Genomic DNA, 41,528 nt, shown 5'->3' on the forward strand with positions numbered 1-41,528 from the left:
GACGCAATAAGGTGACGATTTGCTCGGGTTTAAGACGTTGGCCTTTTGCCATATTTAGCACTCCTTTAGGGTGAAGATTATCAAAAATCCTCTCTTTTGGAGTGGTACTAAAAATCAGGTCAGTTCACGTGTAATTAACATCCCACCATCAGTTTCAAACAATGGTTGGAGTATAGAAAAGTATAAGAATAGGTGGGATATTATTGAAAGCTTATTGAGGTGAAGGGACTTATCTACATTCTTTCTCATCAATCTATGCCGAATCTTTTAAAGATTGGATATACAACTAGAAAAATCGAAGAAAGAGTACAAGAGCTATCGGCAACAGGTGTGCCTGGAAAGTTTACAGTTGAGCTTTATTTTGAAACAGATAATGCGCAAATATTTGAAATGTTATTGCATAAGTCTTTACAAGCATTTCGTTTTGAAAAGGAATTTTTTAAAACAGATATAAAAACAGCTATTCAAGTTATTCATATATTGATAGGAAAAGATGAAATACATCTTTTTCAATTTTATGGATTATCTAGCTTATTAGCTACAACCAAAGAACAGGTTCAGCATCAAAGAAAAATAGATTTTGAAAAGAAAAAAAGAGTAGAACAAAAGGCTAATGAGTTAAAAGAAAAATATTTAAATAAGTCATATGCTGAATTAGTATCTATGCGTTACGCACTTGAGGCTGGCAGCTATGACCCTATAAATAAAAAACACTATGCAATCATGGAAGTAAATAAGATTATGAATCTTAGAAGAATGCAAATTAGTGAATATAGTAATAAAACTTTTAAGGAGTTGGAAATATTATTGATTAGCTATGAAGATGAGAGGTTTTCTTATGAGAAAGAAAAAATTCAAAAGTTTCTACTTAGCTTTAATACGAGAGAAGGATATAAAATTTATCAAAGTAAATATGAAGAAAAGTATCGAGATTTAAAACATTTGATAGATAGCTTATTGGATATTATTTCACCCAACAGAAATACATTAATTAAGAAACTTGCATTTAAGTATCTTGGGTATAACTTTAATGATGGGAAAAAAATAGGAACCCTATTAAATCAAAATCAAAAAAAAATAGTAATTGAGTTTGATAATCTTACTAAGGAGATTACACATCTAACAACATTAAATCCCTTATCACTTATAAGCATTGCTTATATAAATCCATTAATGTCAATAAATGGATTTTCATTTTCGGAATATTTTAGAGGAATACTATCGAGCTCCTATGAAACTAGCATAGTAAATCGACGGGAACTTGCTTCGATACAATCTCAAGAGTATATTTATCAGTGGGAGTTAACTCCATGGGGAATGCTAAATATCATGTCGGGGCACACAATTCCAATATCCTTTATAGAAATTTCTAAAGAGAAAAATGGAGTTTTAATTAATTATAAAAGACAAAACGAATTTATTGAGGCAAAAAAAATAAAGAATTTTCTTAAAATTTAATCTTCTAGCGTGTCATGCACTATCGAGATGTCTATCTTTAAAGTCATATAGGCCCTTTACTCTATTGTCGCCTGACCAATTACAGCGCCTGGTTTTTTCAATGCCTCGGCGCGTCTAGCCACATACTCTGGGTTAGTCGAGCCAATTAAAGTTACTTGTTTCTCATTGCCATTGTTGGCCTGTACCATCACCGTTTTAGGGCTTACCGCACTCACTGGGCTCAAAATACTATCGGTTGGTTTTAGTGGTAACTTCTCACTGGTCTCCGTTGGCGGTGCAATTGGAGCCGCAGTTGGCGCTACGATAGGTGCGGCGGCTGGTACAGCGCTAAGTGGTGCTACAACAGGTGCTGCTACTGGCGCAACTGACACAGGCACAACGGGTGCTGCTACTGGCGTCACAATCGCTGCGGCGGGCTGCTCTTTAGCAATGTTATCCAACTCTTTAAACGCATCACTAGAGCGGTTCTGAATTTCTTTAGTTGTTTTCATAATATTTTTAGAGCCCATGGGTAAAGCAACTAATACATAGCTCCGAATACGGTTGCCTTCAGCCACGTGCTTCATCTCCACAGTCTCTACCCCAGTAATATCCACATCCGGGCAAATGCTGCGTACTGTTAATTCAGATTGCTCGATTGATGTGGCGTCGTTATCAGCACGGTACATCTTCATTTGGCTGCGTACTTTGCCACCTGCGCCTGTGCAAATCTTCACATAGGCCATAGTTTTGGCTTTTAAGTCCGCCATTGAGAAGTCGCTACTAATAGCCGTACCGTTCTCATAAATCACCCCTGTTTCTTTGGGTAGCTTAAACATCCATTTTGGCGCTTCATCTACTGCTTGTGCGGCCACCTTCTCTTGCTGACGGTACTCTACCTGTGCTTGCTTATTAATGCCATTAGAACCGCAGGCACTTAATACCCCAATAATGGGTAATGCTAAAAAGATCTTTTTCATCATGTACTCCCTTTAAAATTTATTGAACTAAAACTTATCGACCACAATCCAACCTGATTTACTCCACATTACGACCACCGTAAACTTCACAACATCATTTAGGTGCATTTCTGTTTTAGAAAACAATTGAAAGATATTGCCGTTCCACTTACGTAAATTTGGGATATAAGGAATGTTTTTATCTAACTGCCGCTCAGGATCAACCTGATCACCTACATTTACAATTCTGCGATCGGCAATTAACGGGTAATTAGTACAAAACTCTTTGCGTTTACTCACTACACTTTCCCCGCCACCTTCTGCAAGATTGATCTCAGACTTGGCCACTACGATTTCTTCAAAGTAGCAACGCGGCATACTCTCTGGTGGTCGCGTAGGAGACCCAGCTTTTAGCTTGATTTCGGTATTTTTCTCAACGCTACTACCCGAGCACCCCAGACGTAAACTCCACATCCGGTAGCGCACTAGTGCGTAATAGCGTTTATTAATGCGATCGGGAAATTCATTGCCATCTACCCCATCAACGCGGTAAAACGTTTTCTTACGAATTTGCTCTTGTAATAAATCGAGCTGCGCCATGCGGCGTGAACAGTCATATTCAAAGCGGACTAAGTCATCGAAGTTTAAGGTTGGTAAATTTGGCTGTGGTTTACCTGCAGGGCTAGCTACGGAACTTACTAGGGGCTTAACTGCGGGCTTAGGTGGGATATAAGGCGAGTAGTTATAGCTCGTTGGATAGCTCGTCGAATTGCTAGTCTGACGATTAGGTGAAGAACCACAAGCAGTAAGAAGAATTGTCATAAAAATGAGCGCCAGAATTTTCATCGAAAATTAGGGCATAACGTAGTTGCCAAGGTTAAAGTGGGGTTGATCATTGCTCGCGGCCGGTTGCGTTGGCTTAATAGGCGCCATGGGCTGCGCTGGTTGCGGCGTTTGCGTCCTTTGCATACTGGCAGCACTATTCATTGCTTCTTGGTTGTTATACATATTTCTGAAATGAACAGTGCTTTGGCTAGCAGGGCTAAAGTCAAAGAATTTCTTACGGGTATCGACTTTAAGGGCCATCAACTGATTTTTCATTTCCTGAATAGCAATCTGATCGGTTAAATCATGTTTGGTTTGCTCATTCTTGGCTTTACCGGCTTGGCCTGTACGAACGATGTAGTTCAGACTATATTCATGCTCAGCCTCTTCATACTTTTGTTGCATTAACTGACCACGCATAGCGACCCGAATACCTAGGGGTGATCGTCCTAATAAAGACTTCAGGAGTAAAGGCATTAACTCCAACACTAACTGCACTACCGTAATCATGATGTACTTGGCCCGTGCACCTGGGTTATTACGGATTAAAGACCACATTACATCAGCGGACGCGACACTTAAATACATATTGTTGTTCTCATCAGCGCGCTGTAAATCTGTTTTAAATAAAGTCTTGGCTTTCGTAGCATCTTCGTGCGCAAGCCCATAAGCCTCTTCGCTGGCAACTAAAGCCGTCTTTTTAGGTTCTAAGTAGGTGCGGTAGGCTTCTTTGTAGTTAGCATCTTGGCGCTCACAATCGGATTTATCTTTAGCGTATAAATTGGCGACATCGTTCTCGTCAATATCAGGGCCAATTGAGGCGTTAATTTTTTTCTTATAGTCGCGCATACATTGCTCAGCAAGCACCTTTTGCCGAGCTATAGCTGGTGGCACTGTCGCTATTTCTGTTTTGAGTTTATTCACTTGGGCTGCCACTTCTTGCTCGCTACCCACCTTCTCTTTTACTTCATATTTATTGGTGTAACGGTCTTTAGCCGTGTCGTAGCGCTCATCTTTGAGATCTTGTACATGAATACCTAATTCAGATTTGAGTAATAAGGGTAAGGTGAACTGGCTACTGAGTGATGAAATGGCCAGTATCAAAAATACCCGAATAGCTAAGTAAATATAGGTGAGTACTCCGCCGGTATCAGCCCTTGTATCAGCTGCATAGATAAAGTTGCGATCGATGATCAGTACAATGCAAGTACCAATGATGGCGGTAACTGCAGCAAAGATGACGCGCGTATCAGGATCAAAGTTCTCACCCAGATACCAGCCTGCAATGCCAAATTGAATTGCCGCTAGAAAGGCAGCAAAGCAAATCGATAAACCGATCTTGCTAAGTCCCCCAACATCTTCAGGCTCGGTGCCCTTGTCAATGTGGTGACCCGTAATTGCAACCATTGCCCTAGTGAAAAGATTCACGCGCTAACCCCTTGTTGTTAAGTCGCTCAAATACAAAACTAACGTCTCATTGGATGAGCTTGTAATCATTATTTCTACTCATAAGCTCACCAAACGATCTTCTGCTTCAACTTCTGCTTAAAAACAACTAAAAATTCAAGAAATAAGAGAAGGCTGCTTAAGGCGTTATTTATTTCGCTTAAATAATGTGTGATCGCTTTGCGTATTTTTTGCTACCGCGAAATACGATACCGCCATGATGGCTAGCAGCGATAGTCCATTGAAATGATTTAGTAATGACATCTGGTTCTCCTTTGAATCAATTGAAGAACCAGCATATCCAATCATAAGCTCATGAAATGAGCTTATAAATAAATTAAATTAATTAACGCTATACACTTAATGTACGGCTATATCGGTAGTGTTCCCCTCTACAAAAAGCTTATGCACGAGATATTCTTTCTTGGCGATGGCTTTAATGAGGTAATCATCAAACTGATCAGGGCGGTCTTCTTTGTTTGCGTTATTAATAAAACACATGCTGTAGCTAAGGTTGTCCGCATCCTCACCATGGGTTAAATAAGTTTCATTTTCCTGATGATCCACGATTCGTAAACCCCGAACGAACTCTGGCTGGTCTTTATCGGCAAAATTAATATCAAGCCGATCAACATCAAAACGTTTGCTGCGGTAAACATTCCAAATATTGAATCGATATCCTTCTACATAGGTATAGTCGCGCATACTTACTCCTTCATTAAGTTGTTTTTTGTAGCCCATTTAGCCCATTACTCAGTGTAAAAACCAAGAGGCTCATAGAATGAGCCTCTTGTTAATTCAGACCTATGATTTAGGCCCTCGCTTTCTTTTGCTTGGCTTAGTGGGTGGCACCGATACAGTTAGCCCTTCTGTAAATATCGGCTCAGTTGGTTTAACTACCTTTTGTGTTGGCACTGTCAATCGGCCGCCAATTTGCAGTGCTTGCTGATAGATTGGGGAATCGTCTGGAACTAAGTCCCTTAAAATTACTTTAGCCATTTTGACCTCCTTTTGTTGGCTTTGATTTTGCAATCTTATCCAGTTTTTCAAGTCGTTCAATTTCAACACCAACCGTACTAATGATTACAACTCCTCCCTTATAAATCGGGTCATTGGGGTCTGCCATGGTGAATCCCAGCGACAATGCTTTTTCTACTAAACTCTGTTTCTTTTTGCTCATACCATCTCCTTTTTAGCTGCTTTGTCAAAATGACGGGCGCAGCAAGTTGGAATAAATCCGCCCTACTAATTGATTGCTACCCTGCTAAAAGAGCATCGATGATGCCAACCCATTTCTCCTCAACCTCCTCAGTTGACCACTGCGCTATTTCAACTGCAAGCTCACTAGCCTCGGGATCGGTGACATCCAGTTTTTGAGCACCGTAAAAAATAGAATAGATCCCATCAATTTTCCAAATTTTGATTCTTTTTCCGACCATTACTACTTCTGCGGGCACAGAAACGCCGCCATGTATTAAACGTGCCATAGTTATTTCTCCAAATTGTTAAAGAACGTGGGCTTAAAACAGAAAAGCCCTCTTAAGAGAGGGCTGGCAGATGAAAACGGTGAACCGTTTAGTTACCCTTTCGGGTCACATCCGCTGTTAGCGTAAGCACCTTGCTCGGTAAGCAGGTTGCTGGGGCACAAGCCCATCTCTTAATGTAAGATTGAATTGTAAATACTATTTTTGATGGGTGTCAAGTTTATTTTTAATATGATGAAAATTATCTTATTGCTGGTGGGCACCCTTAGTGCACCACTTCTTTTTGCTGACTCCTCTAGTTGTTATTCAATTAATGACGTCGATAAAAAGAATTATTGTCTTGGCATTTCTAAAAATGATGCTTCTTATTGCTATTCAATTAGGGAAGAGGACCTTAAAAACCTGTGTCTAGGCCAAGCGAAGCATGATAAATCGTATTGTTACTCTATTCGGTCAAGCGATACCAAGAATCTCTGTTTAGGTTTAATGAAATAAGGATCAAACAATTGGAGTTCAGGGGCCTACTCCGCAGTTATCTTGCCATTCTTCACCACTACCGCCCATTTAGCTATCTCTGCCTTTAAAAAGCGATCGGCTTCTTCAGGTGAGTTACCAATGACTTCTGAGCCCCCATCAATAAGCCGTTGACGAACCTCAGGGGTGTTCAACGCTTTAACTACTTCAACATTCAGCTTATTAATAATCTCTTTTGGAGTGCCAGGGGGTGCCACCATACCGAACCAAGCTACTGCTTCAAAGCCTTTAACGCCAGACTCTGAAAGCGTAGGCACATCAGGTAGCTGCGGATGACGTTTGAGGGTAGTAACTGCTACGGGTCGTAATTTGCCACTCTTAAAGTGAGGCATCAGGGCCACTAAATTATCAAACATCACCTGAATTTGCCCGCCCATCAAATCAAGATGGGCTGGTCCAGATCCTTTATAAGGAACATGGGTCATATTGATGCCAGCATCTAATTTTAATTTCTCGGCGGTTACATGATGAGAAGTACCAACACCTAAAGAGCCAAAATTTACTTTGGTTGGATTGGCTTTAGCGTAATCAATAAATTCACGCACATTTTTTGCTGGAAAAGTAGGATTAACGGCTAAGGCCAATGCAGAATTAGTAAAGACGGTAACAGACACAAATGCACTAGTGTCATACTTCAGATTGGTATAAGCGCTTGCGCTGATGGGTAAAGCCGCCGTTGAAATTAAGAGCGTATAGCCATCAGGAGGTGCCTTTGCTACATAATCATTCGCAATCGTACCTCCACCACCAGCCCTGTTCTCTACTAAAAATGGTTGGCCCATCGATAGCGTTAAGCGCTCAGCTACTGAGCGCGTCACTGTATCCGATGCTGAGCCTGCAGCAAAAGGCACAATTAACTTTACTGGCTTAGATGGGTAAACATCTGCCCATGAAAGACTTGTGTACATCATTGTCGTAATGACTAGCAAGCAATGCAAGCATCGTTTTTTTAAGATCATCATTAAGCGGTTACCTCCAATGGTATGTAGTCGCGCTCTAGGGTGGTGGTTCTCCGTAAATCGCGACGCACTGAGAGGTCATAGCGGCGGCCACGATGCAAGGTTGTGCGGTTATCCCACATTACATAATCACCGGGCTGCCAGTGATGTGAATATACAAACTGTGATTGCGTAGCATGTTCAATTAACTCGGCCACCAACAACCGCCCCTCAGGCACTGTTAAATCGCTAACCTCGGTAATATGGACACTGGGAAATAAAACCTTACGGCCTGAACCCGAGTGTATGTGCACTAAAGGTCGCCTAACAGGCGGAAATTTAGCCAACTGCTCCTCGGTATAGTGCTCATCACCCAAAGCAATACGAGAATGAAAAGCAGAATGCAAACCTGTGCGCCCCCCAACATACTGCTTGGTTTTTTCTGGCAACGCATCCCAAGCGGCGCGTAAATCAGCCCACTCCGATTGACCGCCCTCTTCGGGAACAATGACTGCAGATAGCATCGAATATTTAACTGGGATATTTTGGAAAGTACTATCGCTATGCCACAATTGATTAGCCAAGACGCCCAACAACTTTTTGTTATCTCGCTTAGCGATTGATCCATCTAAAGCTACATTACCTATATCGATGAGCTGCTCATGCTTAAAACGGGTAGGCGCCCCTGTAGCTTTACGTAAGCCTGAATCTAATGGGCCAAATTGTTGTGAATAGTCAATTTGCTCATCTTGCGTTAATGGCTGACCTCGAAAAACGAGGACTGCATATTGATCCATAGCACGATCAATCGCTCGTATGGTTTCCTCATCCTGTGGATTTCTTAAATCAATACCACTAGCAATCCCAACAAAATGAGGTCTTGCTGGATTTTCTGGTTTAATTATCAAACTCATTAGTATTCTCCAATTGAGAAAGGCTAAACATAACAAGGACCATCAATTAATGGATGATCTTTGATGAAGTCTAAATTAATTTTCATGCCAATGCCGATACCATCATAAGGCCTAACAAAACCATCTGCATCTAGTACATAGGCTACCTTATCCATCATCTCATCTCTAAAAGGATTTAGCGAAGTAACATCACCCTCGAAATACCCTGGGTTATCAACCGCGCAGAGATAGTGAATGGTGGTTGCCATATTAATTGCAGTAGCCGAGGTATGTGGATTCACAGTGAGCTTATTAGCACTAGCCATAGCTGCAATCCGCATTGATTCAGTCACGCCACCCGCCTTAGACAAGTCGGGCTGCATAAATTGCACATCCCCATCCTCAATTAAGGTAGCGAACTCATAGCGGGTGAAATGGTTTTCACCCGCAGCAAATGGCACTCTCCCCAAGCTGCGTGCCATCCGATAAGCTTTTCGATCTTGCGGAGGAAATGGCTCTTCAATCCAATTAACGCCAGCCTCATCAAAGGCGGGCATCACTTTACGAACATCTAGTAAGGTGTAGTTTGTATTCGCATCTACTAGCAGATCGATCTCGGACCCTACTGCTTTTCTTACTGCTAGCACGCGAGCAATATCTTTTTCAGCGGTATCGCCAACCCGTAATTTCAATGCCCGATAGCCTGTGGCCACATGCTCTAAAGCTTCTCTCGCTAACGAATCGGGCTCTTGCCAGCCCAAAGCAATGCCGCCAGCATAAGCCTTAATTTTTTTAGATGAGCCTCCTAGTAAGCGATACAAAGGCTGCCCATCTACTTGCGAACGAATATCCCACAAAGCGATGTCAATTCCACTTAGGGCAAGAACGGCAGCTGCCCCCATGCCGTGAGTCGAGATTTGCATCTTATAGACCCGTGCCCAAATGCCATTAATATCTGAAGCGTCTTGATTTAATACCAACTCGCGCATGGTGGTATCAATTAATTTAGCAATGGCGCCAGGCGCTCGCCCATGATGCGCCTCCCCCCACCCCACATGTCCATCTTCGGTCTCAATGCGCACCAATACCGAATCACGTTTAACGCTTCTACCAATACCCAAGCGCACTGATTTATTTTCAGGCACTGGGAATGAAATAGGCACAGCCTCTAATTTAACGATTCGCATGGGATTTTTCATGGTCACAACATTCTAGTTAGTAAATACGGTGGGATTAACTGTATTGTCGGGGCGATCCCCGCGCAATAAAGCTAACATTGTTTTTACAGCACCCTCACTCATGCCACGCATACTACTCGCAGTAATAGAGGCCAGATGAGGCGTTATAAGTAAGTTGGGGCAATTAAAAACTTCTTCTTGTCCAGTTAAAGGATGCTCATCATGCACATCCATGGCTGCCCCAGCAATTTTGCCTGCCTTCAGAGCTGTAATGATAGCTTTAGTATCGACCACGGGTCCGCGCGCTACATTAATTAAGATGGCATTGGGCTTCATGAGTGCAATGGCACTTGCGTCAACTAAGCCGCGTGTTTGATCATTCAGGGGACAACAAATGGCAATCACATCAGCCTGAGAAAATAAATCGTTCTTGCTCACTGCGCGAATATGTTTAGGTAAATTTTCTGGGCGCCTCGTTAAGGCGACCACTTGCATATTTAAGCTACTGGCAGCTTTTGCTAAAGCGCTGCCAATGGCCCCCACGCCAATAATGCCTAAGGTAGTAGTTTGAATTTCTGTTACATCATCTGCTAATGGGCGAGCAGTTGCCCAACCTTTATCTCTCAGTATTGAGTCAATGACATGCAGACGCCGACGGAAATGAAAGATAACTGCGAGGCAATATTCCACTACCGCATTCGTATTCGATCCGGGCAAATTGGCTACGGCGATATTCTTTTTAGTAGCCGCCTCAACCGGTATGAAATCAAGCCCAACCCCATGCCGTACCACCGCCTTCATCTGTTTTGCATTCTCAAAAATATCGGCTGGCAACTGAGAACGCACTATTAACCCATTGCAATCGCCAATTAAGGCTTTAAGGGTTGCAGGCTTCGTATCTGGGGCTACCACCACCTCACAGTGTTGAGCTAATTCTTCAAAAAAATGAGGATGAATTGGATTTGTTAGTAATACCTTTGGCTTCTTACTCAAGAAAAAGAACCCCTTGTTTTATTGGATTTTGATGACTGCACAAGTAAACTAGTTGCTAGACTCAAAAAAATAATATTCTTATGAAACTCGGTATTGATCTAAAACGCTGCGATTAATTTCAATTCCTAAGCCGGGTCCAGTTGGAATTTTTACCTTACCATTGTGTTGCTCAATGGGCTCAATCGACAGAAGATCGCGGAATGGATTTTCACATTGCTCTAATTCTAATAATGGAGGGTTACCTTTAAAACTTGGGGGTTGATCAGGCAGTGCAGCCAAGAAATGCAAAGTAGCAGCCAAACCAATGGCAGAACCCCAAGCATGCGGCACACACTCCACCCCATGAGCGCTAGCTAGAGTGGCGATCTTACGGCACTCACTTATTCCTCCGGCGGCACAGACATCAGGCTGCACAATATCCATGGCTTTTCTTACCACTAGATCACGGAAGCCCCAGCGGGTAAATTCATTCTCACCCCCTGCGACAGCCATATCTAAGGCACGGGTGACCTCAACATAGCCATCAATATCCTCTGGTGAAATAGGTTCTTCAAACCATTCCACATCGAATTGCTCTAACTCGCGGCCAATACGAATTGCTTGCGGTACAGTAAAGCAATGATTGGCATCAACCATCAGCCGAATATCATCGCCAATTGCTTTGCGCACTGCTTCAACACGCTTGATATCAAATTTGGGATTACCCAAACCAATCTTCATTTTGATTGCTGTAAAACCGTTACCTTTAAATTCCAGGGCCTCTTCAACTGCCTCTTCGATTAAGCGATCCATATCAATAAAATATAGTCCCGTAGCATAGGCAAACACCTCGGTGCGGTAAGAGCCGCCAATTAATTTATGAATGGGCTGACCACAACTCTTACCAATAATGTCCCACAGGGCAATATCAATACCGCTAATTGCTGAAATCGCCATTCCTCTAGTACCGTAATCTTTAATGCGGTTGTAGAGCTCCTCCCAAATCACTTCTACATCAAATGAGTCCATGCCCAGAATACGCGGCGCATACTGGGTATCGATAAAACTTTTTGCAACTGCTGATGGACCATAACATTCGCCCCAACCAACAATGCCATCAACGGTTTCGATTTCGACAATACAAGATCCACGGGTTTTATAAATCCACCCTCTTGAAGATGTAAAGGGTTTTGCAACCGGAGCCGAAACAACGTGGCACGTGACTTTCTTAATTTTTGACATGAATGAAGGCTTTCAGCTAGAAAATTATTTCTTTTCTGTTGTAAATATTTTTGGACCAACTACAGCGAGTGTTTTAGTAACGGCCACGATTTCTTCACCAAGTGCTTTGCCTGTTACATCATCTACTTTAGCTCCACCCTCTTCAGAGGCCTTCTTAAATCGTGGGTCTTGAATTGCCTTACTAAAAATAGTGATCAAGCGATCTTGCACGGCTTGCGGGGTTTTTGCAGGCGCAGCGATATATGCCATCTGCACAAGTGGCCCAAAAGGAAAAACATCAAAGCCTTTTTCTTTAAAGGTTGGAACGTTCGGCAAAGTTTTAATCCGGTCATTGGCAAATACGCCGATGGGCTTTACAAGGCCAGCATCAATTTGTGTTTTACTTTCCGACGGTTTTAAAACTGCAGCATCAATTTGCTTACCTGCCAAATCAACAATAACTTTCGATCCACCTGTATAAGGAATAGTAATAATTTCAGTATTTACGACTCTCCCAGTCATCACAGCAAAAATATGATTCAAGTTATTGCTGCCAGGTGTGCCAATCGAAATCTTGTTTGGATTCTTTTTAACCATAGCGAGAAAAGCATCTAAATTTGTCGCCGGCCCATCGCCAGGCACTAGTAATAACAATTGATCTGTCGTTACTCTGGCTATAGGTGCAAATTGATCATTTTTTAAAGTGGTTAAATTTTGCGCAATCATCGCCATGGTTGAGCTTGTGCCCATGCCAACTGTATAACCATCAGGCTCTGCATTAGCCACTTTGCCCATGCCGATTGAACCCGTAGCCCCAGCTATGTTTTCTACCACCACCTTAATGCCTTGCTCTGCAATTAGCTGCGATAAAAGTCTGGCAGAAATATCATTAGAGCCGCCTACATTCCAAGGTACGATGAGGCGAATTTCTTTATTAGGAAAAGGTTCGGCTGCTTGCCCTAAACCTGAGTAATGTAAGGCTACTGAAGCACATAAAAAACCCATTACTTTCGAAATATAACTTATTTTTTTCATTTTATTGTCCCCTAATATTTTTCTTTATCTTATATCAAACTCAAAATTAAGGCTCAGAACCTTCAACTTCCAGCGCTCTAAACTACTTATTGCTGCTGATTTTCCCAAAACTCTAAAATCTGCCGCCCCAATTCATCTTCACTGCTATTAAAGTGGGCCACAATCGACATGTGATTATGCATTGCCTTTTCTAATAACAAAGGCTTTGCCGAGCGAACCTCTGCTAATTTTCTAGCAAAGGCTTTCCCATATACATCTAAGAGCGGATTTTCAAATTCTGCCACCACTACTAAGGTTGGCAAGGAGCTATTAGCCACGTATGTCAGCGGTGATTTTTCAGCATATTGATTTTCATCTGCACCAAAATAAGCGCGTACTCCTTCAGCATTCGGATTTTCTGGCAGAACGTCTGCCTTTAAACGTGCAGAAATTAAAACTAGCGCCTCTAGATATTTACCAAAACAAGCTACGGCAGGATCAAACACATAAGCAGCTGCATGAGTACCGCCAGCGGAATGGCCAATTAATAGAATTTGTTTAGGATTGCCGCCAAATTGAGCAATATGGTTATGCACCCATTCAATTGCCAAAGCCACATCAATGCCACCAGCAGGGTATGTTGCTGCTGGTGCCAAACGATATTCAACGTTGACTCCGATATAGCCTTGATGGGCAAACCAATATAAAACATTGTCATACAAGCTATCGGTGGTACATTTTGCACCCCGTACAAAGGCACCGCCATGCACAAAAATGACTACGCCAGCATTTTTTACCTGCGCAGGAATAAAAATATCCAGTACTTGCCGAGTATCTTCGCCATAAGCTAAATTGCGTTCAACGGTAATGTCCTCATTATTCATTAAAGCATGCAAAGGGGCGTAGAGGTCTTTTACTTCTTGGCTATACCGCTGAATATCGCTAGCCCAGGAATTGCCAATTCTCTGTAGGCTAGGAAATAAAGCTACAGGAATTTGACTAGGGGCCACAAGCTAGATGAGAAATTTTTCGACGCTTAAATAATGAATTAAGGGGCCAAGTTTGCCAACTTCACAACCGTTACCCACTTTGCTGCTTCCTCGCGCACAAAGCGCTCATATTCTTGTGGCGTTGCGGTCTCGGGTTCAGCACCCAACTCACGCAAACGTTTTTGCATTTCCGGATTTTTAATTACTGCAGTAATTTCAAGATTTAATTTATTAATAATAGCTATCGGCATTTCTGCAGGGCCAAAAATACCAAACCACGCGCTTACTTGATAATCGGCTAAACCACTTTCTCGCATGGTTGGCACTTGGGGCAATAAAGATGTGCGTGCTTTACTAGTTACTGCCAGAGCCTTCACTTTTCCTGCTTGAATCATCGGTTGCGCAGTGGCGATTAAATCAAACATGATTGGCACATGACCGCCAATAACATCATTTAATGCTGGCGCACTTCCTTTATAAGGTACATGCACTAAATTAATTTGTGCAGCTGAAGCTAGCATAACGCCCGCTAAATGATTTGACGTGCCTGGGCCCGCAGATGCGTAACTGACTTTCTCAGGATTTGCCTTAGCATAGGCAATTAATTCACCCACATTATTACGAGGAAAAGTGGGGTTGGCTACCAAAACAAATGAGATGGCGGCCACAGGTGCAATCGCGACAAAATCTTTGATTGGGTCATAGCCAACCTTAGTCATCGCAGGATTAATCGCATTCGAGCTAACGGTGCCTAATAACAAGGTATAGCCATCGGGAGCCGCACTCGCAACTGCCTTTGCACCAATTGCTGTACCCGCTCCCGCGCGATTTTCAATCAAAATAGTCTGTCCCAAGCGTTCGCCCAATTTTGGCGCTAGTGCTCTCGCCAAAATATCAGCTGAACCGCCAGGGGGATAGGGCACGACTAAGGTAATCGGTTTCTGCGGGTAAGTTTGTTGGGCTAATGCAGGGAGGCTAAATAAAGCTACTGTCAGCACTAGTAATTTAGAAAAACTGTTCAATTCCTTAATCTCCCTTAATAACAATATTTTTCTTAACTTGATAACTGAGCTAAGCCGTCTAGCTCTGGAATAGCAGGAATCTCAACTCCGTAAGGGGCGACGTCAGCGCGAATGCGGTCTAAAGCATTGCGGATCACTTCTACTTCCTCATCGGGATGCGTAGCACCCAAACCATATTCAGATGCGAGCGCCCTGTTACGCCCTGCACGCTTACGCTCATCCTCCGGCAAGTTCACCACTGAATACACACCATTAAGCAAGCTGCCACGTAATTTTTTGGAGAACTTTTCCCCAATCAGGCGCTTTTCATCAGCACTTAAAGTTTCAAAAAAACGTCGCATAATGATTCGACCAAACTGAATATGGCGAGCTTCATCACGCAAAATTAATTTACAGGCCATGCGGATCGATTCAAAGCGAGCATTTTCATATCGTGCTTGCAACAATTCACCTGATAATTGTTCAAATAAGGTATTGACTGCTAAGCCCGCAAAAAAACTCATCGCCTTTTCATCACGTTCATCATGAAAACGGGGAATGACCAATTTAAAGTAATCAGCTCGTGGCTCGTCGTGATATCCGCCTAAATTTTTGGCAATTAATACCGAGGCTTCATGGTGGCGTAACTCTTCAGCAATAAAATTGACAATATGCTGCTTAATTTCAAACGGCTGGTGAGCAAAAATAGCTTCGCGAAGGCGTTCTGTTCCATAAGCGATGGCGCCATGCTCCATCCACGAGCGCAAGCTCCACCACTCGCCCCCAGCCTCTCTTACCTCTTGGGGTAAATCGGCATCCCGAATATCAGCAAAATCAATGTGATCAGGATTCCACGTTAAATCGCGCGCTTGCTGGCAAAGATGCCAGACTTCATCATATTGAACTTGAAAACGAATTGGATAAGGATTAGGTACTGTGATTACTTCTTCTAACATAGAGGCTTGCATGTCAATTCTCTCTTTAAAATAAGTTAAGTAGAAATCCAATATTGCAAACTACTATATTTAGGCGCATCAAATAACAAAGAAACATCGGCCTCAGCTGGCAAAGTAATTAGGTAAGCAATGACGCAGGCTGCGGCGACACATAATAATCCAACCAGTAATGTCCAATTGCGGAAATTTGCACGCATGCTTAGCCTTTTTAAATTCACTTTATTATCCATCACTATTTGCCAATTATTCATTAGCTTACCACCTTTATATATTGATTCTCAAGCGCATCAACCGCTAGATTTCTCGGGAACTCACCTCAGGAAACCTTAGCCAACTCTTGTAAGTCTGTATTTGAAATTAGCATATGCCAGCGCTATAGGGTGTAATTGGCTGACTCAAAAAAGGGTGTAATTGGGTATAAAAATGGGGAAATTTCCAAATAGCTCATATTTATTGGGTGTTAGCGCCGTTACCAGATCTCTCACTCAAAATTGTGGAACTTGATGGCGAGCACGGCAAGATCGCTATCAGTGTCGTTATTCGAATGACTGGCGCCAATCGAAATGCTCTAAAAGAGCACTTCAGAAAGCTGGCTCAGTTAAACCATCTTGAGCAACATGACCAAGGCCATGGCGTTTGGCACTCTCTAAGTTGCTGACGTTGGACAAAAGAAGAAATCCTTAATTTTCCTCTAGCCCAAAGGGGTTCAGGGGATCGTCTGAAGGAACAAAATCCCCCCATTTAAATAATCCACTGGCCCTCACTAGAATTTCATCTTTGTGCTTAATAAGTCCTTGAACAAATAGCAAATTACTTGTAGATCGAAGTGGTTCACACGTACCCTCAATCCAAGATCCTAAGTTTGCAGGCGCTAAAAAATCAAGTTGTAAGCTAATAGTTGGCGTAAATCTTCGAGTTATGCCAAGAGCATACATAGCGCCATAAGGCAGCAACATATCAGCAAAAGTAGATAACATACCGCCGTGGCAAATGCCATGTGGATTACAGTGACGCTGCTCAACCACCATACCCATAGAAAATTGCTTGTTGCGTAAAGTAGCATACAGCGGTCCGTTATTAGATATAAATAACCCCCCAACATTAATTTCTTTAAAACCTGCTGGAATGTAATTGTTGTTACTCATATCAGCCTATCGGATGACCTGGGAACCTATCTTCCAGCTAACATTCTAACTGCTGTGTACGTTAGTACTAAAACATTATCCTGATTAAAAACATTAATTAATGATGTAACAATCGCTCGATTATTTTTAGAAGTTGGACGAATACCAATGATCTTTACGATTGCCCAAACTGAGTCGCCAACAAAAGTTGGGGCAACTGCTTTTTGAACAAGTTCAAGCATTGCCAAGCCAGTACCCTGAATCATTGATTGGAAAAGAAGACCTTCAATTAAGCAATATGTGAGGGCTGCAGGAACAACCCTGCCGGTAATTGCCCCAGTTTGACTGCTGAAATCTTTATCAATAAAGATTGCTTCAACCATGCCAGTGGTGTTGATGAAGTTGACCAAGTCAGTCTCAGTAACTGTTCTTCGGAATGTCCTAAATTCCTGATCTATAGCAATATCTTGCCAATAAAAGCCCTGTCCTACACAGGGTAAATTCATTACATTATCGGGAACTTTACTATCTGTATTTAATTGTGGAGTAGTTGTCATTTTTGTATTTCCTGTTGGATGGATTTTATTTCGAAAAACTCTTTAAAACCATAAAGCCCGTATTCTCTTCCATTTCCAGACTGCTTATAGCCACCAAATGGCGCCAGAGTATTAAAGGGGGCCCCATTAATGTCAACTTGGCCAGTACGCATATGACGCGCAAATTGCATTGCTCGATCAATATCATTGGACCAAACAGCCCCTCCTAATCCATAAATAGTATTGTTTGCAATCTCCAAGGCCTCGTCTTCATCTTTGTAAGTAATAATCGAAAGGACGGGACCAAATATTTCTTCTTGCGCAACGGTATTATCTGGCTCCACCTTGCCAAGCACAGTTGGTTGTACAAAATTTCCATTCAACAACTCATTTGGTATTTCAGCTTCACCAACAATAACTTCTGCACCCTCTTTTTTTGCCGTAGCAATGTAATTACTAATGCGATCTTTTTGGGCGGATGAGATAACTGGGCCAAGACGAGTCCCCTCTAAAAAGGGATCACCAATCTTCATTTTCTCGACTGCTGCTAAGACAATAGTCTTTGCTTCCTCATATTTACTCTCGGGAATCAATAAACGCGTGTGAGCTAAGCAGGTTTGTCCAGAATTTAAAAAGCAAGAATTCAAAGTTCCTTTAATTGCTTTAGTTAAATCGGCATCATCTAAAACAACCGAACTCGATTTACCACCTAACTCTAGAGCTACACGCTTAATAGACTGTGATGCTATTGCTCCAACTCGCTTGCCAGCTCTAGTAGAGCCGGTAAACGATACCATGTCGACTTTGGGATTTGATACCAATGATTCGCCCACATCTTGGCCGTTACCCATGACCAAATTAAATACCCCCGGAGGAAATCCTGCTTCATGAATGATTTCAGCCAAAGCAATTGCATTTAATGGGGCTAATTCAGAGGGCTTTAGTACAACTGTGCAACCAGCAGCTAAGGCAGGCGCAATCTTATGAGTTATTTGTATCAACGGAAAATTCCATGGGGTAATACAGGCTACAACTCCAATGGGCTCATAAATCAACAATGAGTTCCCAACTGACTCCTCATACTTGAATTCTCTAGCGATTTGAGCGTAATGTTTCCAGCTGCCTATGGCATTACCAACCTGAATCATTTTTGAGAGCTTGAGAGGCATGCCTACTTCACTTGTAATCATCTCTGCGAATAAATCGCTTTTAGCTAACAAAAGTTCTGTGACTCGGTCGAGTAAATCAGCGCGCTCATTCGAAGTCTTTTTGGACCATGCAGGAAAAGCTTGATAAGCTGCATCAACCGCTATATTTACATCGATCAAATTACCGGCTGGAATATTTGCAAGTATTCCACCTGTAGTGGGATTCAAAACCGGAATAGTTAGATCAGAATTTGAATCTAACCATTTCCCATTAATATAAATTTGATTTTTCATCTTTTACCAGCTGGATAATGGATTAGCCATTCGAATAAGTTTTTCGTATACCTTGAGTTAGGGATGGAATTTTTAACCCTACGCTTTGCAAATCTTCGATAATCATCTTAACGAAGATCCCTCGAATAGTATTATTAGAAGCTGTTTTTAAGCCTGCTTCGAAATATGCAGTTTCATTAAAAGAGTCATCGGCTCCGAATGTATCTAGAGCGTATGGGAAGCATTGGTCTAAAGCCTCTTGCCCTAAAGATTGAATCTCCCAAGGGGCGATATATTTAATACGACTAAGCCAAGTTTCTGCAAGGCGCTCTTGTTCGTCATAGTGAACTCCAGACCAAACGGCCAATGGAATTAATGAAGAACCAAATGTAGCCAAAGTTGCAGCTTGTGTCACACGGGCTGCAACTAACTGTTGCACAGCAATTCCAACCCAAGAGCTTGGTAATTTCTGCTTTAAAAATTCAACCTTATTTTTACTACCAGTAAGCGTACGCTCAGCTTCATCCGCCAATGGATTTGGATCAACCTTCAGCTTCCGTAGCATTTTAGCTATGGCCAGACCAGCAGCACGATCTGCTGACATCTGCAAAGCCACCTCATGCTTTAACTTAGGCGTTGGCGCAACAAACACAGCCATCTCATTTTGGCGCGCATATTTAGCTGAAAGCCATCCAGAAAGTAAGCGTATTGCAAGTTGATGTCGGTCAGCCGGCAAGTCAGTCACTTCAAGAAACATATCAAAGGCATTCACTTCTTCAGGAGGGTAATCTGATCTAATACCCTTCCATCTTGCATCAGGAATTTTTAAATTCAGCGCTTTTAAATCTCGCTCAAGTGATTCAACCCAAAGTGCGCGAGATTGGTTATTAGTTAATGTTTTAATTCCTAGATCAAGATAGCGTTTCTCATTTGGGGTACCAACACCACCAAAAATATCTAAGCAGGATGGGTAAAACTTATCTACTGCTTCCTGGCAGCCTTGCGAACTTCCCTCTTCAACCAGGCGCTTTGCGTAACTTACCCCCATTTTGGTGTGGCCCAGAGCTTCATCAACATAATTTTTTGCATTCCATACCGCTAAAGGAATAAAACTAGAACCCAATCCACCAATTGACTGAATACCGCCAGTTCGCTCAGCCAAAACCCGAGTCATAGAGCGCTCAACCCAATCCTTCATTTGAATTTTGAAGTAATCCAACTTTCGGTCACCCTCCATCACAGATGATTCTGCTTGCTTAATCAATGGTCCAGGGTCAACGCCCATGTCTTCCAATACTTTGGCCACGCCAAGTCCATGAGCTTTTTCTTGTGCTATCTGAAAATCAAGCCAAGTTTTATCTTCTACTGTTGGGCAAATTGAACCGGAACGGTCAGGCGCATCCGCATACTCTGATTGCAATTGAACCGTAAGCATCTTTACAACCATTGCTTTAGCATCATCCGATAATTCGCTACCTTTGCGGAACAATTGACGTTCTTTAATATTCTTTGTTGGTTTCACCTTTACCTCTCCTCAAATAATCAATTAAATTAAATCCAATGAATTAGCGACCCTTGAATTTAGGCGGACGTTTTTCAAGCATTGCTGCCCTACCCTCTAGTCGATCTTCTGTTGCTCGCAGAAGTCCACCCAAATATGCTTCCAAGCGAATTCCCTCTGCAATAGGCAAATCCAAACCTTTTAGGATGACTTCACGGCCATATTTAATTGCGAGCGGGGCTTTGGCAGCAAGCTTGCCAGCCCAGGAACGAGCCTCCTCCATTAGTTCCTCAGGGGGTAAGACACGATTGACTAAATTGAGCCGTAATGCAGTCATGGCATCAATGCGCTCCCCCATCAATATCAATTCCATTGCAATAGATGGGCCGGCTAGTTGAGCAATCCTCTGAGTTGCCCCTCCAGCTGGAATAGACCCAAAAGTAATCTCAGGCATCGCAAAGAATGCGGCCTCCGAAGCTAAACGAAAGTCACAAGCCAATGCTAATTCAAAACCTCCACCTAAAGCAAAACCATTTACCGCAGCAATGGAGGGCTTCCCGGTATTGGCAAGAGCGACCCGAAAATCACCCGACCATCTAGACTCGACTGAATCAATCACGCTTTCATCTACACTTCCATCTTTGAGATCTGCCCCAGCAGAAAATGCTCTTCCCGCACCAGTAATAATGATGACTTGTAAATCTGCGCTATCTCTAAACGCATTGAAAACAGACTGCAATTCATCTCTACATAAAGCATTTATGGCATTTAATTGATCGGGCCTATTAAGGGATAATTCAAGAACCTTATCTTTGGTAGAAATAGATATGGTTTCAAACTTGGCGTTTAGGGTCATTGCTCCTCCTGGTTAATGGATTTTTCTAGTTCCAAAACAATTTTTACCACTCTTTTTTTATCAACTTTTCCACTTGCGTTACGAGGAAGCTCGGTGGTAATAAAAATATTCTTTGGTAATTTATAGGCTGCTAACTTTTGTCTACAAAACTCCATCAAGTCTATTTTTATATCTGGAGAATTGGGGTCTTTTAAAATAACTACAGCTGTTATCGCTTCGTCCCATTCAGGGTGCGGTCTACCAAACACTATGACGTCAATGACTTGATCATGCTCAGCTATAGCATTTTCAACCTCTGCTGGCTGCACCGACATTCCCCCAGTATTAATGATTTCGCTAGAGCGGCCATCAAGGTGGAGGGCCCCATTTTTATCAAAATGCCCAGTATCGCCAGTATGAAACCAGCCATCCTCGGTAATCGACTGCTGAGCACTTTCTACATCCCCTAGGTAACACGTAAATGCAGTTGGCGTAAATATTTGAATCTCACCAATTACTCCGCGTGGCATTTCAATGCCGTGGTCATTCATAATCCTAATGCCTGCTCCCAGTAAAGGATAGCCCACGCAACTTGCATTGATAGATCGTAACGGATCATCGGGTAAATACTCGAAAGAAGCAATATTGCTTGCCTCGGTCATTCCATAGGTAACTTCAAATGGTATCTTAGGAAAAATTTTAAAAATTTTATTCCTAATTGATTCTGGTAAAGGGCCTGCAGTCCATTGCAATTTTTTTATATGACTTAAATTGCAGTTATTCTCTTCGAGATATTGAAGCATTCTTTTAGCAAAAATCGTAGGGTGCACGTATAAATGTGTCACTTGATTTTTTTGTACTTCATCCATAATGCACTCAACTGAAGTATTGCTAGGAATGATGAGTGAACCACCGGCAATTAGGATAGCAAAGGGGCCTGTCAACGAGCCACCGGTATGGGCCATTGGTGCCCTAGCCAGCAATATATCTTCTGAAGATAATGTTCGAGCCAGCATACCAAGCCCCCAAACAACACTTTGATTCGATCTAACGATTCCCTTGGGTTGCCCTGTGCTTCCAGCAGTAAAATAGATTGCACAGGGGTCTTCAAGACTTCTGTTAATAAACTTTTCAAGTTGGGGCGATGTTTGCACTATGTCTTCAAGCGCCAATATTCCCAGTTTTGTATCGCTCGCATTCGCAATGATGATCATTTCAGGAAAAACTTTTCGGATTTCATTGCATAGGCTAACTTGGTCTTTACTGTTAATAATGATTCCAGATGCCTTTGATGTATTGAGAATATTTACAAGTTCATTTTTTGTAGCGAGCGCATTAATTGGAATCACAACCGCTCCAGCCCTAACAATGCCCCACCATGCCTCGATAAACTGGATGCCATTGGGTGCCATGAGAATTACTCTGTCATCAGGATGAAGACCGGCATTTATTAGGCCTTGCGCAATTCTGCTTGTTCGGTCCTCTAATTGTGAATACGTCCTTTCTTCACTAGCAGATCGAAGTGCAATTTTTGCCTCAAAACGGTGGGCAGAAGCTACAAAAAGGCTAGCTGCATTTAGCTGATTTGGCGCATTAAGATGCATTAATAGGGCTTCTATTTGACATATTAGGTAGCATACTAACTTAATTTGTGGTAGAGAAAAATAGTAAAAACCCTAATATACAAATATCTTGTTAGCGAGCTAACTATAAAAAAATTAAAAAAAGAGATAAGCCATGCAAAAGAAACTATCAATCTGGTCAACAACGGTTTTAATTTTCTTACTCTCAATTGATGTAAGTGCGCAAAATTTTCCTAACAAACCAATAAAAATGGTTGTCCCATATGCCGCAGGAGGTTCGGCCGATGTATTAGCAAGACCCATATCTATCGCAATGGGACAAGCATTGGGGCAAACTGTATTCACAGAGTTGAAGCCTGGCGCAGGCGGTAATATTGGAGCTGAGTTCGTTACTAAAAGTGCGCCAGATGGATACACCTTATTGTTTGCGTCCCTAAGTCTCTCGACTAGTGTGAGTTTTGCGAAATTAAATTTTGACCCTAGATCTGATTTAAAACCAATAGCAGGCATCGCTACATTGCCTAGTCTACTATTGGTTTCTGGCAAATCAAATATCAAAAATTTTGATGATTTAATTAATGAAGCAAAAAAGAGTAATGTTAACTTTGGTTCTGCAGGGCCCACTACAGGTAGCCATCTGTTTGGAGAGCTTGTTAAAAGCAAATCAAAAACTAATATGGCTCACATTCCATATAAAGGCAGTGGTGCCGCCTATCCTGATCTAATTGCCGGAAGAATTACTTATATGTTTGATGTTATGGGCTCTGCCCTACCGCAAGTAAATGCAGGTCAAGTAAGGGCTATTGCAGTCACCTCCTCAAAAAGATCTAGCGCCTTACCTGATGTGCCAACTTTAAATGAATTGGGTTATCCTGGTTTTGATGTCGGGACTTGGTTTGGGATATTTGTTCCTTCTGCCACGCCTACACAAATACAAAATAAGCTAGAAGAGGCGGTATTGGCGGCACTAACAACCCCCGAAGTCATGAAGCAACTTTCTTCAGTAATGGCTGAGCCAGTTCCAAGAAAAGGGGCTGAATTTAGTCGTTGGTATATAGAGGACACTGAAAAGTGGGCAAAACTTGCAAAAGAAGGGGCAGTTAAAATATCTGATTAATCTTTCAAAATAGTTTATGCCACTATCAAATCCAAACGCATTACATCTTCTCTATGATCGTCCAGGGTTCCTACTAAGACGTGCCCACCAAATATCAATCTCAATTTTTGAACAAGAATGTCAAGGTATTAAACTGACACCAGTTCAATATGGAATCTTGACTGTTCTTCATACTCTCCCCGGCATTGATCAATCTCGTTTAGGTCGAAAATTAGGGCTTGATAAGGTGACTACCCTTAGAGTACTAAGGGACTTGGAAAGTCGGCGTCTAATTTCAAGATCTGCGCACCTCTCTGATAAAAGAAGTTATTCACTCACTCTTTCTTCTGATGGTCAAATTTTATTTAAAGAATCTCAAAAACATATTAATGCGGCTTACAAGAAGCTGGCCTCTGGATTAACAGAAACTGAACTCATAACACTTGTTAATCTTCTTAGAAAGTTTAATTCTTCGCTGGATGCACACGCAAGGACTAGTTTTCAGCCCGCTGAATAATCTTAAGTTAGCTTTTTGCTGTAACCAGAAAAGAGTAAAAATTTCTCAATATAGCTGCAGTTGCGCCCCATATAAAATAGTTTTCAAATGCAATAGAGTAAAAGTGTCTACGACCTTGATCGCTCTCCCATGATCTCAAAATAAAATTTCTAGGATTTAGCAAATATTTCATAGGTAACTCCAAAATACTTTTTACCTCATCGGAATTCGGCTTACATGTTGATTGAGAATTAATAAGAGCGGCAACTGGGGTAACTCGATAACCAGAAATTGTGCAATATTCAGGAAAAGTGCCGAGCACCTCAATATCCTGATCTTTGATCCCAATCTCTTCTACGGTCTCCCGTTTTGCAGTGTTAACCAAATATCGATCTGCATTTGAAAACCTACCCCCAGGAAAACTAATCTGCCCAGAATGCGAAGATAGATGTTGGGATCGCTCTGTCAAAAGAATCATAGGCTCATTTTTTCGAAAAATAATAGGTATCAGAACAGCTGCCCGTGCCTCTATACCATCTAACAGTTTTTTTTCCAAGATGGAGCTTGCTTTAATGTGCTTATTCTCATCGGTCTCTTCTGGTATCCAAGGAATATCTGAAGAAAATCGGGCTCTGAGTTGTTCTGGCATGAGCATTAAATCATCCAAAAGAGTATCTGACTCAAAACGCTGACGTATTACAGATTTTTGCGGATCAAAACGTCCTGGTGAAGCTAGACTCATCAAGCCAACCAAGTGATAAATTGACTAGGATCTTCCCTGGGGGATAGGTATTCATTTACTTTATCTGATTTATCCATATAGCCAAGAGCCATGCCGCAAACTAGTAGCTCATTGGTACCACTTCCTATGATTGGAATAATAAATTTTGCATATTCATTCCAGGCAGCCTGCGGACAGGTGTCTAACCCGAATTCCTTTGCAGCTAACATAATATTTTGAAGGTACATTCCATAATCTAAAAATGAACCGCGGCCCAAACTTCTATCTATAGTAAAAAACAGGCCTACAGGCGCCCCAAAAAAGGTGAAGTTCTTCAAAAACTGAGCATGCATATTAGCTTTATCGCCTTTTTGAATCCCCAGCAAACTATAAAGACCCCAGCCATTTTCTCTTCTCCGATCTATATAGGGGCTTATCCATTCTTCTGGATAGTAGCTGTACCAAGATTTAAAATTCTCAATGAGCCTTGGTTCATGCAGAATAGATTTATATACTTGACATACCTCTTGAGTGAGATTTTTCAATTTTTCACCCTGTAAAACATAAACGTGCCAAGGTTGAGTATTTGATCCCGAAGGCGCGCGACTAGAAATTTTCAATATCTCTAAAATTGTTTTTTCTGGTATTGGTTTATCGAGAAAAGCCCTAATAGATCTTCTCTGGTTGATTGCCTCTAGTACATTCATGGCTTAAATTTTTTATTCGATTATTGTGGTATTAGAAATGATATCAATAGATTAATTTTCTTACATCCCCCTTAAATGCTCAAGGTCCTGAGCAAGAGGCCTAGTGGGCCGCTAAGGCAACCCGAAGATATGATTTGATCACTATACATAGCTATCAATAGAAGTCAAATGACTCTGTGTAGATGGTGCGCTGCAAGATGAACATCTAAATTTAAAAATTAGGGCTGGCATTTGATGCGCTCTTATATGCAAATTGAAATCTGTAGATTTTTCTTACACACCACTTTGAAATTCCAACCCTGGAGTTGGTATTTAGATTATTTGTAGGTCAAAGATTGTAGGCTCGACTTAGCAAGTCTCAACTCATTTAATAAGATCAGCGATAACTTATTGCCAAGGATCAAAAATTTTTACCCCAGCCATTTTAAAATCCTCTACATTGCGCGTCACCACAGTCATACTATGAACTAATGCAGTTGCGGCAATTAAGCCATCTCTTAATGGCTTTGGATTTGGTACATGTAAATGCGCACTACGTAAAACGATGGCCATATCAATTTCTAATATGCGCCCTTCAAATGCAGGGAAAACTTGATGATCAAGCCAAGCTCTTAGAACAGCGCCTTGTTTTGGGTCTCGTCGCTCTAGTAATAAAACGCCAATCTCCAGTTCTTCAACTGTGATAACAGAAAGATATAGTTCTCGAGCATCTACATCATCAGCCCATTTCGCTACATTTTTGTTGGCACTTCCAAAACGAATCTTACGAATTTCAGAAATTACATTTGTATCGATTAAATACATTAGAAAAATTCAGCTGGTTTAGCGATATCCCGACTACCTGAAGGCAAAAAATCAATATTTTCAGCCCCAACTAGTGCTAATAAATCGGCAATTTTGGCTTCTTTCCCGCATATATTTTTATACGCTTCATAAGTTAATAAAACATGAGCAGGCCGTCCTCGATCAGTAATAAATACTGGGCCAGATTGGCTGGCTTTTTTTACTCCGCTAGCATCTTGGTTAAATTGACGGCTAGAGACGGTAGTAATGGTCATGGTAGCTCCTAAAATCAGGTAATGTAGATATGTTACTACAATTATATCCTTATTGAAACCTACTCCTACAAGATCTTTTGTTTAAATCGGGCCATGCCACTCTGAATCGCTATCAGTGTCGTTATTCGAATGACTGGCGCCAATCGAAATGCTCTAAAAGAGCAATTCAGAAAGCTGGCTCAGTTAAACCATCTTGAGCAACATGATCTGTTTAAAATAGCCCGCTAGCGAAAAACAACCTGATCACTTGAGTGGATTAAAGTTAAATGCCAATGGTGGGTCAATTTTGGATGCAAATTTACACATATTACAAAACTCCACAAACTCATACTCAAGTATTAGCTTTACGTGGATCTGTTAGCAGAAAAGATGGCCTTAAGCTTAAGCGAGAAAAATAAATATCTAAATTGGGGTAATCCATTCGCCATGTAATTTCAGGAAGGCGAAAGTCTAACCAATCTAGTGCACACCCGATAGCAATATCAGCAATCGTGAACTGATTTAAATAGCAATACCCTGAGGTTCCTATTGAGTTAGATAAATACTGCAAAGATACTTGGACTTTACTAATCTGCCTCTCAATCCATGCCTCACTTTGCTCTGCTAAGGGTCTAGATATTCTTTCGCGGCGTGCCAAAATGGCAGCGTCTAAAAGCCCGTCAGCTATGGCTTCAAAAGTCTTTACATGGGCTTTATCTAAGTTTAACTTAGGGAGTAATGGCGTGATTTCGCTCATGCCATCAATGTAGTCAGCTATGACAGATGAATCAAATATAGGATGACCATTAGGAAGAGTCAAGCAAGGTATTTTACCTAGCGGATTAATTTTATGAAGCTTGGTATGGATATTCCACCCATCCTCAATAAGCAAATTGTAAGGAATCTCTTTTTCAATAAAACAAATTCTTACTTTTCTTGAAAAAGGGCTAGTTATTGAGCCGACCAATTGCATTTTGATAGATCTAACCTCCACCTAAATTATTAAAGTAACGATATTTACTAGAATGGATATAGCGAATGCGCATATCTACCGGCTTTCCTTTATAGGCGTAAGCAACTCTTTTAACACATAAAATAGGTAGATTAATTTTTAGTTTCAGTAGTTTTGATATGTGTTTATTACCAGGAATCGCCTCAATTGTTTCGCTGATATTTAAAACTGTAATGCCATATACCCTCTGAAATAAGCCATAAAGCGTTTCATTCCTATCTGAAAAAAAACTTTCGCTTAAATTTGGGAACATTTTTTCAGATAAGTAGATTTCATCGACTATTGCAGGCTGATACTTAAAACTAAGCAAAGTCTTCACTTTGTAAATTTTTTCATAGGGCTTAATTGATAGTTTTTTCGCAATGAATTGAGTAGCGCGTATTTTTTCAAAGGAAAGCAATTTCGAATTAGGCAATTCACGCACTCCTTCAGAGCTTTCGATTCTAAAAAACACATTTAGCATGTAATCAGGCGTATGACTAATAACAAATGTGCCTCTGCCTTGCTCTCTTACGAGGATATTTTCTGCAACCAATTCATTAATGGCCTGCCGAATTGTTCCAATACTGACCTGAAAGCGGGCTGCCAAAATCGGCTCACTTGATATAGCTTGGTTATGGCGCCACTTATTTTGACGTAGCAATTCTGTGATCGCGTACTTAACCCGCTTATATGCGAACTCAGATGTTTTAACCATTACCTAGCATCAACTCAAAAGAAATCTCAAAGTAAATATTCATATATATGACTTATTGATTGATTGTAACCCCAATGTAAACTGATGATCACAAAATAATCCAATAAAAACATATGCTTAGCATTTTAAAGTTCCAAATGAGCAGGAAACAGCCGATTGTCAACCCATATCAAAGTAGCTAATATGAATTAAAATGAAATCACTCGAATACATTACTCTCCATCGGCTTGAGCTACCTTTGAAGGTGCCCTATAAACTTGCTTTTGGGCCTGTTACACATTTTGATACATTGATCGTCAATATTACAGATGCCAATGGAAATCATGGATTCGGTGAAGCTACCATTCTTACTGGGTATACACAGGAGACTATTGCAGGTAGCTGGGATTTAATTCAAGAACTTGCAAAAAATTTGGTAGGGCAATCCGATGAGTCAAATCAACAACTTCTAGATCAATATTTGGTAAGCGATCCTTTTACAGTTACAGCCCTTGCCTCAGCGATTGAGGTGGCCAAATATCAAGGTGTATTTCTCAATCAATCCGATACTTCCATTCCCATACTCGGGGTAGTTAATTCTGAATCTCTTGAAGATCTTGAACTTGAAATCGAGAGCCTCTTATCTAGCGGATTCAACACCCTCAAGGTTAAGGTTGGATTTGATGTAGATAAAGATAGTTTGAAAGTGAAGAATGTTCAAAAAATCTTGAGGGGGCGGGCAAAAATTCGGCTCGACGGTAACCAAGGTTACTCGAGATCTGAGGCTATCAGATTTATTGAACAACTAAATCCGGCAGGAATAGAGCTGTTTGAACAACCTTGTCATGCCGATGATTGGGATTCAGCTCTGGCAATTTCAAAAATTGCGAATGTTCCGATGATGCTCGATGAGTCAATTTATGGGCTTGAAGATATTCAGAGAGCGGCAGATTTGAATATCGCCACCTATATTAAGGTCAAGCTTATGAAATTTGGTTCCTATAAAAACTTAACCAGTGCCATTTCTCTCATATCTAATCTTGGGATGAAGCCTGTTCTCGGTAATGGCGTTGCAGGCGAAATCGGCTGTTGGATGGAAGCACTAGCTGCAAGAACACATATTACCAATGCTGGTGAAATGAATGGCTTTATGAAGCCGGTCTCCTCTGTCCTACAAAATCCTCTTCAATTCAAAGATGGTTGCATCTCACTTGAACCCGGCTACCTGCCCAATATTGACTTAAATTTAATCAATCAATTTCAGATTTCATCTAAGCAATATTACTAATCGAGGAAAAAATGCGCGCGATCCAAATTGATGAATTCGGTGGGCCAGATAAATTACTAGAAAAAGATATTCCTATACCAACTCCAGAGGAAAATGAGGTAGTCGTCAAATTAGAATACTCCGGAATTAATTATATGGACGTGTATATGCGCAATGGGTCATATGCAAAATCCCATACTTACCAAACGCCCTTACCTATGACTGTTGGCATGGAGGGTGCTGGGACAATTCATGCGCTTGGTAAAAATATTGAGGGATTTAAATTGGGAGAACGAGTCGCATATTGCCTCTCTAGAGGAAGCTATGCAGAATATGCCGCAGTACCTACATGGAGACTCGTCAAAATTCCGGAAACAGTGCATAGCAATGATGCCGCAGCATTAATGCTTCAAGGCCTCACGGCACATTACCTTACTAATTCCGCATATGCTCTAAAAAATCATGACTCCTGCTTGATTCATGCGGGCGCTGGTGGAGTGGGTCAGCTTGCAATACAACTAGCTAAACTCAAAGGCGCCACTGTGATCACTACTGTTGGCAGTGAAGAGAAGGCAGAAATTGCAAAGAAATTAGGGGCAGATCATACTATTCTGTATCGCGAGTTAGATTTTCAGAAAGAGGTAATGAGAATTACTGAAAATCAGGGCGTCAATGTTGTGTTTGATTCCGTTGGTAAAGACACTATCGACAGAAGCATTCAATGCCTGCAAAAGAGGGGTTTATGCGTTATGTTTGGGGCAAGCTCTGGCCAAGTAGCAGGTATTGCGCCACTAGCTCTAGCGGAAGCTGGCTCTATTTACTTCACTCGCCCACATCTGGCAGACTACATTCCAAACTCTGAAGTAATAAATCAAAGAATGAGTGAAATTTTCTCTTTGATTTCCAACGGAAAGTTACGCGTCTCGATACATGATGTATATCCACTATCCGAAATTCAAAAAGTCCATGAATTGCTTGAATCTCGAGCAACTTTAGGTAAATTTCTTTTAAAAGTAGCATAAAACTGAAGGAGTCTAATGATGAAAAATTTTAGAAAAGGCATTTATGCCCTTGTATTACCTCTCGTTTCACTATTCCATATAAATCCTGCTTACGCTCAAGAAGTGTATCCAGCAGGTCCAATCGAGTTGATTGTTCCCTGGGGGCCTGGAGGTGGAGCAGACATCATGGGAAGAATGGCTGCAAGATGGCTTGAAAGCGATTTAAAAACTAACGTTACTGTTCAAAATGTTCCAGGGGCAACCGGCAGTATTGGCCTCAATAAAATGATCCAAAATGGAGCGAAAGGCTATTCTATAGGGGTTATGACTGGTGACACTCTTTCCTTAGATGCTTTTCCTAAATCAACATTCACCTATAATGATGTAATACCCTTGGCAGTTCTGATTCGCCAGCCGTCAGGCCTCTTCATAAACTATGATAGCCCTATCAAATCCTGGGATGATTTAGTTGCTGCAGCAAAACTAAAGCCAAATTCAATCAATGTTGCTATTACAGGCCCCAATAGCCCTGATGAATCTACTGTAAATTATTTAGGGACAAAGGGTGTTAATTTGGTTAGCATCCCTTATCCAAAACCATCAGAACGTTATGTGGCAGTACTTGGCAATCAAGTAGAACTTTTGTATGAACAAGCCGGGGATATCAAAGGTCACCTAGAGGCTAAAAAACTGCGTCCTCTGATTTTTTTCGCATCAAAGAGACTTCCTCCTCCATTTGCTGATATACCCGTATCAAGCGATTATGGATACGATATTTTATTGCCTCAAACACGTTCGATTGTTGCAAAAAAGGGTGTGGATCCTAAAAAGTTACTAGTGCTTGCAAATTCACTAAATAAATTATCAACCACTACTGAATTTATTACTTACTTAAAAGAGCAATATGCGATACCAGATAGCTACATCCCAATGACTGAAGCAAATACTTTTCTTGAAAATGAGCTCATGATTTTCAAAAAACTAACGGCTAAAGCAGGAAAATAGAAATGTCGCAGAAAACGGTTGTTACTGGCGTCATAGGATCAGATACCCACATTGTTGGAAATAGAATTATCTCTATGGCTTTAGAGAAGGCTGGCTATAAAGTCATCTCACTAGGTGCATTAACACCTGCTGAGGATTTTGTAAAAGCTGCCATTGAAACTAAAGCGGATGCAATTCTGGTGTCGTCTTTATATGGTCAGGGAGAATTAGACTGTCGAGGCTTTCGTAACTTATGTACTGAAGCTGGCCTTGATGGTATTTTGCTGTATGTGGGAGGTAACCTTGTGGTTGGAAAGCGGTCTTGGGATGAAGTCAACGCTATTTTCTTAGATATGGGTTTTGATAGGGCTGCTCCACCAGGAACTAGATTAGAAGACATTCTTTCTTGGTTAGAGCAGGACCTTGGAAAACAATAACTAAAAGATGATGCTGATCCCATGAGTGAGTTCGCCCTCTTGATAGATTTTGGTAGTACCTATACCAAATTAAGAGCCATTAATTTAGATGAGGCAAAAATCCTTGGCTCCAGTCAAGGACCCTCTACTGTTACGTCAGATATTAATGTTGGTATGGAACAGGCCCTCAATAGCTTAAAAAATAGTCTTGGTAGCCTTCCTCCCTTCAAATATCGCCTCGCCTCGAGTAGCGCTGCTGGCGGACTAAAAATGATTACGATTGGATTAATTAAAGAGCTCACCGTTGAGGCAGCCAAGCGTGCTGCGCTTGGTGCTGGTGCAAAATTGGTTGGTATTTTTGCTAACAAACTCAACTCTACAGATCTAAAACAGATCATTGACTTAAATCCAGACATCATCCTACTTGCTGGCGGAACAGATGGAGGGGATTCTCAAGTTGTTATCCATAATGCAAAAAAGCTGGGCGAGAGCTCCTTAGATTGCCCATTTATTTATGCTGGCAATCGGTCTGCAGTGGATGAAGTAAATCATGCATTTGTACATAAAAATCTTGTAGTGACAGAAAATGTTATGCCAGTATTTAATATACTAAATATCGAGCCCGCAAGAGCGGCTATTCGGGATATATTTATCAATCGCATCATCCATGCAAAGGGTATCGATAAAGCAAAAAGTCAATTTGATCATCTGCTTATGCCAACCCCATCAGCCGTAATGGAGGGAGCACGCCTCATAGCAGAGGGTTATAACGACAGTACTGGGCTCGGCGAGTTGCTGGTAATTGATCCTGGCGGTGCTACAACAGACGTGCACTCCATTGCCACCGGAAACCCGTCGGCGCAAGGTGTTATTCAGCGAGGGCTGCCTGAGACCCGCGTTAAAAGAACTGTGGAAGGTGACTTAGGAATGCGCCATAACGCAGTTACTATTCTAGAGACTATTGGTGTTGATGAGTTAGTCAGCCTAAGCAATATTCATGGTGAAAAGATTATTGAAATGATCAACTACCTATCAAACAATCCTGATTCTGTTCCTCAAAGTCCAGAGGAGATCGCTTTAGATAGTGCACTTGCTAGTACTGCATTAAAAATTGCTATGAAAAGACATTGCGGCTCAGTTGAGGTTGTTTATACCGCTACTGGACCAGTGACAGCACAAGATGGTAAAGATCTGACTCAAATTAAAACTCTCATCGGTACTGGTGGGGTTATCGCGCATAGCAAAGATCCCATATCCCTCCTCAAATTTACTCTCTCATCTTCAGATGAGCCTAACTCCCTTAGACCAATATCGCCTCAAATTTTGATTGACCGGGACTACATCCTCTTTGCATGTGGTCTTTTAAGTCAAGTTGACCCAAAGGCTGCATTCAACTTAGCAATAGAGCATCTCACTAACAGTAAATAAAGAAAAAAATTATTATGAGCAACGAAGCCTCCATATCCGAAAAAATAATTGATGAATCTGAATTTCTTGAAATGCGTAAAGCCAATCTATTGAGATGGCCAACGGGATCAGATGTTGATTTTGAGCGTGCTCTAGAAAGGCAAAAATCACTACCTGATCACAAAAGACTTGATATTGTGATGAGAAAAGCAGTTGCTAAAGGCAGATGCTTGGTCCAACCTCGCGGTGGATTTGGCACCTTTAAAGATCAAAAAGAGCTGATGCAAATCATAGATAAAGAAGGATTGGCTGATATCGTCCCAACCACAACTGATAGTTACACTCGCAATGAACAATTTGCACTAGCTCAAAAAGGGGTTGATGAATCTGAAAAATTAGGACGCTCACTATTAAATGGTTACCCAATAGTAAATTATGGGGTTGCAAAAGCGAGTGAACTCATTGATGCAATCGACAAGCCTGCAATTATGTTAACTGGCACAACTATGCCTAAGTTAACTGGGGAGATTGGTTTTGCAGCTGGGTATACAGGCTACCTGGGATCTGGTATCGCCTACACCACCTCCTATATTAAAGAGTTATCTATCGAGGATGGCATTAAGAACTATCAGTACTTAGATAGACTTTCTGCAATGTACCTAGATCATGGTGTAGAGCTACATCGTCGCCAACCAAGTTTTTTAACTGGCACCAATATACCGCCCTCAATTGCAATCATTATTGCAATACTGGATTTACTACTTGCTGCAGCTCAAGGCGTCAAGAATTATGGACTAGAGATGGGTGAAACACTACATCTCATACAAGACGCAGCAGCAGTGAAAGCCTGTAAGGAGCTCTGTCAGGAATACCTCAGCATCAAAGGCTACCACGACGTATTTACTCCAATCACACTGTTACATTGGATGGGAGCTTGGCCACAAGATGAGGCTCAAGCAGCATCTTTAGTAAGTTACGGCGGTACGCTCGCAGCTATTTCTGGGGCAAGTTCAGTAACTACTAAAACACTACACGAGGCTTTTGGTATACCAACTCCGAAAATTAACGCTGATGGCTTAAGAATGACAAGAATGGCTATCTATCTCGCTAGAAATATTAAATTAGACTCCATGCCTGAATTTCAAAATGAAGTGAATTTGATTAAGGGTGAGGTACGCCCAATCGTAAATAAAGTATTGGAAATGGGAGATGGTGATGTCGCCATCGGGTCTGTCAGGGCTTTTGAGGCAGGGATCTTAGATATTCCCTGGTCTCCAAATAAGTGGGTTAAGAGCAAAGTCATGCCAGCCAGAGATGTTGATGGTTGCCTTCGAATATTGGACCCGGGCAATATGCCTTTTCCAAAAGAAGTATTGGAATTTCACGAGGAAAAGCTTAGGCTACGGGCTGAAAAAGAAAAACAACCCTATGATCTTAATTTAGCAGTGTCTAGCGTATATGAAATGTCTGAATCTATGCAAACTTTATTAAGCGATAAATGGTAGCGATTCACAGTTTGGCGCTGATCTCTTTAGGTAAGCGGTTCCAAGGCTTGGCAGGCCCCCGGTAGTGGATATGTAAGCCCGCCTCACGACGCACTTGTTAGTAAAGGTGGGTGGGGGGGGTATCTGGGTTTTGGCAAACCGCTAAGGGTAGCTTATGATTTTGCTATGTGTACCAACTTCACGCCGACCCAAAATAGCATTTGGACTAAAGAACACTTTGATGTGGACTTGCCTTCCCACTATCCTATTGAAACTTACCCTAGCTACCCTGCTCCAATCGTATTACGTAATGACAAGACTCAAATCGCCTGTGGATTAGCTCGCTTTGGGCTTATTCCGCATTGGGCTAAAGATGAGACCTTTGGTAGACATACATATAACGCCAGAGCTGAAACTGTTGCTGAGAAACCTAGTTACCGCACACCATGGCGAAAACGGCAATACTGCTTAGTCTTGGTCGATAACTTCTTTGAGCCTTCCTATGCCAGTGGCAAAGCTGTGCGCTGGGAAATAAAGGCCGCTAATACTGAACCAATGGGCATTGCCTCAATTTGGGATACGTGGACAGATAAGGAGTCAGGTGAACTGGTGGTCTCATTTAGCATGCTCACTATTAATGCAGATCAGCACTTGGTGATGCAGCAATTCCATAAGGTAGGTGAAGAAAAAAGAACGCCTGTAGTGCTACGCCCTGAATTCTTCCAAGAATGGCTTAACGCCACGACAGAAACCGCCAATAGTCTGATGACAGTCGATGTCATGCCAGAGCTAGTTGCACTGGAGCATCCGAAGGGGTTGTAAGCCACCCTCAAGTCTGGAAAGTTCACTAAGGGGGTCCCCCCCCTTGAGCAAAATACTATGTATAGGCTGGCGCACTGAAGTGGTCGATTAAGGCAAATAAATATATCCCTAAATTGGGCTATATTTATTTGGCGGAAGCGGTTCGATTGGCTACCACCCAACTTTGCTCTGCAAAGTTAGTGTCCGCCGCCACTCGCCTAGCTCGTGGTCGAACTCCGTTCTCATCTCAACGAAATCCTCAAATAAATATAGCCCTAAATTGGGCTATATTTATTTGGCGGAAGCGGTGAGATTCGAACTCACGGAGGACTTTCATCCTCGCCAGTTTTCAAGACTGGTGCATTCAACCGCTCTGCCACGCTTCCTTTGCTTGGGATTATAAGGAACTTAAGCAAATAAGCCTAAAAGTGGGGGGATGAGTTGGCTCATAGAATCAGGTAAACTAGTCAGATAACTAGTCATTTGGAGTTTTTTATATGAAAAGTAATTGGGCTGTACAGGATGCTAAAGCCAGATTTAGCGAATTTTTAAATGCCTGCCTAAGTGATGGTCCCCAAGTCGTTACCAAACGCGGGCTTAAAGCCGCTGTGCTTATTACCATCCAAGAATGGGATGCATTAAGGGAATCGGCTCGCCCCACCCTTAAAGACTTACTGCTTTCTGATCAGGATAGAGCTGAATTACCTTTACCTAAGCGCGGTCAGTTGCAACGCCGTAAGTTAACTCAAATTTAAAGAATGTACTTACTTGATACCAATATTATTTCTGAGCTGAGAAAAGTAAAGCCGCATGGAGGTGTACTTACATGGTTAAAAACAATTAGCGATACAGATTTATATATCTCAGCAGTATCTATCGGTGAAATACAAGCAGGAATAGAAATAACTCGCGAGCAGGATGCGCTTAAAGCAAAGAACTTCAGTGTCTGGCTAAATAAATTAATGAATCTTTACAACATATTGCCAATGGATGCGCGGGCATTTCGAATTTGGGCTACATTAATGCACCGAGAATCTAATACGGTCAATGAGGATGCCATGATTGCATCAACCGCACTAAGTAAAGAACTTACGGTAGTTACTAGAAACGTAAAAGACTTTAAACGCTTTAAAGTTCCAATTTTCAATCCATTTGATTCGAAAATAAACCCGAAAACTTAATCAGCTCACCCCGCGATCAAACCCTCAAGATAACGCGCGATCGCCAGAGATGATGTCAGCCCTGGTGACTCAAAGCCATATAGGTTATAGAGCCCAGGCAAACCATGTTGCTGGGGCCCATCAAAAATAAAGTCGCCGGCAGTCGAATTAGGGGGCACAATTTTTGCCCGAATTCCTGAATAATCTGGCTGTAAAGCCCCGTCTTTTAGCCCAGGCCAATAACGCCGGATGGCTGCATAAAAGCTATCGCCTCGTTGCTGATCAACCGCATAGTTAATTTGATTCTCTTCAGTAATATCAAGCCACTCCACATCGGGGCCAAATTTAGCTTGTCCAGCTAAATCTAAGGTCAGATGCACGCCTAAACCACCAGGCTCAGGAATGGGATAAATCAAATGTTTGAATGGTGAACGCCCCGCCAGAGAAAAATAATTCCCTTTAGCAAAATACGCCCGCGGAATTTTTTCTATTGATAAGCCGTCAATTTTGCTGGCAACTTGTGGCGCACTAAGGCCTGCACAATTAATTAATAAACGGGTTTGTAGTTTCATGGCGTCATTACCGCCAATAGCCAATTCAAAACCATCATTGACGACATGTGCACTAAGCAAAGGTGATTGATAGGCAATCATCCCTCCCGCATCTTCAAAACCACCCAGTAGCGACAGCATGAAACCATGACTATCAACGATACCTGTTGAGGTCGATAACATCGCTGCGGTGCACTTAAGATCAGGTTCTAAATTGACTGCTTCTGTACTTGATAGCAAACGTACATCGGGCACACCATTATTTTTGGCTTTATACAAAATATTTTGCAGATCATGTATTTGCTCACCATCGGCAGCTACCACTAACTTGCCATATGCTTGAGTTGCTACCTGATGACTACGACAATACTCATATAAAAGTCGATTGCCTTCAACGCAGAGCTTTGCTTTGAGAGAATCCTTCGGATAATAAATACCAGCATGAATCACTTCGCTATTACGCGCACTGCTAACAGTACCAAAAGCGGATTCACGTTCTAAAATGATGGTTTCATACCCCTGAAGTGCCATCTCGCGTGCAACGGCTAAGCCGATCACTCCTGCACCGATCACGACACAATCAACCTGCTCCATCTACCTGTTCCAGACATATTGATTAATAAGAATAGGCACAAATCGTAACATTTTCAGTACTTTAAGGGGGATTTAAACCATTTCTCCCGCTACTTATTGATAAAATCTAGAGATGTCTTCAAATCCTGCTTCAGAGAACCCCAATTCCATCTTTCGCGCTGCAGATATAGTCTTAGATAACGCCTATCAAGGTATCGATGCTAAAGGCTGGCAAGCTCTATTTGCTCAAGCCCGTAAAGCCAATCTGCAACAGTTCATTGCCGATCTATTTGCTGGAAAGCACCTTAATACATCTGAAGATCGCCCTGCACTGCACTCAGCACTGCGCAATTTAGATCAAAAACCAGTATTAGTTGATGGTAAAGATGTCATGCCTGCTGTGGCAAATGTTTGGCAGCGTATTGAAGCGCTATGCAATAAATGGGAGGGTGTAACCGACGTCATTCATATTGGCATTGGTGGCTCTGACTTTGGTCCACGTTTAGCCATTGAAGCACTAGCCCATGTTCCCGGTATTGAAACTCGGGGCATGCGTATGCATTTCTTAGCCAATATCGATACCGCTGAATTAGGCCGCATTTTGCAACGTGCATTACCGCACAGTACGCGCATCATCATTGTGTCTAAATCGTTTACTACTGTAGAGACCACTAAAAATGCCAAAGCCGTTGTACGCTGGCTTAAAGATAGCGGTCTCACTAGCAGTCAAATTAATAATGCCCTATTTGCCGTCACTGCCGCTGTGCCTGCTGCTAAAGCGTTTGGCGTCAAAGAAGAAAATATTTATCCTTTCTGGGACTGGGTTGGCGGGCGTTATTCCGTGTGGTCAGCAGTTGGACTGCCAATTGCCTTGCAATATGGTTTTGAAAGTTTTAAAGCATTTTTAGCGGGTGCGCAGGCAATTGATCAACACTATCAATCTGCGCCTTTAGAAGAAAACTTGCCGGTAATTATGGCGCTGGCTCTACTCTATCAACAAGAGCAACACGATATTAAATCCTTCGCTGTTATTCCCTATGCCGATGCATTAGATGGGTTTCCAAAGTGGTTGCAGCAGCTCGATATGGAAAGCAACGGTAAGCGCGTTGACCGCAATGGTATGCCCGTAAAGTTCTCTTGCCCTGTTGTATTTGGTAGCTCTGGCAGCAATGCCCAGCACTCCTTCTTCCAATTACTTCATCAGGGTACTGAGGTCATCCCAATTGACTTCATAGCCATTCGTGAACCCATGAGTCATTTGCCTGAAGCCAAAGAACATCATCGTATTTTGCTGTCTAATTGTTTAGCGCAAGCCCAAGCCTTAGCCAATGGTAAACAAACCGCTAACCCTAACAACACCTACCCAGGTAAGCGGCCCAGTAACTTACTGATTCTGCCGAAGTTAAATGCTTTTTATCTAGGCGCTCTTTTGGCGCTCTATGAGAATCGTGCCACTACCCTAGGGGCGCTCTGGAATATCAATAGCTTTGATCAGCCTGGCGTAGAGCTCGGTAAGGTCTTGGCTAAACCGATTGAAGCAGCACTCAAAGATTCTGTGTCAGTAGCTGCCGATGCCAATATCGATGCGATTACAGCGCGGCGTATTAATCTTTTCAATAGCTAATGCAACAATCTTTCATTTATAGAACCCAATACAAGAAAAATTAGATGAATAAGCGCAATAAAGATCAATACACAAAAATAGCTATAAATCATTTTTACTTGGATTAAATATGCAACTATCTCCATCCATTTTTAAAGCCTACGATATTCGCGGCATCATCGATCAAACACTCGATGCCTCTGTTGCCAAATCGATTGGACAAGCCTTTGGTAGCCAAATGCGCGAGCTTGGTGAAACTGTCATTGTCATCGGCCGTGATGGTCGCTTATCCGGACCCAACTTAATCGAGGCCCTAGCTGAAGGCCTACTTTCAACGGGCATCGATGTCATCGATTTAGGCATGGTTGCCACACCCATGGTCTACTTTGGCGCCAATCAAACGATTGAGGGTCGCAAGCCCCTTTCTGGAATCATGATTACGGGAAGCCATAATCCCCCTAATTACAACGGCTTCAAAATGGTACTTGGCGGTGCGGCAATTTATGGCGAACAAATTCAAGCTATTCGCCAGCGCATAGAAGCGCAGCAATTTATTCAGGCGCCGCAAGCTGAAATTGGTAAGCGTTCGTATTTCGATATTTTCCCCATGTATTTAGAGCGCATTGTGAGTGATGTGAAGTTAGCTCGCCCCATGAAAATTGCAGTTGATTGCGGTAATGGGGTTGGTGGTGCATTTGCTGCGACCCTTTTTCGGGCCCTTGGTTGCGAAGTGGAAGAGCTCTTTTGCGAAGTCGATGGCCATTTTCCCAATCACCATCCCGATCCAGCCCATATTGAAAATCTACAAGACCTCATTAAGAATTTAGCTACGACTAATAATGAACTAGGTTTAGCCTTTGATGGTGACGCCGATCGTTTAGGCGTGGTAACTAAAGATGGGCAAGTCATTTTTCCCGATCGACAAATGATGCTTTTTGCTAAAGATGTATTAAGCCGTAATCCTGGCAAGCAAATTATTTATGATGTGAAGTGCACCCGTAACTTAGCAACTTGGGTAAAACAACATGGTGGTGAGCCCTTAATGTGGAAAACCGGCCACTCACTAGTAAAAGCCAAGCTAAAAGAAACTGGAGCGCCCCTTGCTGGCGAAATGAGTGGGCATATCTTTTTTAAAGACCGCTGGTTTGGCTTTGATGATGGTTTATATACTGGCGCGCGTTTATTAGAAATTTTGAGCAAAGAAAAAGATCCAAATCAAACCTTGAATAACTTGCCCAATGCCATCTGCACCCCTGAATTGCAACTGGAATGCGCAGAAGGCGAGCCCTTTACGATTTTAGAAACGATTAAGGCGAATGCGAAATTCCCCACTTCACAATCGATTAATACCATTGATGGTGTGCGGGTTGAATATGCTGATGGTTTTGGTTTGGCCAGGCCCTCTAACACCACGCCAATTGTGGTAATGCGCTTTGAGGCCGACAGCGAAGCAGCAATTCAACGTATTCAGGCTGAGTTTAAAGTGGCTTTGTTAGCCGCTAAGCCAGATGCAAAATTACCGTTTTAATTAAGCTAGGTTACTTTTAGGCCCGTTCTCTAACTGAACTGCTGTCAATTTAGGTCCACTACCAAAGAGAGTTTTTCCATAGTAAATCATTGCAGCAACATGGGTTGATTCTGCAATAGTTTGGGTACTTGGGTTTGGGGTGCTGGTGGTCTATAACCTAA

General features: G+C 42.0%; 44 protein-coding genes, 1 tRNA gene and 1 riboswitch. Of the genes, 15 read left to right on the plus strand and 30 right to left on the minus strand.

From position 1 onward, the window contains the following. Nucleotides 1–219 precede the first annotated feature (219 nt). The gene (locus LZT22_RS10945; protein WP_233925276.1) at nucleotides 220–1,458 is read left to right on the plus strand and encodes a GIY-YIG nuclease family protein; all 1,239 of its coding nucleotides are present in this window, start codon (nucleotides 220–222) and stop codon (nucleotides 1,456–1,458) included. A gap of 56 nt (nucleotides 1,459–1,514) precedes the next feature. Here the strand turns inward: LZT22_RS10945 and LZT22_RS10950 are convergent, their stop codons facing one another. From LZT22_RS10950 to LZT22_RS10965, 4 genes are all read right to left on the minus strand, one after another. Continuing rightward, nucleotides 1,515–2,417, minus strand: coding sequence for a hypothetical protein (locus tag LZT22_RS10950; RefSeq protein WP_233925277.1), 903 nt, complete (start codon nucleotides 2,415–2,417; stop codon nucleotides 1,515–1,517). Nucleotides 2,418–2,444: 27 nt separating this feature from the next. Continuing rightward, on the minus strand, nucleotides 2,445–3,218 hold the full coding sequence (locus LZT22_RS10955) for a hypothetical protein (RefSeq protein ID WP_233925278.1): 774 nt from the start codon (nucleotides 3,216–3,218) through the stop codon (nucleotides 2,445–2,447). Nucleotides 3,219–3,248: 30 nt separating this feature from the next. Then, nucleotides 3,249–4,649: a DUF4407 domain-containing protein gene (locus LZT22_RS10960; RefSeq protein ID WP_233925279.1), complete on the minus strand. Its 1,401-nt coding sequence runs from the start codon at nucleotides 4,647–4,649 to the stop codon at nucleotides 3,249–3,251. Between the two features lie 378 nt (nucleotides 4,650–5,027). Then, nucleotides 5,028–5,372: a hypothetical protein gene (locus tag LZT22_RS10965; protein WP_233925280.1), complete on the minus strand. Its 345-nt coding sequence runs from the start codon at nucleotides 5,370–5,372 to the stop codon at nucleotides 5,028–5,030. Between the two features lie 76 nt (nucleotides 5,373–5,448). Between LZT22_RS10965 and LZT22_RS10970 the strand changes: the two genes are divergently transcribed. Further along, nucleotides 5,449–5,616 (plus strand): hypothetical protein, encoded by a 168-nt coding sequence (locus tag LZT22_RS10970; protein ID WP_233925281.1) that lies wholly within the window; start codon nucleotides 5,449–5,451, stop codon nucleotides 5,614–5,616. 42 nt (nucleotides 5,617–5,658) lie between these two features. Here LZT22_RS10970 and LZT22_RS10975 read toward each other — a convergent pair whose 3' ends face one another. The 18 genes from LZT22_RS10975 to LZT22_RS11060 form a co-directional block, all read right to left on the minus strand. Further along, the gene (locus LZT22_RS10975) at nucleotides 5,659–5,847 is read right to left on the minus strand and encodes a hypothetical protein (RefSeq protein WP_233925282.1); all 189 of its coding nucleotides are present in this window, start codon (nucleotides 5,845–5,847) and stop codon (nucleotides 5,659–5,661) included. Between the two features lie 76 nt (nucleotides 5,848–5,923). Beyond that, the gene (locus LZT22_RS10980; RefSeq protein ID WP_233925283.1) at nucleotides 5,924–6,154 is read right to left on the minus strand and encodes a hypothetical protein; all 231 of its coding nucleotides are present in this window, start codon (nucleotides 6,152–6,154) and stop codon (nucleotides 5,924–5,926) included. 78 nt (nucleotides 6,155–6,232) lie between these two features. Further along, nucleotides 6,233–6,336: riboswitch (SAM-I-IV-variant riboswitch) on the minus strand. A gap of 336 nt (nucleotides 6,337–6,672) precedes the next feature. Continuing rightward, a complete protein-coding gene (locus tag LZT22_RS10985; protein ID WP_233925284.1) occupies nucleotides 6,673–7,647 on the minus strand; it encodes a tripartite tricarboxylate transporter substrate binding protein in 975 nt (324 codons plus the stop codon). Next, nucleotides 7,647–8,537 carry a TauD/TfdA family dioxygenase gene (locus LZT22_RS10990; RefSeq protein ID WP_233925285.1) on the minus strand — a complete coding sequence of 297 codons (891 nt, stop codon included), beginning with the start codon at nucleotides 8,535–8,537 and terminating at the stop codon, nucleotides 7,647–7,649. The genes LZT22_RS10985 and LZT22_RS10990 overlap by 1 nt, the downstream gene beginning before the upstream one ends. Before the next feature lie 23 nt (nucleotides 8,538–8,560). Continuing rightward, the gene (locus LZT22_RS10995) at nucleotides 8,561–9,715 is read right to left on the minus strand and encodes a mandelate racemase/muconate lactonizing enzyme family protein (protein WP_233925286.1); all 1,155 of its coding nucleotides are present in this window, start codon (nucleotides 9,713–9,715) and stop codon (nucleotides 8,561–8,563) included. A gap of 12 nt (nucleotides 9,716–9,727) precedes the next feature. Next, entirely contained in the window at nucleotides 9,728–10,687 is a 960-nt protein-coding gene (locus LZT22_RS11000) for an NAD(P)-dependent oxidoreductase (protein ID WP_233925287.1), read from the minus strand. Between the two features lie 78 nt (nucleotides 10,688–10,765). Then, nucleotides 10,766–11,908: a mandelate racemase/muconate lactonizing enzyme family protein gene (locus tag LZT22_RS11005; protein ID WP_233925288.1), complete on the minus strand. Its 1,143-nt coding sequence runs from the start codon at nucleotides 11,906–11,908 to the stop codon at nucleotides 10,766–10,768. 24 nt (nucleotides 11,909–11,932) lie between these two features. Continuing rightward, complete coding sequence (locus LZT22_RS11010) at nucleotides 11,933–12,922, minus strand: tripartite tricarboxylate transporter substrate binding protein (RefSeq protein WP_233925289.1); 990 nt, start codon at nucleotides 12,920–12,922, stop codon at nucleotides 11,933–11,935. A gap of 86 nt (nucleotides 12,923–13,008) precedes the next feature. Continuing rightward, nucleotides 13,009–13,911 (minus strand): alpha/beta hydrolase, encoded by a 903-nt coding sequence (locus tag LZT22_RS11015; RefSeq protein WP_233925290.1) that lies wholly within the window; start codon nucleotides 13,909–13,911, stop codon nucleotides 13,009–13,011. Nucleotides 13,912–13,949: 38 nt separating this feature from the next. Then, nucleotides 13,950–14,912, minus strand: coding sequence for a tripartite tricarboxylate transporter substrate binding protein (locus tag LZT22_RS11020; RefSeq protein ID WP_233925291.1), 963 nt, complete (start codon nucleotides 14,910–14,912; stop codon nucleotides 13,950–13,952). Nucleotides 14,913–14,944: 32 nt separating this feature from the next. After that, the gene (locus LZT22_RS11025) at nucleotides 14,945–15,859 is read right to left on the minus strand and encodes a diiron oxygenase (protein ID WP_233925292.1); all 915 of its coding nucleotides are present in this window, start codon (nucleotides 15,857–15,859) and stop codon (nucleotides 14,945–14,947) included. Nucleotides 15,860–15,882: 23 nt separating this feature from the next. Then, nucleotides 15,883–16,044: a hypothetical protein gene (locus tag LZT22_RS11030; protein WP_233925293.1), complete on the minus strand. Its 162-nt coding sequence runs from the start codon at nucleotides 16,042–16,044 to the stop codon at nucleotides 15,883–15,885. A 483-nt stretch (nucleotides 16,045–16,527) separates the two neighbouring features. Further along, on the minus strand, nucleotides 16,528–16,992 hold the full coding sequence (locus LZT22_RS11035) for a PaaI family thioesterase (protein ID WP_233925294.1): 465 nt from the start codon (nucleotides 16,990–16,992) through the stop codon (nucleotides 16,528–16,530). A gap of 26 nt (nucleotides 16,993–17,018) precedes the next feature. Further along, nucleotides 17,019–17,528 (minus strand): MaoC family dehydratase, encoded by a 510-nt coding sequence (locus tag LZT22_RS11040; protein WP_233925295.1) that lies wholly within the window; start codon nucleotides 17,526–17,528, stop codon nucleotides 17,019–17,021. Next, a complete protein-coding gene (locus LZT22_RS11045; RefSeq protein ID WP_233925296.1) occupies nucleotides 17,525–18,949 on the minus strand; it encodes an aldehyde dehydrogenase family protein in 1,425 nt (474 codons plus the stop codon). Before LZT22_RS11045 ends, LZT22_RS11040 begins: the two co-directional genes overlap by 4 nt. A gap of 22 nt (nucleotides 18,950–18,971) precedes the next feature. Then, nucleotides 18,972–20,450, minus strand: coding sequence for a hypothetical protein (locus LZT22_RS11050; RefSeq protein WP_233925297.1), 1,479 nt, complete (start codon nucleotides 20,448–20,450; stop codon nucleotides 18,972–18,974). 43 nt (nucleotides 20,451–20,493) lie between these two features. Beyond that, nucleotides 20,494–21,285: an enoyl-CoA hydratase/isomerase family protein gene (locus LZT22_RS11055; RefSeq protein ID WP_233925299.1), complete on the minus strand. Its 792-nt coding sequence runs from the start codon at nucleotides 21,283–21,285 to the stop codon at nucleotides 20,494–20,496. Beyond that, nucleotides 21,282–22,868: a class I adenylate-forming enzyme family protein gene (locus LZT22_RS11060; RefSeq protein WP_233925301.1), complete on the minus strand. Its 1,587-nt coding sequence runs from the start codon at nucleotides 22,866–22,868 to the stop codon at nucleotides 21,282–21,284. The genes LZT22_RS11055 and LZT22_RS11060 overlap by 4 nt, the downstream gene beginning before the upstream one ends. A 133-nt stretch (nucleotides 22,869–23,001) precedes the next feature. On the opposite strand from LZT22_RS11060, the gene LZT22_RS11065 reads away from it, so the two are divergent. Together LZT22_RS11065 and LZT22_RS11070 are read left to right on the plus strand one after the other, a co-directional pair. Beyond that, nucleotides 23,002–23,964 carry a tripartite tricarboxylate transporter substrate binding protein gene (locus tag LZT22_RS11065; protein ID WP_233925303.1) on the plus strand — a complete coding sequence of 321 codons (963 nt, stop codon included), beginning with the start codon at nucleotides 23,002–23,004 and terminating at the stop codon, nucleotides 23,962–23,964. 16 nt (nucleotides 23,965–23,980) lie between these two features. Next, nucleotides 23,981–24,460: a MarR family winged helix-turn-helix transcriptional regulator gene (locus tag LZT22_RS11070; protein ID WP_233925305.1), complete on the plus strand. Its 480-nt coding sequence runs from the start codon at nucleotides 23,981–23,983 to the stop codon at nucleotides 24,458–24,460. Nucleotides 24,461–24,467: 7 nt separating this feature from the next. Here LZT22_RS11070 and LZT22_RS11075 read toward each other — a convergent pair whose 3' ends face one another. The 6 genes from LZT22_RS11075 to LZT22_RS11100 form a co-directional block, all read right to left on the minus strand. Continuing rightward, entirely contained in the window at nucleotides 24,468–25,181 is a 714-nt protein-coding gene (locus LZT22_RS11075) for a CoA pyrophosphatase (protein WP_233925307.1), read from the minus strand. Further along, nucleotides 25,181–25,867: a nitroreductase gene (locus LZT22_RS11080; protein ID WP_233925308.1), complete on the minus strand. Its 687-nt coding sequence runs from the start codon at nucleotides 25,865–25,867 to the stop codon at nucleotides 25,181–25,183. Before LZT22_RS11080 ends, LZT22_RS11075 begins: the two co-directional genes overlap by 1 nt. A 387-nt stretch (nucleotides 25,868–26,254) precedes the next feature. Next, nucleotides 26,255–26,671 (minus strand): type II toxin-antitoxin system VapC family toxin, encoded by a 417-nt coding sequence (locus tag LZT22_RS11085; RefSeq protein WP_233925309.1) that lies wholly within the window; start codon nucleotides 26,669–26,671, stop codon nucleotides 26,255–26,257. Next, nucleotides 26,671–26,925 carry a type II toxin-antitoxin system Phd/YefM family antitoxin gene (locus tag LZT22_RS11090; protein WP_233925310.1) on the minus strand — a complete coding sequence of 85 codons (255 nt, stop codon included), beginning with the start codon at nucleotides 26,923–26,925 and terminating at the stop codon, nucleotides 26,671–26,673. Before LZT22_RS11090 ends, LZT22_RS11085 begins: the two co-directional genes overlap by 1 nt. 331 nt (nucleotides 26,926–27,256) lie before the next feature. Next, on the minus strand, nucleotides 27,257–27,877 hold the full coding sequence (locus LZT22_RS11095; RefSeq protein ID WP_233925311.1) for a glutathione S-transferase N-terminal domain-containing protein: 621 nt from the start codon (nucleotides 27,875–27,877) through the stop codon (nucleotides 27,257–27,259). 10 nt (nucleotides 27,878–27,887) lie between these two features. Further along, nucleotides 27,888–28,613 (minus strand): GntR family transcriptional regulator, encoded by a 726-nt coding sequence (locus tag LZT22_RS11100; RefSeq protein ID WP_233925312.1) that lies wholly within the window; start codon nucleotides 28,611–28,613, stop codon nucleotides 27,888–27,890. A gap of 193 nt (nucleotides 28,614–28,806) precedes the next feature. Between LZT22_RS11100 and LZT22_RS11105 the strand changes: the two genes are divergently transcribed. From LZT22_RS11105 to LZT22_RS11135, 7 genes are all read left to right on the plus strand, one after another. Then, on the plus strand, nucleotides 28,807–29,880 hold the full coding sequence (locus LZT22_RS11105; protein WP_233925313.1) for a mandelate racemase/muconate lactonizing enzyme family protein: 1,074 nt from the start codon (nucleotides 28,807–28,809) through the stop codon (nucleotides 29,878–29,880). A gap of 11 nt (nucleotides 29,881–29,891) precedes the next feature. After that, the gene (locus tag LZT22_RS11110; protein WP_233925314.1) at nucleotides 29,892–30,881 is read left to right on the plus strand and encodes a quinone oxidoreductase; all 990 of its coding nucleotides are present in this window, start codon (nucleotides 29,892–29,894) and stop codon (nucleotides 30,879–30,881) included. A gap of 18 nt (nucleotides 30,882–30,899) precedes the next feature. Next, a complete protein-coding gene (locus LZT22_RS11115) occupies nucleotides 30,900–31,865 on the plus strand; it encodes a tripartite tricarboxylate transporter substrate binding protein (protein WP_233925315.1) in 966 nt (321 codons plus the stop codon). Between the two features lie 2 nt (nucleotides 31,866–31,867). Then, nucleotides 31,868–32,281 (plus strand): methylaspartate mutase subunit S, encoded by a 414-nt coding sequence (glmS, locus tag LZT22_RS11120; protein WP_233925316.1) that lies wholly within the window; start codon nucleotides 31,868–31,870, stop codon nucleotides 32,279–32,281. Between the two features lie 21 nt (nucleotides 32,282–32,302). Continuing rightward, on the plus strand, nucleotides 32,303–33,688 hold the full coding sequence (gene glmL / locus LZT22_RS11125) for a methylaspartate mutase accessory protein GlmL (RefSeq protein ID WP_233925317.1): 1,386 nt from the start codon (nucleotides 32,303–32,305) through the stop codon (nucleotides 33,686–33,688). 14 nt (nucleotides 33,689–33,702) lie between these two features. Then, a complete protein-coding gene (locus tag LZT22_RS11130; protein WP_233925318.1) occupies nucleotides 33,703–35,172 on the plus strand; it encodes a methylaspartate mutase subunit E in 1,470 nt (489 codons plus the stop codon). Nucleotides 35,173–35,337: 165 nt separating this feature from the next. Beyond that, on the plus strand, nucleotides 35,338–35,973 hold the full coding sequence (locus LZT22_RS11135; protein WP_233925319.1) for an SOS response-associated peptidase: 636 nt from the start codon (nucleotides 35,338–35,340) through the stop codon (nucleotides 35,971–35,973). Nucleotides 35,974–36,248: 275 nt separating this feature from the next. Here LZT22_RS11135 and LZT22_RS11140 read toward each other — a convergent pair. Further along, a tRNA-Ser gene (locus LZT22_RS11140) sits at nucleotides 36,249–36,338 on the minus strand. A 111-nt stretch (nucleotides 36,339–36,449) separates the two neighbouring features. Between LZT22_RS11140 and LZT22_RS11145 the strand changes: the two genes are divergently transcribed. After that, nucleotides 36,450–36,707, plus strand: coding sequence for a type II toxin-antitoxin system Phd/YefM family antitoxin (locus tag LZT22_RS11145; protein WP_233925320.1), 258 nt, complete (start codon nucleotides 36,450–36,452; stop codon nucleotides 36,705–36,707). Between the two features lie 3 nt (nucleotides 36,708–36,710). Then, complete coding sequence (locus tag LZT22_RS11150; protein ID WP_233925321.1) at nucleotides 36,711–37,133, plus strand: type II toxin-antitoxin system VapC family toxin; 423 nt, start codon at nucleotides 36,711–36,713, stop codon at nucleotides 37,131–37,133. A gap of 5 nt (nucleotides 37,134–37,138) precedes the next feature. On the opposite strand, the gene LZT22_RS11155 is transcribed toward LZT22_RS11150, so the two are convergent. Further along, the gene (locus LZT22_RS11155) at nucleotides 37,139–38,257 is read right to left on the minus strand and encodes an NAD(P)/FAD-dependent oxidoreductase (protein ID WP_233925322.1); all 1,119 of its coding nucleotides are present in this window, start codon (nucleotides 38,255–38,257) and stop codon (nucleotides 37,139–37,141) included. Between the two features lie 112 nt (nucleotides 38,258–38,369). Between LZT22_RS11155 and pgi the strand changes: the two genes are divergently transcribed. Next, nucleotides 38,370–39,860: a glucose-6-phosphate isomerase gene (gene pgi / locus LZT22_RS11160; protein ID WP_233925323.1), complete on the plus strand. Its 1,491-nt coding sequence runs from the start codon at nucleotides 38,370–38,372 to the stop codon at nucleotides 39,858–39,860. A gap of 109 nt (nucleotides 39,861–39,969) precedes the next feature. Further along, nucleotides 39,970–41,367 (plus strand): phosphomannomutase/phosphoglucomutase, encoded by a 1,398-nt coding sequence (locus LZT22_RS11165; protein WP_233925324.1) that lies wholly within the window; start codon nucleotides 39,970–39,972, stop codon nucleotides 41,365–41,367. Nucleotides 41,368–41,528 lie beyond the last annotated feature (161 nt).

Origin of the sequence: Polynucleobacter sp. IMCC 29146 (genome assembly GCF_021395195.1) — a bacterium.
In the GTDB taxonomy this organism is placed as follows: Bacteria; Pseudomonadota; Gammaproteobacteria; order Burkholderiales; family Burkholderiaceae; genus Polynucleobacter.

What these genes read in the sequence shown, in the direction of transcription:
- LZT22_RS10950 (WP_233925277.1), bottom strand. Translation starts at nt 2,417, where the DNA reads ATGAAAAAGATCTTTTTAGCATTACCCATTATTGGGGTATTAAGTGCC.
- LZT22_RS10955 (WP_233925278.1), bottom strand. Translation starts at nt 3,218, where the DNA reads ATGACAATTCTTCTTACTGCTTGTGGTTCTTCACCTAATCGTCAGACT.
- LZT22_RS10965 (WP_233925280.1), bottom strand. Translation starts at nt 5,372, where the DNA reads ATGCGCGACTATACCTATGTAGAAGGATATCGATTCAATATTTGGAAT.
- LZT22_RS10970 (WP_233925281.1), top strand. Translation starts at nt 5,449, where the DNA reads ATGAGCCTCTTGTTAATTCAGACCTATGATTTAGGCCCTCGCTTTCTT.
- LZT22_RS10975 (WP_233925282.1), bottom strand. Translation starts at nt 5,847, where the DNA reads ATGAGCAAAAAGAAACAGAGTTTAGTAGAAAAAGCATTGTCGCTGGGA.
- LZT22_RS10980 (WP_233925283.1), bottom strand. Translation starts at nt 6,154, where the DNA reads ATGGCACGTTTAATACATGGCGGCGTTTCTGTGCCCGCAGAAGTAGTA.
- LZT22_RS10985 (WP_233925284.1), bottom strand. Translation starts at nt 7,647, where the DNA reads ATGATGATCTTAAAAAAACGATGCTTGCATTGCTTGCTAGTCATTACG.
- LZT22_RS10990 (WP_233925285.1), bottom strand. Translation starts at nt 8,537, where the DNA reads ATGAGTTTGATAATTAAACCAGAAAATCCAGCAAGACCTCATTTTGTT.
- LZT22_RS10995 (WP_233925286.1), bottom strand. Translation starts at nt 9,715, where the DNA reads ATGAAAAATCCCATGCGAATCGTTAAATTAGAGGCTGTGCCTATTTCA.
- LZT22_RS11005 (WP_233925288.1), bottom strand. Translation starts at nt 11,908, where the DNA reads ATGTCAAAAATTAAGAAAGTCACGTGCCACGTTGTTTCGGCTCCGGTT.
- LZT22_RS11010 (WP_233925289.1), bottom strand. Translation starts at nt 12,922, where the DNA reads ATGAAAAAAATAAGTTATATTTCGAAAGTAATGGGTTTTTTATGTGCT.
- LZT22_RS11025 (WP_233925292.1), bottom strand. Translation starts at nt 15,859, where the DNA reads ATGCAAGCCTCTATGTTAGAAGAAGTAATCACAGTACCTAATCCTTAT.
- LZT22_RS11030 (WP_233925293.1), bottom strand. Translation starts at nt 16,044, where the DNA reads ATGCGTGCAAATTTCCGCAATTGGACATTACTGGTTGGATTATTATGT.
- LZT22_RS11035 (WP_233925294.1), bottom strand. Translation starts at nt 16,992, where the DNA reads ATGAGTAACAACAATTACATTCCAGCAGGTTTTAAAGAAATTAATGTT.
- LZT22_RS11040 (WP_233925295.1), bottom strand. Translation starts at nt 17,528, where the DNA reads ATGACAACTACTCCACAATTAAATACAGATAGTAAAGTTCCCGATAAT.
- LZT22_RS11045 (WP_233925296.1), bottom strand. Translation starts at nt 18,949, where the DNA reads ATGAAAAATCAAATTTATATTAATGGGAAATGGTTAGATTCAAATTCT.
- LZT22_RS11055 (WP_233925299.1), bottom strand. Translation starts at nt 21,285, where the DNA reads ATGACCCTAAACGCCAAGTTTGAAACCATATCTATTTCTACCAAAGAT.
- LZT22_RS11060 (WP_233925301.1), bottom strand. Translation starts at nt 22,868, where the DNA reads ATGCATCTTAATGCGCCAAATCAGCTAAATGCAGCTAGCCTTTTTGTA.
- LZT22_RS11065 (WP_233925303.1), top strand. Translation starts at nt 23,002, where the DNA reads ATGCAAAAGAAACTATCAATCTGGTCAACAACGGTTTTAATTTTCTTA.
- LZT22_RS11070 (WP_233925305.1), top strand. Translation starts at nt 23,981, where the DNA reads ATGCCACTATCAAATCCAAACGCATTACATCTTCTCTATGATCGTCCA.
- LZT22_RS11075 (WP_233925307.1), bottom strand. Translation starts at nt 25,181, where the DNA reads ATGAGTCTAGCTTCACCAGGACGTTTTGATCCGCAAAAATCTGTAATA.
- LZT22_RS11080 (WP_233925308.1), bottom strand. Translation starts at nt 25,867, where the DNA reads ATGAATGTACTAGAGGCAATCAACCAGAGAAGATCTATTAGGGCTTTT.
- LZT22_RS11085 (WP_233925309.1), bottom strand. Translation starts at nt 26,671, where the DNA reads ATGTATTTAATCGATACAAATGTAATTTCTGAAATTCGTAAGATTCGT.
- LZT22_RS11090 (WP_233925310.1), bottom strand. Translation starts at nt 26,925, where the DNA reads ATGACCATTACTACCGTCTCTAGCCGTCAATTTAACCAAGATGCTAGC.
- LZT22_RS11095 (WP_233925311.1), bottom strand. Translation starts at nt 27,877, where the DNA reads ATGCAATTGGTCGGCTCAATAACTAGCCCTTTTTCAAGAAAAGTAAGA.
- LZT22_RS11100 (WP_233925312.1), bottom strand. Translation starts at nt 28,613, where the DNA reads ATGGTTAAAACATCTGAGTTCGCATATAAGCGGGTTAAGTACGCGATC.
- LZT22_RS11105 (WP_233925313.1), top strand. Translation starts at nt 28,807, where the DNA reads ATGAAATCACTCGAATACATTACTCTCCATCGGCTTGAGCTACCTTTG.
- LZT22_RS11110 (WP_233925314.1), top strand. Translation starts at nt 29,892, where the DNA reads ATGCGCGCGATCCAAATTGATGAATTCGGTGGGCCAGATAAATTACTA.
- LZT22_RS11115 (WP_233925315.1), top strand. Translation starts at nt 30,900, where the DNA reads ATGAAAAATTTTAGAAAAGGCATTTATGCCCTTGTATTACCTCTCGTT.
- glmS (WP_233925316.1), top strand. Translation starts at nt 31,868, where the DNA reads ATGTCGCAGAAAACGGTTGTTACTGGCGTCATAGGATCAGATACCCAC.
- glmL (WP_233925317.1), top strand. Translation starts at nt 32,303, where the DNA reads ATGAGTGAGTTCGCCCTCTTGATAGATTTTGGTAGTACCTATACCAAA.
- LZT22_RS11130 (WP_233925318.1), top strand. Translation starts at nt 33,703, where the DNA reads ATGAGCAACGAAGCCTCCATATCCGAAAAAATAATTGATGAATCTGAA.
- LZT22_RS11135 (WP_233925319.1), top strand. Translation starts at nt 35,338, where the DNA reads ATGTGTACCAACTTCACGCCGACCCAAAATAGCATTTGGACTAAAGAA.
- LZT22_RS11145 (WP_233925320.1), top strand. Translation starts at nt 36,450, where the DNA reads ATGAAAAGTAATTGGGCTGTACAGGATGCTAAAGCCAGATTTAGCGAA.
- LZT22_RS11150 (WP_233925321.1), top strand. Translation starts at nt 36,711, where the DNA reads ATGTACTTACTTGATACCAATATTATTTCTGAGCTGAGAAAAGTAAAG.
- LZT22_RS11155 (WP_233925322.1), bottom strand. Translation starts at nt 38,257, where the DNA reads ATGGAGCAGGTTGATTGTGTCGTGATCGGTGCAGGAGTGATCGGCTTA.
- pgi (WP_233925323.1), top strand. Translation starts at nt 38,370, where the DNA reads ATGTCTTCAAATCCTGCTTCAGAGAACCCCAATTCCATCTTTCGCGCT.
- LZT22_RS11165 (WP_233925324.1), top strand. Translation starts at nt 39,970, where the DNA reads ATGCAACTATCTCCATCCATTTTTAAAGCCTACGATATTCGCGGCATC.